We start from the raw sequence: 56,322 nt of genomic DNA, 5'->3' as shown, positions 1-56,322 counted from the left end.
CGGCCGCCTCGTGCACGCACTTGTTGTAGAGGAGCGGGTAGACGTTGTGCAGCCGCTCGCCGTGGTCGCCATTGTGGGCGAGGCACTCCGGCTCGACCTGCTCGCCGAAGTCGGACTTGACCATGTCGACGCCCATCTCGAACAACTCGCGATGCGCGTCGCACCACCAGCGGTAGGCGTCCGGGTGGGTGAAGTCGATGATGCCCGACACGGGTAGCTGGGTCAGCACCTGCCCGAACGGCTCCGGATCAAAGACGTACCGGAAGGCCTTGCCGGTCCGCCGGTCCTTGAGCAGCCAGCCCTTCGCCTCGAACTCGGCGAAATAGGGCCCGTCGACCGAGACGAGCGGGTACTCCCACACGCAGATGCGGAAGCCGAGCGCCTTCAGCTCGTTCAGCACGGGCCGCGCGTCCGGATAGCGCTTGGGGTCGAAGAAGAAGTGGAAGCGGGTGTCGGTGTCCTGCCACGCCCGCCCGTCGAAGGTGATGGTGTCGCACGGCATCCCGCGCCGGCGCACCTCCTTGGCGGCGGCGAGAATCTCGTCGGCCGTGCGGTAGTACGCCTTCGACAGGATCGCCCCCAGCGACCAGTAGGGCGGCACGGGGGCGCGACCGGTGAGGTCCGTATAGCTCTTCAGGATCGCTGCGCCATCGTCGCCCGCGAGGACGAACAGGTCGAGCGCCTCGTCCTCCACGACGATCCCGTAGGTCCGCTGCGACCACAGCGCGAAGCCCACCGCGTGGGTGACGGTGGCCGGCGTGTGGACAAAGCAGCCCCAGCCGGAGCGCCCGGGCGCGCCGGGCGACCAGGCGAACGGGGCGTTCTTGTAGGCACGCTCGCCGTTGACGCCGAGCGCGTCGAACACCAGCGAGCGCACCAGCTGGCCCCGCTTGTCGAGCCGGCCCCACTTCTCGCCGAGGCCGTAGACGGGCTCCGCGGCGGCGAGGTCGAGCGCGGCGAACCAGCCGCCCTCTGGCCGGCGGGCGAAGGGCGGCAGCCGGTGCTCGCGCACGAAATGGCCGTCCGTTCCGCTGCGCTGGACGACCCGGCCGCCCTTCTCCAGCACGAAGGCAAGCGGCTCGGGGGACAGCGTCAGGCGGAAGTCACCCCATGTGACGACCGTCCGACCGTCGTCGACCGAGATGTCGGCGGGCCGGGCCTCGGGTTCGCCCGCGAGGATCGGGTAGGCGGGCAGGTCCTGACGCCCCAACCTCAGCCTCACGCCATCGGACAGCGCATCGATGCGCAGCGGGCCCTCGCTCGTCGGCAATTCGGCCGCCGAGGGCGAGAGCCGCCGCGCGGCCCCGGTCGCCCGCAAGGGAGCAAGCTTCGACCAGAAGGGCTCTTCGGGAAGCGGGAGGATGTTCATGATCGATCCGTTTCTCGTGTCGTGCGGAGCCAGCCCCTCATCCGCCCCTTCGGGGCACCTTCTCCCCGCAGGCGGGGAGAAGGTGGCGCGAAGCGCCGGATGAGGGGCCTCGCCGGATGCGGGGGCGGCGCCGTCCTAGGCCAGTTCCACCACCGGCAACCCCAGCTTCGCCGCTGCGGCGCGGAGCGCCGGGCGGTGTTCGCCGTAGGCGATGGCGACGTGGTGCTCGAGACGCTCGTCCATCATGGCGCGCGCCACCTCGCCCGCGTTGCGATCGAAGCGGATCACGCCGGAGGTGCCCGTGAAGCTCATCGGAGCCGAAACGACCTCGGCGCCGGCGAGGATCATCTTGGGTTCGTTTTGCGCCTGGCTGATGCGCGCGACGGTGATCCGGCCCGGCTTCAGCGTGAACTCCGCCAGCAGCGGCATGCGCCGGTTGGAGTGAATCTGCGCCCGCGGCGGCGTTGCCGGGTCGGCCATGCCGAGCGGCGCAGAGCCGCAATGCCAGACGACGCCCGTGTCGGACGCGGCGTCCATGTCCACCACGTCGACGAGCCATGCGGGCTCGCCGGCGATCTCCTGCAGCAGCAGCGAGGTCACCGTGCCGTACATGTCGGCTTCGCAGGCGCACGGCACGCCCTGCCCCGTCATCAGGCCCATCGGCCCGCAGGCGGCGCAGCCGTATTCGGTGAACATCTCCGGCCAGCAGCGCACGGCCATGCCCTTCAGGCCGGCCGAGGCCGTCAGCCCCTCCAGCGCCTTGTAGACGCGCAGGGACCGGTCGAGTTGCTCCTGGTCGACGCCGTCGAGCCCGGAGACGCGCGCCGACACCGTCTCGCGCGCCTTGGCCACCGCACTGCCGTCGGCGGCCTTCGCCGTGTCGAAAACACGAGTCAACGGAATCGCTTCCACCGACATCCCGACAAGTTGATTCAACGCGGCCGAGTCGTAGCGGCAGGTGTCGAAGCCCGCCGGATGCTCGCCGACGAGGCCGATGCGGCCGCCGCGCAGCGCGGCCAGGGCCGCGTCGGCCTTGGCCTCGGCAGCTGCGTCCGAGGCCGCGGCGGGGCGGGCGCTGGTGCCGGCCGCGGCAGCCGGGCGGGCCATGGCGGCGACGGCCGCCGCCGCGTCCGGCGCATCGGGGGCGGCGTAGAGCCACGCGGCCGGCCGGCCGGCGCGGCCGAGCGCGTGCATCGCGAGATTGAGGCCGCAGAAGGCATTGAGGCGCAGCCGCCCCCCCGCCCGCGGCTCGGGGAACGCCCAGATGCCGAGCGGAGCCTTGGCCGCCTCGGCGATCCGGACCGTCATGGTGGCGTCGGTGAAGGTGACCTGCAGCACCAGCAGGAGATCGAGCTTCTCGCCCGAGAGCGCCGCCAGCGCCGCCTCGGTCGCAGCCGCGTCGAACAGGAGGTCCCTGGCGCCGACGACCGCATTGCCGGAGGCGTCGAGGGTGGCGTAGGCCTTGGCCGCCATCTCCTGCGCGAACGGCACGTCGAAGGTGGGGCGCGCAAGCGGGAGCACGCCAATGCGGAGATTCATCTTATCCTCCGAAGCCCCTGTAATGCCGACGGAAAGAGGCGTCAGGGTGCGGCACCGTCACAGCCCCGCCGAAACGCGCGTGGGCGAACCACGGCAGCGCCTTCGCGTCGGTGAGCGCATTGAGTTCCTTCATGTACGGCACGCTGTCGCGGCGCAGGCCGGCCTGGATCTCGTCCCAGTCGGGGAAGTGCTGGAACGGCTTGGCCCAGATCGCCCGCCCGGCCAGGTAGCCGGAGGCGCCGGCCTTGTAGGCATGGCCGAGGATCGCCTTGAACTCCTGCATGCCGGCGCCGGCCGACAGCATCACCCACGGACGGCCGGCGAGCCGGCCCATCTCGTCGAAGAGCGCCTGCACCTCCGCCGCGCCGGCGCCGCCGGGTCCGGGCACGTCGCGCGCCGGCACGGGGCTTTCCAGCTTGAACATGTCGATGCCGTACTTCGCATCCGCGAAGGCACGCACGCTCTCGAGCACGAGATCGGCCTTTTTGTCCGCCATCTCAATGTATTGCGTCGTCTGGTTCGCCTCACCTGGGAGCGGATAGACGAGCAACTCGAACACGTACGGGATGTCGTAGCGGGCGCAGGCATCGCCGATGCGGGCGACGAAGTCCTTCTGCCCCTGGTTCACCGCCGGGGACGCATCCGGCCGGTACCAGGCCAGCACCTTCACGGCGTCGCCGCCGCAGCGCTTGATCTTCTCGACAGACCAGTCGTCGATCTCGGCGGAGAGGCGACCGCCCTCCGTGTCGCGGAAGATCGAATCCTCCAGCGTCACGATCAGCCCCTTCGTCGGGGACAGCAGCGTCATGCCGCCCGGCAGCGCGAAATGCGGGTCGAGCAGCATGGCGGAGGATTCGGCCTGCAGTTCGTCGATCAGCATGCGCTTGAAGCCGGCGACGTCCTCGTAGGGCGCCTCCGCCGTTCCGCGCTTTTCCCGAATGGGGTTCTTGATCGGGGGACGCTGGTCCACGGCGGTCATCTTGAACCGGCCATGGGCATCCGCCATGCGGCGCATCCCCCAGAGCTTCCCGGGCGACAGTTCCATCAGGCGTTCTCCCTTTCTGCCGTTCTCATGAAATTCTCGACCTCGGCGCGCGTCGGCGTTCCCGCCCGACCGCCGAAGCGGGTGCACTTGAGCGCCGCCGTGGCGGACGCGAAGACGACGGCGCCGCGGTCGCCCATGCCCTCGGCGAGGCCGAGCGCCAGTGCGCCGTGGAAGACGTCCCCCGCGCCGAGCGTGTCGACGGGGGTGATCCGGAAGGCCGGCTCATGCGCGATCTGCCCGTTTTCGGTGAACCAAACGCCGCGCGCGCCGTCCGTCACCGCCATCCAGTTGCCGGAGTCCTGCGCGACCCGGGCAAGCCCCTCGCGAGGGTCATCGAGGCCGGTCGCCTCGCGCAGCGCCTGCGCCGCCCATGCGACATGGGTTGCCGCCGCCGTCAGGCCCGGCAGGCGCGGCGCCCGGTCGACGTCGAGGACGCCGATGCCGCCGGAGGCCCGCGCGGCTTGGAAGAGGTGCAGGCCACCCTCCTCCCAGCGCGTGTCGGCCATGACCGCTGCGATCCCGGCCGGCAGCCGGTCCGGCAGCCAGGTCGGGTCGTCCGGCATGACGTCGGCGTGGTTGATGACGATCCGCTCGCCGGCCGAATCGACCAGCACGGCGGAGAGCGAGGAGCGGAGACCGGCGTGGCGGCGCGCGAGCGTGCAGTCGACCCCTTCGGCCTCGAGGCCTGACACGATGTCGCGGCCCACCGGGTCGTCGCCGAGGCGCGTCGCGAGCATGACCCGGCCGCCGAGCCGGGCGATCGCGACCGCCGCATTGGCGGCGATGCCGCCGCCGACCACGGCAAGGTCGTTCGCCCGGTACTTCTCGGCCCGGGACGGCATCTCGTTCAATCCGAAGACGAAATCCTGCGTGGCAATGCCCACGCACAGCACGCCGGCCATGCTCCGCCCGGTCCGTTGCATCCCTGGGACAAGCGGCTCTCGTCACGAGCCGTGATTGGGACCGTAACAGGTCTTGTATCTTTTACAAGACTTGGCGATGATAGCGGCCAACGAAGCCGTACGGCAGAATGCGCAGGTCGCGCATCGGCCGGGACAGGCTGGGCGGACGAGGGAGGAAACGGTGGCGGCAGTCGAGATCCGGTCCGTACGCAAGTCGTTCGGCCGCGTCGACGTGATCCACGGAATCGACCTGACCATCCGGGACGGCGAATTCGCCGTGCTCGTGGGTCCTTCCGGTTGTGGAAAGTCCACGCTGCTCCGCATGATCGCGGGGCTCGAGGGCGTGACCGACGGCGAGATCCGCATCGGGGAGCGCGTCGTCAACGACCTGCCCCCGCGCGAGCGCGACATCGCGATGGTCTTCCAGGACTACGCGCTCTACCCGCACAAGACGGTCGCCGAGAACATCGCCTTCGGCCTGCGCATGCGCGGCACGCCGAAGCCGGAGATGGAGAAGCTCGTCAAGGAGGCGGGCGAGATCCTGCAGATCACCCACCTCATGGAGCGCAAGCCGGGCCAGCTCTCCGGCGGCCAGCGGCAGCGCGTCGCCATGGGCCGGGCCATCGTGCGGCGTCCGAAAGTGTTCCTCTTCGACGAGCCGCTCTCCAACCTCGACGCCCAGTTGCGCGGGGAAATGCGCGTCGAGATCAAGAAGCTGCACCAGCGCTTCGGCACCACGATCGTCTACGTCACCCACGACCAGATCGAGGCGATGACGCTGGCCGACCGCATCGCCATCCTCAAGGGCGGGCACCTGCAGCAGTTCGACACGCCGAACGCCTGCTACTCCCGGCCGGTGAACCGCTTCGTCGCGGGCTTCATCGGCGCCCCTCCGATGAGCTTCGCGTCCGTCTCGGTGGCCAACGACACCGGCAGCATCGACCTCGGAAGCGGCGCGGCACTCGCCGTGCCCGCCCCGGCGCGCCAGCGCCTCGCCGCAGCGGCGGGCCGCAGCGTCGTGCTCGGCCTGCGGCCGGAGCACGTTCGGCTGGCGAACGGCCAGGAGACCCCCGCCGCGCAGGGCACCGTGGAACTCGTCGAGCCGCTCGGCTCCGAGACCATGGCGCTGGTGCGCGTCGGCAATGCCCTGCTTACCGGCCGGTTCCCGGCCGAGGTCTCGCTCAAGGCCGGGTCGGCTGTGCCGCTCGGCCTCTCGCTGGACCACGCCCACCTCTTCGAAGCCGAGAGCGGCCGGACGCTGACCGTCGCCGCCTGAGGCCTTCGCGGATCCCTGAGACGCCTGAACGACACTTGCCTGCAAGACACTTGCCTGAAAGACCCCTGGGAGGACCCACCATGAAGAAACACCTGCTCACGGCGCTGATGGGCGCCGCCATCACCGTCGCCGGCACCGGCGACCTGCTCGCGCAGACCACCCTGCGCATCTTCACCGGCGGCCAGCAGCGCCCCGACGTGATGAAGCAGATCGTCGACGTCTACATGCAGCGCAATCCCGGCGTGAAGGTCGAGGTCGAGGTCGGCGGCGCCACCTCCGAGCAGCAGCAGCAGTACCTCAACACCGTCCTCGCCTCCCGCGACTCGACGCTGGACGTGGTGCTGATCGACGTCATCCGCCCGGCGCAGTGGGCCGCCGCCCAGTGGGCCGAGCCGCTCGACAGCTATCTCGGCGCCGAGAAGGACGCGGTGATGGCCCGCTACCTGCCGGCCTACCGCGAGGCGAACATCGTCGGCGGCAAGGTCATCGCCCTGCCCTACTTCGCCGACGCGCAGTTCCTGTACTACCGCAAGGACCTGTTCGAGAAGCACGGCGTCCAGCCGCCGAAGACCTGGGCCGAATTGCAGGCCGGTGCCAAGAAGGTCATGGCGGCCGAAGGCAACCCGAACCTCTCGGGCTTCCAGACCGCCGGCGCCCCCATCGAGGGCACGGTCTGCACGTTCATGGTCCCGTACTGGCAGCAGGGCGGCAACCTGACCGACGCGTCCGGCAAGCTGACGCTCAACCCCGCCATGTCGAAGAAGACCTTCGACCTGTGGAACGAGTACAAGACGAGCGGCGTGTTCCCGGCCAACATCGCCGAGATCGTCACCGACCGCATGCGCCAGAACTACCAGGCCGGCAACCTCATCATGACGATGAACTGGGGCTACGTCTGGAACCGGGTCGAGAACGACGCGGACTCGCAGGTGAAGGGCAAGACCGGCGTCGTCCCGATGCCCGGCTTCGAGCCCGGCAAGTCGGCCACCTGCGTCGGCGGCTGGCAGCTCGCCGTGACGGCCTTCTCCAAGAACAAGGCCGAGGCGGTGAAGCTGGTGCGCTACCTGTCGAGCCCCGAGGTGTCGAAGCAGCAGGCGATCCTCGCGTCGCACCTGCCGGTGTTCCCGGACGTCTACACGGATCCGGACGTGCTCAAGGCCAATCCGTGGTTCAAGGACGCCCTGCCGGTGGTGCAGACTGCCCGCTCGCGCCCGGTGACGCCGCGCTACAACGAGGTGTCGGAGATCATCCGCACCAACATGAACGCCTTCCTCGCCGGCACCAAGACCGCCGACGCCGCCCTTTCCGACATGCAGGGCCGGCTGGGCGCGATCTTCAAGTAAGCGGCCAAAGGGAAAGCGGGTGGCTCCTGATCCGCCCGCTTCGGGCGCGGGCTTCTGCCCGCTCCCGCATCCTTCGGAGCACGAGCCGGGCAAGCCCGGCACGTGCGCGCCACCTTCTCCCCGCCCGCGGGGAGAAGGGAGTGCCTGACCCTCGTCGCGTCGTGAGCCTTCACGCCGGGACGTGCTCGCCGCTCCCTCCCTTCTCCCCGCTCGCGGGGAGAAGGTGCCCCGAACGGGGCGGATGAGGGGCCACCCCGGGAGACCACCGCCATGAGCGCAACGGCCATCGACACGACCGCCGCCCCCCGGCGCAAGGCAAAGCTCTCCCCGCTGGAGCGGTCGGAGCGGCGGCTGGGCCTGCTGCTGCTGCTGCCCGCCTTCCTGCTGCTGGGCGTGGTGGTGCTCTACCCGATCTCCGAGCTCCTCTACACGAGCGTCCACTTCAGCCGGCTGGCGGAGCCCTGGATGGGAACGCCCTTCGTCGGGCTGGAGAACTTCCAGCGGGCGCTGGCCGACGACCGCTTCTGGGAAGCGACGCTCAACACCGTCATCTACATCCTGGTCACCGTGCCGGGCGCCGTCATCGTCGGGCTCGGGCTGGCGCTGCTCGCCAACCAGCCCTTCACCGTGAAGTGGCCGGTGCGGCTCGGCCTGCTGCTGCCGTGGGCGCTGCCGCTCGTCTTCGCCGGGCTCATCTTCCGCTGGTTCTTCGAGTACCAGCAGGGGCTCGTGAACAACGGTCTGATGTGGCTCGGCCTCTCGCCGATCCCGTGGCTGACCCAGCCGTTCTGGGCCTTCCTCGCCACCTGCATCGCCATCATCTGGAAGACGTCGAGCTTCGTCGCCCTCGTGCTGCTCGCCGGGCTGCAGACGATCCCGAAGTCGCTCTACGAGGCCGCCGAGATCGACGGCGCCGGCAAGTGGCAGCAGTTCGTCGAGATCACCCTGCCGATGCTGCGCCCCGCCATCGTGGTCGCGCTCATCTTCCGCACGATCACGGCGATCCAGACCTTCGACATCCCCTACGCGATGACCAATGGCGGCCCCGGGCACTCCACCGAGACGCTCGCCATGTACATCCACAAGACGACCATCGACTTCCTCGACCTTGGCTACGGGTCGGCGCTGGCGGTGCTGATGTTCGTCGTGTCCGTCATCGCGACCACCGGTTACCTGCGCTACACGCGCCGCGACCCCCGAAAGGCGTGAGGGCCCCATGGCGAACGGCATGAAACGCGTCTTCGACCGCCGCCGGATGGTGTGGCTCGCCGCGCTCGTCGTGGCGGCCAACGGGTTCATCCCGGTGATCTGGATCCTGCTCACCTCGCTCAAGACCGAGACCGAGCTGATGCGGCTGCCGATCACCATCCTCCCGGATGCGCTGACGATGGTGAACTACCAGCGCGTGTTCACCGACCAGCCGATCCACCTGTTCCTGTGGAACAGCTTCATGGTGGCGGTGCTCTCCACCGCCCTGTGCATCGTGGTGTCGGCGCTCGCGGCCTACGCGCTCGTGCGGCTGCGGCTGCCGGCGCCGGGGCTGATCCTGTCGGTGCTGCTCGCCATCGCGATGTTCCCGCTGATCTCGCTGGTCGTGCCGCTGTTCCAGACGATGCGGAACTTCGGCCTGCTCAACACATGGACGTCGCTGGTCCTGCCCTACGCCGTGCTCTCGATGCCGGTCTGCACGATGGTGCTGGTGTCGTTCTTCCAGGACATCCCGAACGACCTGGAGAACGCGGCGATGATCGACGGCTGCACGCGCGTCGGCGCGCTGTGGCACGTGGTGATCCCGCTCACCGCTCCGGGCGTGTTCACGGCGGCGATCCTCGCCTTCGTCAACGCCTGGGACGAGTTCCTGCTGGCACTGACGCTGTCGCCGCGCGTCGTGTCGCGCACGCTGCCGGTGGGCATCACGCTCTACCAGGGCGAGTTCTCGTTCCCCTGGCCGATCATCTCGGCCGCGCTGATCGTGGCGATCGTGCCGGTCTCGATCCTGATCGCGGTGTTCCAGGACCGCGTCGTCGGCGGCCTCACCAGCGGCGGCATGAAGGGCTGACGCGCCGCGCGCCGGATGCGGAAGCCGGGCGGGAGCCCGGCATCCTTCTTGAACGCCGAAGCCGGGCGGATGCCCGGCATGCGGGGGCGGCCGGTGCGCCGCCCCGCCTCAGGCGAGCCGGAACTCGCTCACCTGCCGGTATACGTGCCCCGGCCGCAGCACCGGGTCGGGGAAGTGCGGCTTGTTGGGGCTGTCGGGGAAGATCTGCGGCTCGATGGCGACGCCGCCGAAGGTGCCGTAGCGCGTCCCGCCCAGCCCCGGCACGGCCACGTTGAGCTTGCCGCCCGTGTAGACCTGGATGCCGGGCTCGGTCGTGTGGACCTCGAGCGCCAGCCCGTTCTTCGCCGAGCGCAGCGAGAGCGCATGCCGCAGCTGGCCGGGAGCGGGCCGGGCGCCGGCGAGGACCCAGTTGTGGTCGTAGGCGAAGGCGCCCTCCGGCGCGGGGAAGCGGATCGGCCGCGGCGTGCGAAAGTCGAAGGCCGTGCCGGCGACGGCCGCGATGTCGCCGGTCGTGATGAGGTCGTCGTCCACGGGCGTGTAGTGGCCCGCCGCGATCTGCAGCTGGTGGTCGAGGATGTCGGCCGACCCGTCGAGGTTCCAGTAGGTGTGGTGGGCGAGGTTGCACAGCGTCGGGGCGTCCGCCGTCGCGCTCATCTCCACCCGAAGCGTGGCGGGCTCGACGAGCGTGTAGACCGTCGTCACGGTCATCGTGCCCGGGAAACCCATGTCGCCGTCCGGCGACACCAGCGTCAGCGCCACGGAGCGGTGGTCGTGCGCCGCGACCTGCCAGACCTTCTTGCCGAAGCCCTTCGACCCGCCGTGCAGGGTGTGCTTGTCCGCCTGGTTCCGGACGAGGTCGTGCGCCCGTCCGTCGATGTGGAACCGGCCGTGGGCGATGCGGTTGGCGTAGCGACCGGCGGTGATGCCGAAGGACGGCGAGTGGCGCAGGTAGTCGTCGAGCGTCTCCAGTCCCAGCACCACTCGCTGCGGCTTGCCGCCGACCGGCACGGTGAAGTCGCGCAGCAGCGCGCCGAAGCTCAGCACCTTCGCCTCCGCCCCGGACGCGGAGCGGATGGTCACCTCGTGGACCGTCTGGCCGTCCACCTCGCCGAACACCGTCACGCCCATGTCCCGCTCCTCAGCTCCGCCGCCTCACCACGTGCCGGTGTTCGGCATCGACGTCCACGGCTCGGCCGGGGGCAGCGCGTCGCCGCGCTGGAGGATCTCGATGGAGATGTTGTCGGGCGAGCGCACGAAGGCCATGCGGCCGTCGCGCGGCGGGCGGTTGATGGTGACGCCCGCCTTCATCAGGCGCTCGCAGGTCTCGTAGATGTTGTCGACCCGGTAGGCGAGATGGCCGAAATTGCGGCCGCCGCCGTACTCGTGCTCGTCCCAGTTGTAGGTGAGTTCGAGGAGCGGGGCGCCGGTGCCCTTGCTCTTCTCGACGTCGCCGGGCGCGGCGAGGAAGATGAGGGTGAAGCGGCCCGCCTCGTTCTGGGTGCGCCGCACCTCCACGAGGCCGAACTTGGTGCACCAGAAGTCGAGCGCCTTGTCGAGGTCGCCCACGCGCACCATCGTATGCAGGTATTCCATCATGGCTTCCGTCCCTGTGACCGGCCGGGTGGCTGAGGCCGGGCGCCCCCGGCTTGAGGGGCCTCCGGCTCCCTTCTATGGTCTTACAGGAGATGGCGTGCCGGTGCACAGCCTCCCGAACGCGGGTCTGATGTGAGCGACGTCGACGACGAGGACGACATCCGCATCCTGGACGCGCCACCGCCGCCGGCGGGGGCCGTGCCGACGCGAATCCTTCGCCGCGACGGCGTCGCCGCGGGCGGAACGCGGCCGCTCGCCACAGAGACGCCCGTTTCCATCACGTACAACGGCATCGCCCATGCCGTGATGATGGCGACGCCCTGCGACATCGAGGACTTCGTCGTCGGCTTCTCGCTGACCGAGGAGATCATCGAGGACGCCGCCGAGATCGAGGCGATCGACGTGCGGGTGCTCGACATCGGCATCGTCGCGCAGGCCCGCATCCCCGTGCCCCGCCAGCAGGCGATGCTCGAGCGCCGCCGCAACATCGTCGGCCAGACCGGCTGCGGCATCTGCGGCATCGTCGAGCTGACGCAGGCGGTGCGCGGCTACCGCGACATCACCCGGCCGCCGCCGCTCGACGCTGCGACCGTGTTCGCGGCCTTCGACGCCCTGCCGGCCCTGCAGACGCTGAACCGGGAGACCGGCGCCACCCATGCCGCGGCCTTCGCCGTCGAGGGCGGGCGCATCCTCGCGCTGCGCGAGGACGTCGGCCGGCACAACGCGCTCGACAAGCTGATCGGCCACCTCGCCGTCGCCGGGATCGACCCGGCGTCGGGGTTCGTGGTGATGACGAGCCGCCTCTCGTTCGAGCTCACGCAGAAGTGCCTGGCCCGCGGCATCCCGGCCATCACCGGCATCTCGGCGCCCACAAGCCTCGCGGTGGAGATCGCGAAGCGGCACGGGCTGACGCTGTGCGCGCTCGTGCGCGGCGACGGCTTCCAGGTTTTCCACGACCCGTTCAACCGTTTCGGCTGAGCTGCCCCGCCCTCCGTCGCATTGACCGGCGCCCGGCCGGGGGCTAGGCCTCGCCGCGGCCAAGGCGGCCCGGAGGACGGACGATGGCGTCTGTACATGGCGAGGCCAAGGAGAAGGCGGCCCTCTGGTCCATCGCGGCCAGCACGGTCATCACCCTCGGCAAGGGCGTGGCGGGGCTGGCGACGGGCTCGCTGGCGCTGATTTCCGACGCCCTGCACAGCCTCCTCGACGTCGCCGCGACGATCTTCACCTATTTCGCCGTCCGTGCCGCCAACAAGCCGGCCGACGAGGAGCATCCCTACGGCCACGGCAAGGTCGAGTCCCTCGCGGCGCTCGGAGAGACGGCCTTCCTGTTCCTGCTCTCCGGCGCCGTCGCCTACGAGGGCGTCCGCCGCCTCGCCACGGGCGAGAGCCAGGTGCAATGGCACTGGTTCGCCATCGCGGTCCTCCTGATCTCAATCGTCATCGACGCGTGGCGCTGGTGGGGGCTTGCCAAGGTGTCGAAGGAGACGCACAGCGAGGCGCTGGCGGCCGACGCGCTGCACTTCTCCTCCGACCTCGTGAACTCGGTGCTCGTGCTGCTCGCCTTCGGCGCGGCGGCCATGGGCTATCCGCAGGCAGACAGCCTCGTGGCCGTCGGCGTCGCGATCTTCATCGCCGTGGCGGGTTTCCGGCTGGCGGCGCGCACCGTTCAGACGCTGATCGACGCGGCGCCGTCCGGCGCGCAGGAGACGATCCGCGTCTTCACCGAAGGCGTGCAGGGGGTCGTGGCCGTGGAAAGCGTGCGCGTGCGCTCGGGCGGCGCGCATCTCTTCGCCGACATCGAGATTGCCGTCGCCCGGACGATCCCGCTGGACCGCCTCACCGTCATCAAGGAGCGCATCGCGGCGGGCGTCGCCGAGCGCTTCCCCGGAGCCGAGGTCACCGTGACGGCCGTGCCGCGCGCCATGGACGAGGAGACCATCCTCGAGCGCGTGCTGCTGATCGCGGCGAAGCGGCGGGCCCCGGTCCACCACGTCACGGTGCAGAAGATCGGCGAACGCCTGTCGATCAGCCTCGACATCGAGGTCGACGCGCGCATGAGCCTCGGCGCGGCGCACGCCATCGCCTCCAAGTTCGAGGCGGCGCTGAAGGAGGAGTTCGGCGCCACCACCGAGGTCGACACACACATCGAGCCGCTCGTCGTGGCGAGCCTCGACGGCGCCGACGTCGACGGCGCCGAGCGCGAGGCCGTCGCCGGCCACCTGGCCCGCCACGCGGCCGAGCTCGGCACGGTCACGGACGTCCACAGCGTGCGGGTACGGCGCACGGGCCACGGGCTCGTCGTGAACTTCCACTGCCGCGTCGACCCGACGCTCACGGTCGCGGCGGTTCACGAGACCATCGACCAGCTCGAGCATCGCGTCCGCGAGGACGTCCCGGACATCACCCGCATCGTCAGCCACACGGAGCCCGTGCGGGGTTGACCTTCCGGGTCAGGGCAGGTTTGCGAAGCGTGTGAGAGAGCCTGCCGACGCCGCGACTCCACCGAGGAACTCCGGCACGCTGGGCAGGGTCGGCATGCTGGGCAAGGACGGGAGGCGGATGCCGAAGACGCGGCGCTCCGCATCATGGGGCTGAACCGCGACAGCTGCCGACGCCGGGATCAGTCCCGGCGGCCTCAGGACGTCGGAAATACCCCCATCGCCGGTCCTCAACGAACCGGCTGAAGCGGCGGCGGGCGCTGGCGCGCCGACGGGCGGCGCCACGACCGGCACCGCGATCTCGGCCACGACCGTGCGCGCCTTGCGGCGGGCCACACTCTCGGACGCATCGGAGGCCACCGGCGCCTCGCTCCACGCAGAGCCCGCAAGCGCCACGAAGGGTCGCATCAGCGAGGCCTGGAACACCGGCTCCCCGTCCAGCGGGAAGGCGTGCTCGAGCGGGAGCGGCAGGGCGACGACGCCCGACACGGCGAAGGCCGGCGATGGCGGGGCCGTCGGCGACCCGAGCCCGACCGGAACCCACGCCGGGCCGGACGACAGGGAGCCCGAAGCCGCCGGCGCCGGCGCAGGTACCGGGGCGGGCGCCGCAAGCGCCCCGGCTGTCGGCACCGTTCGCTCTCTCTGCATCATCGTCTGCGTGATGGAGGCAACGCAGAGCGCGGCGATCACGGACGTCGCCACCTGCCCCGCCGCGTGGCGTCCGTAGTCCACCACCGTCCAAGCGAACCGCACCAGCCTGCCCATCTCGCGTCTCCGTTTCGGCCGGCAGGTAGTCCACGCAGGCTTTGCGGCGGCCGAGCGGCCTGAATCAGGGCAGAAAAGGGGCGAAGTTCTGCGAATCGTGACGGCGAGACGCCGCCTGGCCGCCTGACGGCAGCCTCGGCACCGTCTGCTTCCCCCCTCCCCGGCGGAGGCGCTGCCTGCTACTGTACCGGTTACACGTGATACGGAATCGGATCCTCACCCGGTGGATTTCCACGGCAGGCTGACGCTCTGGCAGCGCATCGTCCGCGCCTTCGAGTCGTTCGACTCGTGGACGGCGTTCTCGCTGGGCGAGGGCGGCCGGGCGATGGCGTCCGCCTGGGACCGCTATTCCGCCTTCATGGACCGCTTCCACGTCACGGGTGGCAAGCGGGTGGCGAACGACCTCGCCTGCGAGGCGCTGACCCTGTCGGTGGGCGGGTTGCTGCTCATGCTCACGCTGGCCATCCCGGCCTTCCGCGAGGTGAGCGACGAGAACTGGCTCAAGAAGCAGGACCTCGCCGTGGTCTTCCAGGACCGCTACGGCAACGAGGTGGGGCGGCGCGGGATCCGGCATGACGATTCGATCGCGCTGGAGGAGTTCCCGGACCACCTGATCAAGGCCGTGCTCGCCACCGAGGACCGCCGCTTCTACGAGCACTTCGGCATCGACTTCATCGGCACGTCGCGCGCGCTCATGGCCAACGCGCGCGCCTCGGGCGTCGTGCAGGGCGGCTCGTCGATCACCCAGCAGCTCGCCAAGAACCTGTTCCTCACCAACGAGCGCTCGATCGAGCGCAAGATCAAGGAGGCGTTCCTCGCGCTGTGGCTTGAGTTCCACCTCAGCAAGCGGGACATCCTGAAGCTGTATCTCGACCGCGCCTACATGGGCGGCGGCTCGTTCGGCGCCTCCGCGGCCGCGGAGTTCTATTTCGGCAAGTCGGTCAAGGACGTGACCCTGGCCGAGGCGGCCATGCTCGCGGGCCTCTTCAAGGCACCGTCCAAGTACGCGCCGCACAACAACCTGCCCGCCGCGCGCGCCCGCGCCGCCGACGTGCTGTCGAACATGGTCGACGCCGGCTACCTCACCGAGGGGCAGGTTTTCGCGGCCCGCCGCAACCCGGCGACGCCGGTCGACCGCAAGCAGGAGATCAGCCCGGACTACTACCTCGACTGGGCCTTCCTGGAGGCCAAGCGCCTCGCCGACGAGGGCAAGCTCGGCTCCGACCGGGTGCTGACCATCCGCACCGCCCTCGACCCCGGCGTGCAGAAGGCGGCGGAGACGTCGCTGGAGACGATCCTGCGCCAGCACGGCGACACCTACGACGCCTCGCAAGCGGCCACGGTCGTGATGGATCCCGACGGCGCCGTGCGCGGCATGGTCGGCGGGCGCGACTACGGCGCGAGCCAGTTCAACCGGGCCACCGACGCGCTGCGCCAGCCCGGCTCCTCGTTCAAGCCGTTCGTCTACACAGCGGCGCTGATGACCGGGAAGTTCAACCCGGCGACCATCGTCACCGACCGGCCGGTGTGCGTGGGCAACTGGTGCCCCAACAACTACGGACGCTCCTACGCCGGCTCGATGCCCCTCTCGGTGGCGCTGGCGAAGTCCATCAACACCATCCCGGTGCAGCTGGCGACTGCCATCGGCGAGGGCAACAACAAGGCCGGCCGCTTCCGCGTCATCGAGGTCTGCCGGATGATGGGGCTCACCACGCCGCTCGTGGACACCGTCTCGCTGCCCATCGGCGCCGCCGAGGTGACGGTGCTCGACATGACGGCGGGCTACGCCGTGCTCGCCAACGGCGGGCGCAAGGCGGATCCCTATGCAGCCGTCGAGATCCGCAATTCGCGCGGCGAGGTCATCTACCGCCACGACCGCGACGCGCCGACGCCGAAGCAGATCGTGCCGGAGAAGATCGTCGCCGACATGAACAGCATGATGGTGAAGGTCGTCGAGGAAGGCACGGGGAAGCGGGCGATTCTCCCGGGCATCAAGGTGGCGGGCAAGACCGGCACCACGAACGCCTACCGCGACGCGTGGTTCATCGGCTACACGGGCAACCTCGTGGCGGGCGTGTGGTTCGGCAACGACGACTATTCGCCCACGGCGCGCATGACGGGCGGCTCGCTGCCGGCGCAGGCCTGGCACGACATGATGGCGCCGGCGCACCTCTCGGTGGAGCTGCGCCCGATGCCGGGCATCGCCCCGGCCGCACCGGCCGCGCCGGCCACTGCATCGGCGGCCAAGGGCACCGAGGTGCCGGCGGCGACGGCGCAGCGCCCCGCCGTGCTGAACCGCCGTTCGCTCGAGGCGCTCGGGGGCATCGAGACCCTCCTCAACCGCGTCGAGCCTCGGGCGCCCGCCGGGCCCTCCGCGGCACTGGAGCCCGTGGTGACCGGCACGCGCGCCAAGGTCGTGGTGCCGTGAGTGGCGGCCTGCTGAGGCTCCCCGTCCCGGTCCGCGCCGGGCTCGGGCCGCGGCTCGGCCAACTCGGGCGCACGCTTGCCGTCTTCGCCATCGCGGCCGGTCTCGGCCTCGGCGGGACGTGGCTGGCGGTCGATCGCGGCGTGGGCTTCGGCGCGGTCCAGGTCGGGCCTTGGACCGCCTTCCCGCGCAACGGCTCCACCGACGCCGATCCCTATTCCCGCGCCGTCGTCGCCCGGTCCGGCAGCATGCCGCTCGGGCTCGGCGAGGGCCTCGCCTTCACCGCGCGGCGCGACAGCGCCGGCCAGCCGCTCGTCGGCTCGTGCGAGTATCGCGTCGCCGGTCTCGTGCCGCCGACGCGATACTGGACGCTGACCGCGCAGACCCCGGACGGCGGCTTCCTCGCCAACGCAGCCGGCCGCCACGGCTTCACCTCGGGCGAGATCGTGCGCGATCCGTCGGGCGCCTTCGTGGTCACGGTGTCGCCCACGGCGCGGCCGGGGAACTGGCTGCCGAGCGGCGCGCCGGGTCGCTTCGATCTCGTCCTGCGCCTCTACGACACGCCCATCAGCGGCACGTCGGCCGTCATCGAGCCCGGCCGCATGCCCACGATCACGCGGGTGGGCTGCCGATGAGGCTGCACTGGCGCCTCCTGCACACGCTCGCGCTCGGCCTCGTCCTGGCCGGGCTCGTCCACCTGACGGCCGTCCTGGCCATCCCCGCGCTGACCCACCCCAACGCGGACGAGCGCCTCGCGGCCCTCGCGCCGCGGCACGCCATGACGGTGCTGCCGCAAGCAGGGCCCGCCCAGTCCGCCCTGCCCCACCGCGACCCGTCGGCGGTGCTCGCCGTGTGCCGCTACGACCTCGCCGAGGGGCCGCTGCGGGTGCGCGCGACACCGGGCGACGCCTTCATGTCGTTCGCCTTCTACACGCCGACCGGCGCGGTCTACTACGCCATGACGGACCGCAGCGCGCTGCGCGGCGTCATCGATCTCGTGGTGGTGACGCAGGCCCAGCTCGACGAGCTCGTCGCGGGCGATCCGGAGGACGAACCCGTGCGCGAGCTTCGGCTCGTGTCGCCCCAGCGCACCGGCTTCGTCACGGTGAGGACGCTCGCGCTCGAGCCGGGCCTGCAGCCCGAGGCGGAGGCCCGCGTCCGTTCGGCGACGTGCGGGCACGACATCCAGGCGACGGGAACCGTGGCACCGACGCAGGCCGCGCCGACGCAGCGCCCGCACGACTGAACCATCGAAAAACACCTGAGGCCTTGCACCCGAGGCCCGGCGACCCGTGGGCGGCACCTCGCCGCCACGAGGCGCCGCCTACTTCGGCGGCTTCTCGGGCTTGTCCGGGCGCGGATGGTAGCGCGCGCCGCCTGCCGGTTCGACCTTGACGGTGCCGCGGCGCCCGCAGCGCTCGAGGCCGACCCGATCGGCCGCGTAGGCTGTGAGCGTGCGCTCGACCTTCACCGCATCGCGGTCCGGGCTCTCGATGACGAGGTGCTGCAGCGCGTAGCGGTAGCCGGCGAGCCGGAAGACGCTCTCGTCCAGCACCCACGCCGTGAGCGCCTCGTTCTCGGCGACGCGGTTGCGGGCCTGCTCGGCCTGCCAGTCGGTCACCTCGTCGATCTTGTCGAGCGCCTTGATGCGGACCGCGTCCATCTCCTCGACGCGGCAGGCGACGGCGATGTAGGAGCCCAGCAACTGGCGGTCGTTGTCGATGTCCTCGCGCAGGCGCTGGTAGCGGGAGCGCGGGGAGCGGTCGCCCCATTCCTTCAGGGCGCCGAAATAGGCGGTGGAGTCCTTGGGCACGAGGTCGGCGGGGATGACGCGCTTGGCGGCGAGGTCGGCGAGCTGCTTCTCGAAGCCCCACTGCTCGCGGTTGGGCATCAGGAAGTGCCAGGCCCGCTTTCGAAGCTCCTGCTCGTCGTCCGTCAGCATGGACCACGACACCGGCTCTTCGCGCGCGGTGGCCGCGAACTTGCCGACGAGCGGACCCGTCGTCTCGTTCCAGAGGTTGGGCTTGGGGCGGCCGAAGTCGCCGGTCTCGGCGCAGCCGGCCAGCAGCAGGGCGAGCGCGACGGCGCCGAGGACGGGACGAGCCGGCGCCATGGGCGCCCGTCAGGCCCGTGCGCGCGGCTTGCGCGGCGGGCGGGCGCGGCGCGGCGTCGCCGACGTCGGCTCGGCGGCGCGCTCGTAGCGGACGCCGGTGAAGAACAGGATTTCCGCCCCGACCGCGTACGAGCCGGAGACTTCCCCGTCCGGACGCACGGCCGGAGGCCGGAATGCGATGACGTCACCCATGACACCCTCCCTCAGCACTGGCGAACCACGGGACCTTCAACCGGCACAACACGCCCATCATGGTTAATGGGCGGTTAACCGGCGTCGTTGACGCAGATCCAATGTCGAAGGTACGCCTCTCACCGGGGCATTAACGGGGCCGTAACCATGACGGTTCCACCGTGGCGATGTTCGGCACGCCTCCGGAGCCCGCCTCGCGCCATGCCCTTCGTCACGCCGCCAGAACTGCAGGGACTCCTGGCCATCGCACGCGAGGAAGGGCTCGACATGAAGCCCATCCTCCTGCGCGTGCTCACCGACCTCTATATCGCCACGGACGCGCACAGCCCGGACGAGGTGGCGCAGTACCAGGAGATCGGCGGCACGCTAGCGGGCCAGGTCGACGTGGAGACCGCCTGCGTCGTGGCCTGCAAGCTCGCGGCCTATCCCGGCACTCCGGTCGGCGTCGCCGAGGCCATCGTGGCGCGCGGCGACGACGCCGCCCGCATCCTGCTGGCCGACGCGCGCTGGCTGCCGCGCCCGATGATCCTCGCCGAGGCCGCCACCGGGGCCCGCCTGCTCGCCGCGGCCGTGGCCGCGCGCACGGATGTCGACGCGTCGCTGGCGCGCCTGCTGCTCACCCGGCAGGAGCCGGTGATCGACGTGACGCTCGCCGCCAACACCGCCGTCGCGCTCAGCGCCGACGTGCGCCACGAACTCCTCGCCCGCTCGCGCTCGGAGGAGGCGATTGCCGCGGCGCTGCTGTCGCGAACCGATCTCGCACCCGCAGACCGCGCCATCCTCTTCATCGAGGCTGATCGCACGACGCGCCGCCACATCATCGCCGACGCCGAGCGGCACGTGCAGAGCCTCGGGCGCCAGCGTGGCCTGCCGGCTGCCCCTCCCGAGCTCACGCTCGGCATCGAGAACGCCGCGATGTGCGGCGACGAGCAGGCACTCGGCGCCCTCATGGCGCTGGGCCTCGGCATCGCACCCGCCATGGCGCGGCGCATGCTGGACGACCGCAGCGGGGAGACCCTCGCCGTGGCGATGGTGGCGCTCGGCCTCTCCGACGAGGCGATCACGCGCGTCTTCATGTTCCGTGATCCGCTGATCGGGCACTCGACGCAGAAGCTCTTCGCCCTGGTGGATCTTTCCCGCCGCATCTCGCCCGCGGCGGCCCGCTTCATCGTCGCGGCCATCGCCGGGCACGAGCAGCGCGCTGCCGAGGCGGCTCACCGGCCGGTGGCCGATCCCGCCCAGCGGGCCCGCGATGCCGCTGCCGCGGCATCGGCGCCCCCCCAGTCCGCGGCTCACGCCCGCCGCCTGGCGCAGGGCTGACCCCGCGCGGCGCACGGCGTCGCGCGTTCCATCGACGGCACGCTTGGTCTAGGCTCGCGCCCTCGCGAAGGAGCCGCCATGCGTACCGACACCGCCGCCGCCGTGAAGCTCGAGGACTACCGGCCGACCGACTGGCTGATCGACACCGTCGACCTCCTCGTCCAGCTGCACCCGACCGACACCCGCGTCACGGCGAAGCTCTCGATCCGCCCGAATCCGGCTGGGCGCCCGGGCGCGCCGCTGGTGCTTGACGGCGACGAGCTGGCGCTCGCCGGCGTCGCCGTGGACGGGGTTTCCCTGCCGGCCGGGGCCTACCGCGCCGATCCCCAGGGCCTTCGCATCGACGTTCCGCCGCCGCGCCCCTTCGTGCTCGAGCTCGTCACCATCGTGAACCCGTCGGCAAACACCAAGCTGATGGGGCTCTACCGGTCGAGCGGCGTCTACTGCACCCAGTGCGAGGCGGAGGGCTTCCGCCGCATCACCTACTTCCTCGACCGTCCCGACGTGATGTCCGTCTACACGACGCGCATCGAGGCCGACCAGGTCGACTGCCCGGTGCTGCTGGGCAACGGCAACCCGGTGGAGCGCGGTTCGCTCGGCGGCGGGCGGCACTTCGCCACGTGGCACGATCCGCACCCCAAGCCAGCCTACCTCTTCGCCCTCGTGGCGGGAGACCTCGGCCATGTCGCCGGCCGGTTCACCACCCGGTCCGGACGGTCCGTCGAACTCGGCATCTATGTCGAACCGGGCAAGGAGAACCGCGCCGGCTACGCCATGGACGCGCTCGTGCGCTCGATGGAGTGGGACGAGCGCGCGTGGGGCTGCGAGTACGATCTCGACGTCTTCAACATCGTCGCCGTGTCCGACTTCAACATGGGCGCGATGGAGAACAAGGGCCTCAACATCTTCAACGACAAGTACGTGCTGGCAACGCCCGAAACCGCGACGGACGCCGACTACGCCCACATCGAGGCGATCATCGCGCACGAGTACTTCCACAACTGGACGGGCAACCGCATCACCTGCCGCGACTGGTTCCAGCTGTGCCTGAAGGAGGGGCTCACGGTCTACCGCGACCACGAGTTCTCCGCCGACATGCGCTCGCGCCCCGTCAAGCGCATCGCGGAAGTTCGGGCGTTGCGGGCGCAGCAGTTCGCGGAGGATTCCGGGCCTCTCGCCCACCCGGTGCGGCCGGACGCCTACCGCGAGATCAACAACTTCTACACGGCGACCGTCTACGAGAAGGGATCCGAACTCATCCGCATGCTGCGCAGCCTCATCGGCGAAGAGGCGTTCTGGGCGGGCATGGCGCTCTACTTCCGCCGCTGCGACGGTACGGCGGCGACGGTCGAGGACTTCCTCGCCTGCTTCGCCGAGACGAGCGGGCGCGACCTCGGCCCGTTCTCGCTGTGGTACCGGCAGGCCGGCACGCCGACGCTGAAGGTGTCCGGCCGCCACGACGCGTCCGCCGGCACCTACCGCCTCGACTTCGCGCAGGCGACGCCGCCCACGCCGGGGCAGCCGAAGAAGGACCCGGTCGTCATCCCGGTGCTCATGGGCCTCGTCGATGCCGAGGCCGGCGACCTGCCGCTCGAGGTCGAGGGCTGCGGCGCGCTCGCAGGCGGGCTCTTCGTCCTCACCGAGGCCAGGGCCTCCCTCACCTTCACCGGCGTCGCGCGCCGGCCCGTCCCGTCGCTGCTGCGCGGCTTCTCCGCGCCGGTGAAGCTCGACATGCCGCTGTCGCGGGAGGACCTGCTGACGCTCTTCCGGCGGGACAGCGACAGCTTCAACCGCTGGGAAGCGGCGCAGACCTTCGCGACGCAGCTCCTCGTCGACGCCGTCGCGGCGCACCGCGCGGGCCGCACTCCCGTGTTCGACGTCCGCTTCCCGCAGGCGCTCGCCGAGCTCCTGCACGACAGCGACGACCACGCCTTCGTGGCGCAGGTGATGACCCTGCCCTCCGAATCCGACCTCGCCCGCGAGATCGGCGCGGACATCGATCCCGATGCCATCGTGGCGGCCCGCAGGAGCCTGCGCGGCTTCGTCGGCGCGAGCATCGCCGACGACCTCGCCTTGGCATGGCAGCGCCTGGCGGGCACCGGTCCCTATGTCCCGGACGCCGCCGGCTCCGGCCGGCGCGCACTGCGCAATGCGCTCGTCGACCTGCTGACGGCCGGCGACGCGACGCGCGGCACGGCGCTGGCACGCGCCCAGTTCGACGCGGCCGACAACATGACGGAGCGTTTCGGCGCCCTGGTCGCCGCTACGCAGGCGCCCGGACGCGAGCGCGAGGCCATGCTCCTCGCCTTCGAGCGCCAGTTCGCCGACGACCCGCTCGTCATGGACAAGTGGTTCGCGCTGCAGGCGTCGATCCCCGAGGCCGGCACGCTCGATCGGGTGAAGGACCTGCTCGACCACCCGGCCTTCTCGCTGGCCAACCCCAACCGCACGCGGGCCCTGATCGGCAGCTTCGCGATGGCGAACCTGTCGCAGTTCAACCGTGCCGACGGGGCCGGCCACGCCTTCGTCGCCGACGTGGTGCTGCGGCTCGACGGCTCCAACCCCCAGGTCGCGGCGCGTCTGCTCGGCGCCTTCCGCACATGGCGCTCGCTGGAGCCCGTGCGCCGCGCCAGCGCCGAGCGCGAACTGCGCCGCATCGCCGCCGCGCCCGGACTCTCCCCGGACGTCGGCGACATCGTCACGCGCGCGCTGGCTTAGGCGGGGGCCTCCCCTCGTCCGCCCCGCTGGCGCGGGCTTTTTCCCGCGCCCGCATCCCTCCGGAGCACGAGCCGGCCAGGCCCGGCGCGTGCGGGGCACCTTCTCCCCGCAGGCAGGGAGAAGGGGTGCCGGCGTCCCATAGCGTTTCCCCTCGCATGTGCGGTCTTCACCTTGCGATGCGGGAACGGCCCCCTCCTTCCCTTCTCCCCGACACGGGGAGAAGGTGGCGCGCAGCGCCGGATGAGGGGGCTTCCCGCATGTGCCACGAGGGCCGCGTGCAGCGGGCCGTGCGCCTGCAGACGGCGCCTGATCAAGTCCGTCTTTAACGCCTGCGGGGTGTGGAACAGCGCTTCCGCAACCGCTTGATTCAGCAAACCGTTTGACGTTTCTGCCACGCTCGGTTGCAACACGCGGATTGAGCGCCGAAAGGCTTCATTAACATCTTGCCAAATCACCGCCGGCGGATTCAGATCGCACTGATTCGGGTAGATGCGGCACGTCGATCCGAACGGGGCGAGTGGAATCCGAAAGGGGCTTTGGCATGGCGCGAAGCATCGCGGCCATCATGCCTGCGCGCGCGGACACCAACACGGGTCTGGCGCGCTGGCTGGCGCATCCGAGCTACCAGCAGCTCAAGCGGTTCGAGCCGTGGATGCGGATCGTGGTCCCCGCGATGCTCGCGGCCTTCCTCATCACCCTCGCAGCCGTGTCGTGGGTACAGGTGTCCTCGAGCCGCACCGAGGTGGTGTCGGACGCCGCCGGCGACATCGACGTCCTCGCCGCCCTCGTCGCCTCCGACTTCCGCCGGGCCGAGGGCGCCGGCCCGGCCGAGCGCCTCGCCGCGCTGGTGCCCGGCCACGCGCTGCGCAACGGCCGCACCGTGCTCGTGACCGACGAGACGGGAACCGTCGTCGCCAGCCTGCCGAAGGGCGCGGCGGTCGGCGTGCCTCTCGTCGACGTGCTGGGCCCGACGCAGCCGCTCACCACCTTCGCCGAGCGCGCCGGCGTGATGCTGATCACGGTGCCGGGCAACGTTCCCTCGCTCGCCACGGTGCGCACGCTGGAGCACGGCTATGGGCAGCTCGCCGTCGTGCAGCCGATGGTCGGCGTGCTGACGACGTGGCGGACCAAGACCTCCTCCTTCCTGATGCTGGTGGGCGCCGCCGCGGTGGTGCTGGCGGGCATCGGCACCGCCTATTTCTGGCAGGCGTGGCGGGCCGGCCATGCGGATGCCCTGTGTGACCGCGTGCGCCATCGCCTCGACCTCGCGCTGTCGCGCGGCCGCTGCGGCCTGTGGGACTGGGACATCGGCCGCGGCACCATCTACTGGTCCGACTCGATGTACGAGATGCTCGGCTACGAGCGGCAGAGCGAGTTCCTCTCCTTCGGCGACGTGAACCGCCTCGTCCACCCGGAGGACGGCAACCTCTACCAGCTCGCCGACCAGCTTGCCGGCCAGGAGGCGACGTCCGTCGACCACGCCTTCCGCATCCGCGCTGCCGACGGCCAGTGGGTGTGGCTGCGGGCCCGCGCCGAGCTCGTGCGCGACGGCGAGAACCGCGACCCGCACCTCGTCGGCATCACCATCGACATCACCGAGCAGCGCCGCCTCGCGCAGGAGACCGCCCGCGCCGACGCCCGCCTGCGCGATGCCATCGAGGCGATCTCCGAGGCCTTCGTGCTGTGGGACGCCGACAACCGGCTCGTCATGTGCAACTCCAAGTTCATGGCGCTGCACGACCTCGCCGCCGACGACGTGCGGCCCGGCCAGGCCTACGAGGAACTCGCCGAGCGGCTGATCCCGCCGGTGATGCAGAACCGCATCGACGACGACCGCATCGCCGGCGGCGCGCGCAGCTACGAGGCCCTGCTGCCCGACGCGCGCTGGCTCCAGGTCAACGAGCGGCGCACCAAGGACGGCGGCTACGTCTCGGTCGGCACCGACATCACCCAGCTGAAGCGCCACGAGGAGAACCTCCTCGACAGCGAGCGCCGGCTGACCGCGATGATCGCCGACCTGAAGCGCTCGCGGCAGACGCTGGAATTGCAGGCCCAGCAGCTCGCCGACCTTGCCGAGCGCTACCTCGAGCAGAAGGCCGAGGCCGAGAGCGCCAACCGCGCCAAGTCCGAATTCCTCGCCAAGATGAGCCACGAGCTGCGCACGCCGCTCAACGCCATCCTCGGCTTCTCCGAGATCATGGAAGCCGGCATCTTCGGCCCGCTCGGCAGCGACAAGTACGCGACCTACTGCCGCGACATCCGGCGCAGCGGCGAGTACCTGCTCGGCCTCATCGCCGACATCCTCGACATGGCCGAGCTCGAGGCCGGGCGGGTGCGCATGGACCGCCAGACCCTCGTGCTCGACGACGTGGTCGGCGAGGCGATCGCCGAGGTGCGCAGCCTCGCCGCGAGCCGCAGCCTCTCCGTGGTGGCCGACACCCTGCCCGGCACGACCATCCACGCCGACGCGCGCGCCATGGCGAAGATCCTCCACCACCTGCTCGGCAACGCCATCAAGTACACGCCCGAGGGCGGCCGCGTCGCCGTGCGCGCCCGGCGCGTCGGCGAAGCGGTGAACCTCTACGTCGAGGACACGGGTGTCGGCATCCCCAAGGACGCGCTGCCCAAGCTGGCCCGCCCGTTCGAGATCGTGAACCTCGACGCGTCGAAGCCCTCGGAGGGCTCCGGCCTCGGCCTCGCCATCGCCCGCTCGCTCGCCGAGCTGCACGGCGGCGGCCTGCGCATCCGCTCCTGCGAGGGCACGGGCACCATCGTCCTCGTCCACCTCCCCACCCGCGCCCGCACCGGCTTCGAGATCGTCCGCAGCGCGCTGGGGTGACGGAGGCAAGCGCGTCCCCTTATCCGCCTGCTGCCCCTCATCCGCCTCCGCTGTCGCGAAGGCACCTTCTCCCCGCGAGCGGGGCGAAGGAAAGCCGGGCCGCCGCGCCTTGAGTGGCCCCTTCTGCGAGATCGGCGCGGCTCATGGGCAAGCGCCCCTCTGCCCTCGTTGCTTCCGTGATGGCGCCGTGTCCCTTCTCCCCGCACGCGGGGAGAAGGTGGCTCGAAGCGCCGGATGAGGGGCGGTCATGCAGGCCCGCGCCGGCTCAGGCCTTCATCAGCCGCTCGAACGTCGCGCGAACGGCGTGGCGCGTGTCGCGGAGGTCGCGTTCCAGCACCTTGAAGTCGGGCAGGCCGACGACGCTTGCCATGCGGCGGCGCAGGCCCGGGCCCAGCGCCGCGGGGTCGAAGCGGCCGGCGACCGCGAGGCGCTGCCACTGCATGAGGTCGCGCATCAGCGCATAGGCGCGGCGCAGCAAGGCGGCGTCGTTGGGCTCGAGCAACCCGGCCTCGGCCGCAGCCGCGAGGATGTCGCCCGTGTTGCGCGCAGCCACCTCGGGGTGGCGGCCGGCGTGGATCAGCACCAGCGCCTGCGCCACGAACTCGATGTCGACGAGGCCGCCCGCAGCGAGCTTCAGGTCCCAGGGATCAGCCTCGCCCTTCTCCTGCGCGATCAGCCGGCGCATCGCCAACGCGTCGCGGCGGATGGCGGCGGCATCGCGCGGCGCGGCGAGCACATGGGCGATGGCACCCTCCACCTGCGCCATGAAGGCGGGATCGCCCGCCACCGGCCTCGCCCGGACGAGCGCCATGTGCTCCCAGGTCTCGGCCTCGGCCGCCTGGTAGGCGACGAAGCCCTTGAACTGCGTCGCCGCCGGTCCCTTGTTGCCGGAGGGACGCAGGCGCATGTCGACGGCGTAGAGCGTGCCCCGCCGCGTCGGCACCGTGAGGGCGCTGATGAGCCGCTGCGTCAGGCGGCCGTAGTAGGTCACCGCGTGCAGCGGCCGCGGCCCGTCGCTCTCGGCGTTCTCCTCGTCGAAGTCGTAGAGCACGACGAGGTCGAGGTCGGAGGTGGCCGTCATCTCGCCGGAGCCCAGCCGGCCCATGCCGACCACGGCAAGCCGCCCGCCCGGCACCCGCCCGTGCTCGCGGGCGAAACGACCCTCCACCTCCGCCAGGGCGAGCCGGATCACCGCCTCGGCGACGGCGGCGTGCGCGGCGCCGACGCGCTCGAAAGACAGGGCTCCCGAAAGGGCCCGTGCACCGAGCAGGAAAAGCTCGTGCTGGCCCGCCTCGCGCAGGCGGTCGAGCACCTCCTCGAAGAGATCGCACTCGCCGACCGTGACCGCGATGCGCTCCTGTACCGCGGCGACGTCGAGGCCGGCGACGCCGAAGGCCGGGTCGATCAGCGCGTCGAGGAGGTGCGGGCGGTGGGCCACCGTGTCGGCGAGGCGCGGGGCGGAGCCGAGCAGCTCGGCGAAGAGCCCCAGCACCTGCCTGTGCGAGCGCAGGATGGCGAAGAGCTCCACCGCCGCCGGCATGCGCCCCAGGGCGGCGTCGAAGGCGACGAGCGCGCCGTCCGGGTCGGCGCTCTTCCCGAAGGCGGCGAGCAGCTTGGGCACCAGCTCGGTCAGCACCTCGCGGGCGCGCGGGCTCGTCACCGCCTGCCGCCGGCCGAAGTGCCAGCCGCGGACCGTCTCGGCCACGGCCGCCGGGTCGGTGAAGCCCATGCGCCGCAGCGTCTGCAGCGTCTCGGGATCGTCGGTCGTGCCGGTGAAGACGAGGCTCCCCTCGCCCGCCGAGAGGTCTGCCCCCTCCTCGAAGAGCCGGGCGTAGTGCTTCTCCACCCGCAGCGCCCGTTCGGTAAGCGCCTTCGTGAAGCGGCGCAGGTCCGGGAAGCCGCAGAAGCGGGCGAAGCGCTTCAGGCGCGCCTCGTCGTCGGGCAGGCGCTGCGTCTGCTCGTCGGCCACCATCTGCAGCCGGTGCTCGATGGTGCGCAGGAAGCGGTAGGCCTCGGCGAGGTCGGTCTCGGCGTCGCCGGAGATCCAGCCGTCGGCGCGCAGCGCGGCCAGCATGTCGAGCGTGCGTCGGCCGCGCAGCTGCGGGCGCCGGCCGCCGAAGACGAGCTGCTGGGTCTGCACGAAGAACTCGATCTCGCGGATGCCACCGCGCCCGAGCTTGATGTCGTGGCCGGCCACCGCGATCGTCTCGTGCCCCTTCACGGCGTGGATCTGCCGCTTCATGGCGTGGATGTCGGCGATCGCGGCGAAGTCGAAGTACTTGCGCCAGATGAAGGGCGCGAGCTCGGCGATGAAGGACGCGCCGAGCGGCAGGTCGCCCGCCACCGGGCGCGCCTTGATGAGCGCGGCGCGCTCCCAGTTCTGGCCCACCGTCTCGTAGTAGGCGAAGGCGGAGGGCAGCGGGATTGCGGTGGGCGTCGAGGCCGGGTCGGGGCGCAGCCGCAGGTCGGTCCGGAAGACGTAGCCGTCGGCCGTGCGCTCCTGCATCAGCTTCACGAGGCCCTTCACCAGCCGCACGAAGAAGGGCGTCGGCTCGACGCCGTCGGCAAGCGGCGCAGTGTCGGGATCGAAGACCACGACCACGTCGATGTCGGAGGAGTAGTTCAGTTCCACGGCGCCGTGCTTGCCGAGCGCCAGCACCACCATGCCGCAGCCCTGCGAGGGGTGCTCGGGGTCCTTCGGATGGAACCGCCCCTGCCCGGCCGCCTGAGCCAGCAGCCAGTCGACGGAGGCCGCGGCAGCGGCGTCGGCAAAGCCGGCCAGCGCCGCCGTCACGGCGTCGAGGCCCCACGCCCCGCCGATGTCGGCCAGGGCCACCAACAGCGCCATTTCCTGCTTGGCCCGGCGCAGCACGCGCATCAGGTCGTGCTCCCCGGAGGCCGTCCGCCAGGCGTCGCGCGTCGCCGCCAGCAGCGCGGCGATGCGGGAGTCGGGGTCAGCCTCGAGCAGGGCCAGCAGGCGGCCGGCGTCGGCGCGGGCGAGGCCCCACAGGAACGGGGAGTGGTCGGCGAGGCCTGCCAGCAGCGCCGCCACGGGCGCGCTGGCCTCGACCAGGGCCGCGAGCGGCGCCGTTGCCTCGTCCTGCCGGGCTTCGGCCAGGAGGTCTGCAAGCCGCCGCCGGGCGCCCTTGGCCTCGGCGAGGACGGGGGCGGCGGCGATTCGGTCGAGGAGGGCGCCGGTCGGCGGGGCGCCGGGCGCAGTGGCTCCGGGCGGGATGGCAGCAGGCATCGTGCGTCTCGCAGGGCGGGCGGCCGCGGCCCCCGCGTCGGGATTGCGTCCCACCTATCCCACGCGCGGGCGCGCCGGGCCAGCCTGCCGCAGGCGCAATGGACGCCGCCATCCACCTTTCCAAAGTTTCATGCGGGCGCGAGGCGCCGGTAAGCCGGCATCCCCCATCTCTTCATCGCAAGCCGGGGCGATGTCCCCGGCGGCGAATTCAGGGGTCCAGTGAACCCCATGAGGAGACGAGCATGACGAACAGCAGCATGTCCCGCCGCACCCTGCGCAACGGCCTGATGGCCGGCGCCGCCGCGGTGGCCATCGTCGGCGCGGGGCTCACCCACCAGGCGTGGCTTCCCTCCGACAGCGCCTTCGCCCAGGCGCAGACCCAGGCCATGGCCCGGGCCACGGTCAATCCGGGCTTCGCCGACGTCGTCGACCGGGTGAAGCCGGCCGTCGTCGCGGTGAAGGTGAAGGTCGAGAACGCCTCGATGCGCGGCGACGGCGTCGCCGACGACGGCGAGGGCCCGTCCTTCGACGACCTGCCGCCCGGCATCCAGAAGTTCTTCCGCGAGTTCGGCCAGCGCGGCGAGGGCCGCGGCATGGCCCCGCAGCAGCGTCCCCGCGGCAAGCAGTTCGCCCAGTCGCAGGGCTCGGGCTTCTTCATCTCGCAGGATGGCTACATCGTCACCAACAACCACGTCGTCCAGAACGGCGTCGAGGTGCAGGTGACCATGGACGACGGGCGCACGCTCGACGCCAAGGTGATCGGCACCGATCCCAAGACCGATCTCGCCGTGCTCAAGGTGAAGCAGGAGGGCAAGTACCCCTTCGTCCGCTTCGCCCCGGGCCAGCCCCGCGTCGGCGACTGGGTCATCGCGGTCGGCAACCCGTTCGGCCTCGGCGGCTCGGTGACGGCCGGCATCGTCTCGGCGCAGGGCCGCGACATCGGCTCGGGCCCGTATGACGACTACCTGCAGATCGACGCGGCGGTGAACCGCGGCAACTCCGGCGGCCCGACCTTCGACGTCAACGGCGACGTGGTCGGCGTCAACACGGCGATCTACTCGCCGTCGGGCGGCAACGTGGGCATCGCCTTCGCCATCCCGACCGAGGTGGCCCAGTCCGTGGTGGAGCAGCTGAAGAGCGGCGGCACCGTGTCGCGCGGCTTCATCGGCGTGCAGATCCAGCCGGTGTCGCAGGAGATCGCCGACAGCCTCGGGCTGAAGGACACGAAGGGCGCCCTCGTCGCCGAGGCGCAGCCCGACGGTCCGGCCGCCGCGGCGGGCATCAAGGCGGGTGACACCATCATCGCCGTCGACGGCAAGCCCGTCCCCGGCCCGCGCGACCTGTCGCGCGAGATCGGCGCCAAGAAGCCCGGCGCGAACGTCGCCCTCGGCGTCGTGCGCGACGGCAAGGAACAGACGATCCAGCTGAAGCTCGGCAACCTGCCGGGCGACAAGCAGGCGAAGGCCGACATCGGCCATGACGGCGCGGACGGCAAGGGCTTCGGCCTGCAGCTCGCCCCCGCCTCCACGGTCAAGGGCGCCGGCGACAAGGGCGTCGTCGTGACGAACGTCGACCCCGACGGCATCGCGGCCGCCCAGGGCCTGAAGAGCGGCGACGTCATCCTCGAGGTGGCCGGCAAGGCCGTCTCGCAGCCCGGCGAGGTCAAGAAGGCCGTCGACGAGGCGAAGAAGGAGGGCCGCAAGGCCGTCCTGATGCGGGTGAAGAGCGGCGAAGGCTCGCGCTTCGTCGCCCTCGCCTTCCAGGGCCGCGACAACCGCGGCTGAGAAGACCCACGAGCGGCGGCGGGCTGACCCCTGACCCTGCCACCGCCGCCCGTCCGGGTGCGTGACGGACAAGAGCCGCCCAGCAACGGGCCGTCACGCAGCGTCCCGGCGGGGCCTGCGGAACCGCACCGCAGACGCCCCAAGGCGCGGCAGGCCCGCCCCGGCCTGCCGCGCCTCATCACGTCGCCCTTCTGCTGAGTCCCGCGCCAACGGGGCTGCGAAGGGGTGGACGAGGCCAAGCCGACGCTTCACACGAGGCTCCGATCGGGTACGTTCCATGCCCATGAAGCTGCTCATCGTCGAAGACGACCGCGAGGCCGCGGCCTACCTCGTGAAGGCGTTCCGCGAGGCCGGACACGTCGCCGACCACGCCGCCAACGGGCTGGACGGCTACGCCATGGCCAGCGAAGGCGGCTACGACGTGCTGATCGTCGACCGCATGCTGCCCAAGCTCGACGGCCTGTCGCTGATCCACGGCCTGCGCGAGCAGAAGATCGACACGCCCGTGCTGATCCTTTCCGCCCTCGGCCAGGTCGACGACCGGGTGAAGGGCCTGCGCGCCGGCGGCGACGACTACCTCGCCAAGCCCTACGCCTTCTCCGAGCTGCTCGCCCGGGTCGAGGTGCTGGCACGCCGGCGTGGCTCCGGCCCGACCGAGGAGACCGTCTATCGCGTCGGCGACCTCGAGCTCGACCGGCTCGCCCGCCGCGTCACCCGCGCCGGCAAGGCCATCGACCTGCAGCCGCGCGAGTTCCGCCTGCTCGAGTACCTGATGAAGCACGCCGGCCAGGTGGTGACCCGGACCATGCTGCTGGAGAACGTGTGGGACTACCACTTCGACCCGCAGACCAACGTCATCGACGTGCACCTGTCCCGACTGCGCGGGAAGATCGACAAGGGCTTCGACCGTCCCCTGATCCACACGGTGCGCGGCGCAGGGTACATGGTCCGTGACGGTGCCCGGTGAAGCATCCGGTCGCGCCCGGTCGACCGGTCGCGCGCGCCTGACGGCGAGGACCGTGCGATGACCGCGCTGGGCAAGCTCTTCCGCACGACGGCGTTCAAGCTGTCGCTGGCCTATCTGCTCATCTTCACGCTCTTCGCGGCGTTCCTCATCGGCTACATCGCGTTCAATACCCGCCGGCTGATCGCCGAGCAGGTGGCGAGCACGGTGGAGGCGGAGGTGCGGGGCCTCGCCGACCTCGCCCGCAATGGCGGGCTGCCGCGCATGGTGAACGTCATCGACCGCCGCTCCCGCCAGCCGGGCTCCGCGATCTACCTGCTCGTCGGCCCCGCCGGCACGCGGATCACGGGCAACATCGAGCGCGTTCCGCCGGAGGTGATGGACCAGCCCGGCCAGCGGATCATCACCTACTTCCACCCCGACGACGACCGGAACCCGCACGAGGCCTTCGTCGCCGTGTTCGAGCTGCCGGGCGGCGGGCGCCTGCTCGTGGGGCGCGACCTCGCCGAGGCCGACCGGCTGCGCGCCGTCATGCGCCGCGCCTTCGGCTGGTCGCTGCTGCTCGTCGCCGTGCTCGCCGTGGTCGGCGGCTGGTTCGTCACGCGCCGGGTGCTGGGGCGCATCGACGACATGACAGGCACCACCCGCAACATCATGAAGGGCGACATGTCCGGTCGCCTCGCCATCGCGGGAACCAACGACGAGCTCGACCGTCTCGCCGTCAGCCTCAACCTGATGCTGGATCGCGTCGAGGAGCTGATGAAGGGCCTCAAGGAGGTCTCAGACAACATCGCGCACGACCTGAAGACGCCGCTCACCCGGCTGCGCAACCGCGCCGAGGAGGCGCTTCGCACCGGTACCGACCAAAGCGAGTACAGGCTGGCGCTGGAGACGATCATCGAGGAGGCCGACAACCTCATCCGCGTCTTCAACGCCCTGCTGATGATCGCCCGCGCCGAGGCGGGCAACGCTCGCGAGGGCATGGCCGCCTTCGACGTCGGCGAGGTCGCGCGCGACGTCGCCGAACTCTACGAGCCCGTCGCCGAGGAAGCCGGCGTGCCGCTGACCGTCACCGTGCCGGACGACCTTGCCGAGACGCTGCGGATCGACGGCCTGCGGGTGGTCGGCTCGCGCGAGCTCGTCGGGCAGGCCGTGGCCAACCTCGTCGACAACGCCATCAAGTACGCCCCCTCCGAGGCGCCCGTGCCGGCCGGCGGGTCCGACGCGGGCGAGGCGGCGGCGGGCAAGCTCGGACAGAGCGGACCGCACGCCAGCGTCGCGGTCTCGGTGGCGCGGGCCGGCGACGGCGTCGAGATCACCGTCGCCGACCGCGGTCCCGGCATCCCTGCCGAGGAGCGGGCCCGCGTGCTCGACCGCTTCGTGCGGCTGGAGGGATCCCGCTCGCGCCCCGGCTTCGGCCTCGGCCTGTCGCTCGCCGCCGCCGTCGCCCGGCTCCACAACGGCACCCTGCGCCTGGAGGACAACGCCCCCGGCCTGCGCGCCGTCCTGACGCTGCCGGCGGAGCGCGTGGCGGCGTGAGTGGCGGAGAAGGACCGCCCTCCCCTCTTCCTGAGCTTCGCGCCACATTCTCCCCGCCATGCAGAGGAGAGGGGATCATCGGCGGCCTCGCGCGATCGTGACTGTCGCGTTTATCTGGTGTTCGCCGTCCTCGCCGGCGATCCGCGCAGCCGACCGGGAAGGGGATTCAGCCCTTCCCCCGCCATCGCCTCGGCCCCCATCCCGACCGGCTCCGCCGGTCGCCGGGGATGACGCCCCCGGAGAGCCAGCCCTTCTCACCCCTTGCCGAGCATCCGCTCCACCTCGGCCCGCTCCTCCTCCGTGAGGGGAGCGGCCTCGGTGACGACGGCGGAGGGGCGGCGGGCGCGGGCGATGAGGGCGGCGGCGCCGGCGGCAAGCACGGCGAAGGGGGCCAGCCACAGCAGCGCCGTGTGCCAGCCGAAGGGCGGCTTCAGCAGCACGAACTCGCCGTAGCGGGCGACGAGGAAGTCGCGGATCTCCGCGTCGCTCGCCCCCTCCTTCAGCTTCTCGCGGACGATGAGCCGCAGGTCGCGCGCCAGAGGCGCGTCGCTGTCGTCGATGGACTGGTTCTGGCAGACGAGGCAGCGAAGCTCCGTCGACAGGGCGCGGGCGCGGCCCTCGAGCTTCGGATCGGCGAGGACCTCGCCCGGCTGCACCGCCCGCGCCGCCGGGGCAACCGCGGCCACGAGCAGCGCCGCGGCAAGCGCGGCGCGCAGGGCCCGGGCGAACCTCCCGTGCACCGCGGTCACTCCGCCGGCACCGGCGCGGGAGCGCCGCGGGCGCGCACCGGGGCGCCGACGCGGGCGCGGCGGTCGAGCAGCGACAGGCCGCCGCCGAGCGCCATCACGACCGAGCCCAGCCAGATCAGCAGCACCAGCGGCTTCCAGTAGAGGCGCACGCCGACCCGGCCGTCCGGCTCGATGTCGGCGACGCTCGCGTAGACCTGCCCGAGGCCGACGGTCATCAGCCCGGCCTCGCTCGTCGGCATGGTGCGCACCGCGAAGACGCGCTTGCCCGGCTCGATGGTGCCGATCTGCCGGTCGCCGGACAGGATGCGCAGGCGCGCCACCGTCTCGCGGTAGTCCGGTCCCTGGCGCGGAAAGACGCCGTCCAGCACCACGGTGTAGGCGGCGAGCTCGACCTTCTCGCCCGGCTTTATCGTGACGATTCGTTCCACGCCCCAGGCCGTGGCGGCGATGCCGATGCAGGTGAGGCCCAGCCCGGCGTGGGCGACGGCGGTGCCCCAGGCCGACTTGGGCAGGCCGGCGGCGCGGGCGAGCACCCCGCCGACGCCGAGGCCGGAGCGCCACGAGCGGGTGATGATCTCGTTCAGCGAGCCGAGGATCAGCCACGCCCCCAGTCCGACGCCGAGCGGCGCCGCCCACGGGCCTCCCCACGTCAGGGCGTACACGAGCACGGTGATGACGACGGCGGCGAGGCCGGCGAAGACGAGGCGCTGGGCCACGGCCAGCAGGTCGCCGCGCTTCCAAGCCAGCGTCTGGCCGAAGGGCACGGCCAGCAGCAGCGGCACGGCGAGCGGCAGGAAGGTGGCGTTGAAGAAGGGCGGGCCCACCGAGATCTTGCTCGGCTGGCCGGGGTTCCACCACCCGGTCACCGCCTCCAGCGCCAGCGGGTAGAGCGTACCCACGAACACGGTCGCGCAGATCGCCGAGAGGAACAGGTTGTTCAGCACGAGCCCGCCCTCGCGGGAGATCGGCGCGAACAGCCCGCCCTGGCGCAGCAGCGGCGCGCGCCACGCGAACAGCGACAGCGAGCCGCCGATGAACAGGATCAGGATGCCGAGGATGAAGATGCCGCGCGTCGGGTCGACGGCGAAGGCGTGCACCGAAGTCAGGACGCCCGAGCGCACCAGGAAGGTGCCCATCAGCGACAGCGAGAAGGTGAGAATGGACAGCAGGATCGTCCACACCTTCAGGGCGTCGCGCTTCTCCATCACGACGGTGGAGTGCAGGAGCGCCGTGCCGGCGAGCCAGGGCATCAGCGAGGCGTTCTCGACGGGGTCCCAGAACCACCAGCCGCCCCAGCCGAGCTCGTAGTAGGCCCAGTAGGAGCCCATGGAGATTCCGAGCGTCAGGAAGATCCACGCCGTCAGCGTCCACGGCCGCACGAAGCGGGCCCAGACCGCGTCGATCTTTCCCTCGACCAGCGCGCCGACGGCGAAGGAGAACGCCACCGAGAAGCCGACATAGCCGAGGTAGAGCAGCGGCGGGTGGATCGCGAGGCCGGGGTCCTGCAGCAGCGGGTTGAGCCCCTCGCCCTCGAACGGCGCCGGCGAGACGCGGGAGAAGGGGTTCGACGTGACGAGGATGAACAGGAAGAACGCCGCCGCGATCGAGCCCTGCACGGCGAGCACGCCGGAGAGCAGGCGCTGGGGCATGTGCCGGCCCCGCCATGCGATCAGCGCGGCGAACAGCGCGAGGATGAGCACCCACAGGAGCATCGAGCCCTCGTGGTTCGCCCACACGCCGGAGATCCGGTAGACGAAGGGCTTCGTCGAATGGGAGTTCTGCAGGACGTTCAGGACCGAGAAGTCCGACGTCACGTAGCTCCAGGTCAGCGCGCCGTAGGAGATCGCGGCGAAGCCGGCCATGGCGAAGGCGGCCGGGCGGGCCGTGCCCATCAGCACCGCATCGCGCGCCACCACGCCCCACAGCGGAATCACCGTGAGGATGAGCGAAAGCGCGAAGGCGAGGACGAGGGCGTAGTGGCCGGTTTCGACGATCATGGCGTGTCCCCGGTCACGGCTTGCTGCCCGCCGCCGCGGCGGGGGCCGCGGCATTCGGGTTGTGCTGCCAGACACCCTGTTTCTTCAGTGTGTCGGCCACTTCCTTCGGCATGTAGTTCTCGTCGTGCTTGGCAAGCACGCTGTCGGCCTTGAACTGCGTCGGCGAGACGAGGACGCCCTCGGCGACCACGCCCTGCCCTTCGCGGAACAGGTCCGGCAGGATGCCGCGGTAGCGCACTTCCACCGTCTTGTTGGTGTCGGTGACGGCGAAGACGACGTTCTGGTCCGCCCCGCGCTGCACACTGCCCTGCTGCACGAGCCCGCCGATACGAAGCCGCGTGCCGGGCTGCACGTTCTTCACGGCGATCTCGGAGGGGCCGTAGAAGAAGACGATCGAGTCCTGGAAGGCGAAGAGCACGAGGCCGGCGGCGACGCCGAGCACGGCGGCGGCGGATCCGATGAGGGCGAGGCGGCGCTGCTTGCGGGTCATGGTCAGGATCCGCCGAGGCCGAGGTCGCGGCCGAGTTGCTCCAGCCGGGTGCGCGCGGCCGGGTCGCCGGCCAGCGCCGCGAGGCCGCGCGCATAGGCGGCGCGGGCCTTGTCCGGCTCGTTCAGCACCATCCGCGAGCGCACCAGCCGGAGCCAGGCCTCGACGTCGGTGCCGTCAGTGCCCAGGCGGGCGTCGAGCGCCTCGACCATGCCGCGGATGGCGTCCTGGCGCTGCGCGTCGGGAAGCGCGGCGATCGCCTCGCCGCCCTGCGGGACACCCTTCGCGACCGCCGTGCCGCCGAGGCGCACGATCGTCTCGTTGACGCGCTCCAGAAGCGGGTTGCCGGCCGGCAGGTCCTGCGCGAGGTCGGTGTAGAAGGTCACGGCGGCGTCCTTGCGGCCGTCCTGCTCGGCGGCAAGCGCCCGGTAGAAGCGCGCCTTCACGAGCTTGCCGTCCTTGGCCAGCGCCCGCTCAATCACCGTGCGGGCCTCCGCCGTGACGATGCCGTCGGCGGCAGCGACCTGCGCCTCGCCGAGGTTCTCGAGGCGCTGCGGCGTCTCGCCGAGAGTGCGCACGGCCGTCGCATAGCCGCGCACGGCGTCGCCGTAGCGGCCCATCTGCATGTAGAACGGCGACACGACCTCCCAGCCGCGCCCGTCGTCGGGGTTGGCGGCGAGGTGGGCCTCGATCTTCGCCAGCGCCTGGGCAAAGTCCATCTCCTCGGGCGTCATCTGCTGGCGGGAGGCCAGCGGCTGCGCCGGCATCTCCGGGCTTCCGACCCTGAGATAGAGAGACAGGCTGACGAGCGGCAGGCCGACGAGCACGACGGCCGCCGCGACCCGGCGCCGCATGGTCCCGCCGGAGACGGCGGCCTCGGTCCCGGCCCGGCGCTGGGCGGCCAGCAGGCGGCGCGCCGCCTCGACGCGCGCATGGGCGGCCTCCGAGGGCTCCACGAGCCCGCGGGCGAGGTCGCGGTCGATGTCGGCGAGTTGCGACTTGTAGAAAACCGTGTCGGCGTCCTCGACCGCAGCGGCCCCCTCGCCCGGACGGCGGCTCAGCGGCAGCAGCACGGCCAGGGCAGCGGCTCCGGTCATGAGGGCCAGCGCGAGGGTCACGAGCATGAGGACGAAATACCGCCCGGCGCCGCGCAGGTCACGCGATATCTTGCCGCCCCGGTATCCTGCGGATGCGGGCGGGGCGCCAGCCGCCTCCCCTCATCCCCCTCCGCTGCGCTCCGGGACCTTCTCCCCGCCGGGCGGGGAGAAGGGCGTGGCGGCGGCTCGGTGCCGGGGCTCCGGGTCCTCAGCTGACGATCTGCCAGGATCCGTCGGGGTTGCGGCAGGCGGTGCCGGAGCCCTGCTGCGGGCGGCCGTCGACATAGATCGTGTGCGTGTAGCGGCGGCAGGTGCCGTTCGCATCCCGGTAGACCGGGCCCGGCTCGACGTAGCCACGGCTGCCGCTCGGCGCCGACCACTCGGCGCGCTGGCCGCTCGACACCGCCGCGTACTGGGCGTTGTAGGCCTGCGCCCGCGCGTTCTCGTCCATGTTGCGGCCGATCGTGTTGCCGAGGAACCCGCCGATCAGCGTGCCGCCGATGATGGCAGCGGTCTTGCCGGCGCCGCCGCCGATGGTGCTGCCGAGGAGGCCGCCGGCCACCGCGCCGATCATAGTGCCGCCCACCTCGTTGGGGCCGGTGGACTGCGAGCATCCCGCCGCCCCGAGGCCGATGGCCGCAGCCAGCACCACCGCAATCGTTGTCTTCGCCATGAGAATCACTCCTGCCAATCGTCGAATCCGTGTCGCGGGACCGGCCGGCGGTGTCAACGGCACCGCTCACGGCGCGCCCCCGGGGCCCTCGTCGCCGCACCTCTGGCGAGGCAATCCGGCGGGATCATGGCAGTTCGGGCAGCCAAGGGGTCGCGGCTCACGCCGCCGGCAGCACCAGCACGGCCCGCAGGCCGCCCAGCGGCGAATCCGCCAGCGCCAGCGAACCGCCGTAGAGGTCGGCGAGGTCGGCGACGATGGCGAGGCCGAGGCCCGACCCCGGCTTCGACTCGTCGAGACGCGTGCCGCGGCGCAGCACTGCCTTGCGCTGTGCACCCGACAGGCCGGGCCCGTCGTCGTCGACCGTCACCGTGAGGAAGATGCGGCCCTCGCGGGGCTCGGCCGCCTCGGCCGCCACCGCAACGCGGGAGGAGGTCCACTTGCCGGCGTTGTCGACGAGGTTGCCGACCATCTCCTCGAGGTCCTGCCGTTCGCCGCGGAAACGAAGGTCCGTCCCCACCGCGACGTCGAAGGCGAGGTCGCGGTCGCGGTGGATCTTCGACAGCGTGCGCACGATTCCCTCGACGACGGGCCCGACGTCGGTGACGACGCCGACCGAGCCGGCGCGCGCCGCGGCGCGGGCGCGCTCAAGGTACCAGTTCACCTGGTCGCGCATCACGGCAGCCTGCTCGCGCACCTTGTCCGCGAGCGGGCCCTCGCTCGCCCCCGCCTCGTTGACGATGACGCTGAGCGGCGTCTTGAGGGCGTGCGCGAGGTTGCCGACCTGCGTGCGCGCCCGTTCGAGGATCTCGCGGTTGCTGTCGAGAAGCAGGTTCACCTCGGCGGCGAGCGGGGCGAGGTCGTCCGGGTAGTCGCCGTCGACCCGCTCGGAGCGGCCGAGCCGCACCTCACCGACGGCCGACTGCAGGCGCGACAGGGGCTGCAGCCCGAAGCGGACCTGCAGCAGCGCGGTCGCCAGCAGCGCGACCGCCAGCAGCGCGAAAGTGGCCCCCAGCGCATAGCGGAAGGTGCGGATGGTGGCCTCGATCTCCGAGCTGTCGGCGGCCACCTGGATGCGGTATCGCCCGTCGTCGCCGAGGTCGATGACTCGCTCGACGATGCGAAGCAGGCGCTCGTCGGGGCCGACGGCGTAGCCCTCGCGCAACTCGCCGGGACCCGCCTTCACGCCCGTCTCGGCGAGGGAGGGGAGCTTGCCGCCGAACAGCGAGGTGGATCCGCGCGTGTCGCTGCCCCGCCCCTCCTCCGGGCGGTGGTCGAGGCGCGTCACCTGCCAGTACCAGCCCGAGAGCGGCAGGTCGAAGCGCGGCTCGCCCAGGCTCCACGGGTCGTTTCGCTCGGTGTCGTCCGGCGAGGCCACCGCCGCCACCAGCGACTTGAGGTAGACGTGCAGGCGCTCATCGAAGGCCTTCTCGGTCGAGCGGCGGTAGAAGGCCGACAGCACGATGCCGGCGACGAGGAGGATGACGAGGCTCCACGCCGCGGAGGAGACCAGCAGTCGCGTGGCGATCGACTGGCGGCCGAGCAGCGCCATCAGCCCCCGGGCCCGCCCGAGGGGGCCTGCAGGATGTAGCCGAGGCCGCGCACGGTCTGGATCACGTCGACGCCCAGCTTGCGCCGCAGGCGCCCGACGAAGACCTCGATCGTGTTCGAATCGCGGTCGAAGTCCTGATCGTAGAGGTGCTCGACGATCTCGGCGCGCGAGACGACGCGGCCGGCGTGGTGCATCAGGTAGGAGATCAGCCGGTACTCGTGGGAGGTCAGCTTCACCGGGTTGCCGTCGACGCTCACGCGGTTGGAGCGCGTGTCGAGCCGCACCGGGCCGCAGATGAGCTCGCTCGTGGCGTGGCCGGCGGCCCGGCGCAGCAGGGCGCGCACGCGAGCCAGGATCTCCTCCATGTGGAAGGGCTTGGGCACGTAGTCGTCCGCGCCGGCGTCGAAGCCCTGCACCTTGTCGCTCCAGCGGTCGCGGGCGGTGAGGATGAGCACCGGCATGGTGCGGCCCTCCCGGCGCCACGCCTGCAGCACCGCGATGCCGTCCATCTTCGGCAGGCCGAGATCGAGGATCACCGTGTCGTAGGGCTCGGTGTCGCCGAGGAAGTGGCCTTCCTCGCCGTCAAAGGCGCGGTCGACCGCGTAGCCCGCCTGTTCGAGGGCGGTCACGATCTGCCTGTTGAGGTCCTTGTCGTCCTCGACGACCAGAAGCCGCATCGTGCGAATCCGTCAGTTCTGTCCGATCACCTTACCCGACGGCGCGTCGACGAGCACGCGGATGACCTTGCCGTCGCGCTTGAGCGAGGTGATGACGTAGACGAGGCCGCTGTCCTGCCGGCACAGCCGCGCCCGAACGGCCTCCCCGCCCATCTGGCTGCGGGCGGCCCGCAGCGCCGAGACCTGGGTGACGACGCGCTTCTGCGCCACCTCCTCGCGGATCTCCTCGGCCGACAGGCAGCGGTCCGCCGCCTGCGCGGCGACGGCGACGGGCCAGACCGCCGAAGCAGCCGCCAGCCCGGCGAGACACGTGATGATCAGCCTCATGCCGCGAGTGATCCCGCCCGCGCATGAACCGCACCTGAACGGAGCGGCCCGCTCACCACGTCGTGAGGGAGGGCATCCTCTCCCGAACGCCGCAGGTTTTTTCGGACGCCCCTCATCCGGCGCGTCGCACGCCTCACCGACATCCCCTCATCCGCCCCTTCGGGGCACCTTCTCCCCGCCGGCGGGGAGAAGGGAAGCGGCCCCGACGCGGAGGCTGGACGGGCGGCGCGCCGCGTGCGTGGAGCAGGACAGCGGCCGACACGCCTTCCTTCGCCCCGCGAGCGGGGAGAAGGTGCCCGCGCAGCGGGCGGATGAGGGGCGGCGGCGCGGAGGCTGATGCCCGGCAAACCCTCATCTCACCGTCGGGACACCGTCTCCACCGGCGGGGGAGCAGGGTCGCGCCCCTCAGGCGGCCTTGGTGTAGTCGCCCATGCGGATCAGGCCCTGCATGTAGCCGATGGCGTGGGCGCGGCCACGGTGGTTCCAGTCGCTGTCGCCGTCCATGTGGGGCACGTGGTCGTCGAGCAGGAAGCCGGTGAAGCCGTTGCGCTTGAGCAGCAGCATCGCCTCCGCGGGGTCGAAGTTGCCGTCGCCGATGAAGCACTCGATGAAGTTGGGCACCGTGCCCTGCACGTCGCGGAAGTGCACGTAGATGATGCGGCCCTTCGGCCCGAAGAACTCGATCATGCGGCGCACGTTCACCGCGCCGCCGGGCATCTCCGAGCAGCAGCCGAGGCAAAGGTCGAGGCCCCAGTTGGCGCTCGTGGGGTTGATCTCCCAGGCGCGGATGAAGTTCTCGGGCTTGTAGAAGAGCCGGGCGACGCCGCCGAGCATCGGCACCGGCGGGTCGTCGGGGTGCAGCGCCATGGTCACGCCCGCCTCCTCGGCCACCGGCAGCACCGCCTTGATGAAGTAGGTGTAGTTCGCCCACATCTCCTCCTCGGTGACGACGGGCTCGCCGGGGCCGCGCAGCGGCATGGTCTCCTGCCAGCCGAGCGAGGTGGGCAGGTACTGGCGCCACTCGTCCTTCGTGGCCTTCGCCTCCACCTCCGCCATGTCGAACTTGGTGCAGCCGGCGCCGCCGCGCCCGGGCGCGAAGCGCTCGGTGCGCCACACGGAGTTCGGCATGAAGTGGAAGCCGAGCACCGGGATGCCGGCGCGGCCGACGGCGCGCAGCGTCGCGCGGTAGTTCTCGATCTGCTCGTCGCGACCCGGCAGGCCGAGCATCGCCTTGTGGTAGAAGTGCGTCGGCACGTTCTCGATGGCCTCGAGTTCGAGGCCGTACTCCTGCGTCTTGCGCACGAGCTCGCGCAGGTCCTTCTCCTCCCACTTCGCGTCGCCCGGCAGCTTCGGCGTGTTCATCTGGATGCCGCCGACGCCGATCTGCTGCGCGAACTTGAGCTTCTCCTCGGTCAGCTCGTTGAACTGGCCGATGGCTATCCTGATCCCCTTGCCCGACATCGTGGTTCTCCCTGCGGTCTGGATGGTTTTACGGCTCCGGGTCACCCCTTCACCGATCCGGCGGTCATGCCCTGCACCATGAAGCGCTGGGCGACGAAGTAGAGGATCATCAGCGGCAGCGACGACAGCACCGCGCCCGCCATCAGCGGGCCCCACGGCAGCACGTCGCTGGTGATGAGGTAGTTGAGCGCCAGCGGCGCGGTGCGCACGCTCTCCGAGGAGGTGAGCACCAGCGCCAGCAGCAGCTCGTTCCACGCGCCGGTGAAGGTGAAGATCGCCACCGCCGCGATGCCCGGCGCCGACAGCGGCATGACGATGCGGATGAGCGAGCCGAGGCGCGTCAGCCCGTCGATCATGCCCTGCTCCTCGAGCTCGCGCGGCACGCCGCGGAAGTAGCCCTGCAGCAGCCACGTCGACAGCGGCAGCGAGAAGGTGAGGTAGACGAGGATCAGCCCGTGCAGCGAGTTGCCCAGCCCGAGCTTCGCCATGAGGATCGACAGCGGGATGAAGAGCAGCGACGTCGGCGTCAGGTAGGCGAAGAGGATCAACCGCCCGACGAGGCCGCGGAAGCGGTAGCGGAAGCGCGCCAGCGAGTAGGCGGCGAGCGAGGAGATCACCACGGCGATCACCGTCACCGCCCCCGCCACGACGAGGCTGTTGCGGATGGCGAGGAGGAAGCCCTTGTCCTCGATCAGCTGGCGGTAGTTGTTGAAGGTGATCACGTTCGGCCACAGCGAGGGCTGCCGGTAGATCTCGCGCGGCAGCTTCAGCGACGTGATCGTCATCCAGTAGATCGGGAACAGCACCAGCACGATCGCCACGGCGAGCGCGGCGTAGGTGAGGACGCGACCGAGGCGCTCGCGCCCGGCGATGCCCATCCCGGAGCCGGCGCGCACGGGAGCCATGTCAGTCCTCCTCCGCGCGGCTCTGCATCATCGCCGTGGCGACGAAGACGAGGACGATGAGCACGGGGAGCATCGCCACCGACACGGCCGCCGCCTCGCCGAGGCGCTGCGTCTGCATGCCGAAGTAGGCGAGCACCGGGAACACCATGGTGGCGTCGGACGGCCCGCCCTGCGTCAGCAGCCAGACGTGCTCGAAGGAGTTGGCGGTCCAGATCGAGGACAGCAGCGTGGTGATGATGACGACGCGCCGGATGCCCGGCCACGTCACGTGGCGGAAGCGCTGCCAGGCGCTGGCGCCATCGATGCGCGCCGCCTCGTGCAGCTCCTGCGGGATGGTCTGCAGCGCGGCGAGGATGCTGACGAACCAGAACGGAAAGCCGCGCCACACCGCCGCGACGATCACCGACGGCATCGCGGTGGAGCGCTGGCCGAGCCAGTCGACGATCTCCGGGTAGATCCCCGTGTGCGTGAGCACGAGGTTGATGCCGCCGCCGACCGGCTGGTAGAGCACCCGCCAGGTCAGGAAGGCGACGAAGGCCGGCATCGCCCAGGGCAGCATCAGCACCGACCGGATGACGCCGCGCCCCGGGATGTGCTGGTTGACGAGCAGCGCCAGCCCGAGGCCGATGGCGAGCTTGAGGACGTCGCTCACCACCACCAGCACGACCGTGTTCCAGATCGCCGCCGAGAAGGCCGGCGAGCCGGCGAGATAGCGGAAGTTGGCGAGCCCGATGAACTTGCCGTCGTTGCCGACGACGCGGTCGGTGAACGCCACCCAGATGGCGTAGAAGAACGGGTACGCGACGAGCGCCAGCAGCAGCAGCACGACCGGCAGCACCAGCGCATAGGCGAACACCGCCTCCTGCGTGGACGCGCGCCAGCGCCGCCGCTCCCGCTGGGCGCCGCTTGCCGCCCGTGCCGCCGTGGGCGCGAGGCTCATGGCGCCACGCTCCCCGGCGTCCTCCACCGGCGTGCCGTCCCGGGAGACCCCCACCCCCAACCCCTCCCCACAAGGGGGAGGGGGGACGGCGACGTCCCGGCCGGCCACGGCCCCGCCGCCGGGGGAGGAGCCCGGTCACCGACAGTTCCAAAACGCGAACCCTCTCCGCCCCCCTCCCCCTCGTGGGGAGGGGTTGGGGGTGGGGGGCGCCGGGCGAGGGGCGCGGGGCCGGCCATCACTTGTACTTGTCGTAGATCGCCTGGATGACGGTCTGCGCCTCGTCCATGGCGCGGTCGAAGTCCCAGTTGTCGATGACGACGCGCTGGACCATCTTCGGCACCACGAAGTTGTTGAAGGCGTCGGCGAAGCCGGCGTTGTAGACGTCGGGGTAGGCCGGCGGCGTGCCCTTCTTCACGAGGTCGAGCAGGCCCGACAGGATCGGGTCGGTGCTGAAGGCCTTGAACTCCGCCTGCTTCTGCGTCACCGGGCCGTAGATGGCGTTGGCGTAGTAGGCCTCCATGAAGGCCGGCTGGGCGAGGTGCTCCAGCAGCGCGCGCGCCGCGTCCGGGTTCTTGCTCGCCTTGGGGATGGCGCGCAGGTTCGTGGTCGTCGCGGAGATGGTGCCCTTCGGGCCGGCGGGCAGCGACGAGTAGAGCGTCGCGGCGTAGAGCTCGGGGTCCTGCCCCTTGGCGGCGATGCCGACGGAGCCGGTGTTGGCGATGAAGGCCGCCTGCCCCGCGAGGTAGGCCTGGTTGTCGCCGGCGCCGTCCCACGTCGTGACGCCGGGCGGGAAGAGCTTCTTGTCCCACGCGCCCTTGACCCAGCGCAGGTACTCGCGCGTCGCGTCCGACTTGATCGCCGCCTTGGTGCCGGTGTCGTCGGCGATGCGGCCGCCGTAGGACTGCAGCACGCCGATCTGCACGTTGCCGTCGCCGACGTTGGAGAGCGCGAGGCCCAGCCCGAACAGCGGCGGCTTGTTGACCGCGGCGGCCTGCGCGACGAGTTCCTCCCAAGTCGCCGGCGGCTTGGCGAAGCCGGCCTTGGCGAGCAGGTCGTTGCGGCGCAGCAGCAGGTTGCCGGAGACACCGAACGGGATGCCGGTGCGCCCGCCGGCGATCTTGCTGGTGTCGGTCGACTGCGCCACGGCGCCGAACCAGCCGCCCTGCGCCTTGCCGATGGCGTCGAACTCCTGGTCGACGGTGAGGAACTGGCCCTGCCGCGACAGGAGCAGCAGCAGGTCGAGGTTGAGGTCGAGCGCGTCCGGCATGGTGTTGGACGCGACCGCGGCCGAGACCTTCTGCACCGTCTCGTTCTGGTTGATCATCACCACCTCGGTGACGATGCCGTTGTCGGCGCCCCACTTGTTGACGGTGTCGACGAGGAGCTTGTTGGCCTTCTCGGAGAAGATGAGGCCGCCCCAGTAGGTGAGCTTCGAGCCCTTGACCAGCGCCGGCGCGGCGAGCGCCGAGCGGCCGGCGGCCATCGCCGCGGCCCCGGCCACGGACGTCTTGAGGATGTGCCTGCGCGTGAAGTGAAGCCTGCTCGTCATGGTATCCTCCCCAGGATGGTCGTTCTTTGACGCGTCGGCCGGCGGGCGTTCAGCCCGTCGCGGCCGCAACCGGCGGCGGGCGCGCGGCGCTCATGGCCCCGCGTCCACCGTGAAGCCGCTGCCGGGCACGGCGAGGCGGCGCACCGCCTCCATGTCCCAGGCTATGCCGAGGCCCGGCTCGGCGGAGGGGAAGGCGCGCCCGTCGCGGATCGCCATGCCCCGCGTCGTCAGGCTGTCGAGCTGCGGGATGTACTCGACCCAGCGCGCGTTCGGCACGGCGCAGCACAGCGCCACGTGGAGTTCCATCAGGAAGTGCGGGCACACCGGCACGTTGAACGTCTCGGCGAGGTGCGCGACCTTGAGCCACGGCGTGATGCCACCGATGCGCGCCACGTCCACCTGCACGATCGAGCAGGCGCCGGCCGCGAGGTACTCCCGGAAGTGCAGCGGGCTGTAGAGGCTCTCGCCCACCGCCACCGGCACGCTCGTCATTCTCGCAAGGCGCGCGTGGCCGCCGAGGTCGTCGGCCGGCAGCGGCTCCTCGAACCAGGCGATGTCGAGCCGCTCGTAGTGGCGGGCCCGGCGGATCGCCTCGTCGACCGTGAAGGCCTGGTTGGCGTCCGTCATGATCTCGAAGCCGGGGCCGCAGGCCTCGCGCACCGCCGAGAGGCGGGCGACATCCTCGGCGACGTGCGGGCGGCCGACCTTGATCTTGGCGCCGCCGAAGCCGTCGGCGCGGGCCCGCAGCGCGTCGTCGACGAGCGCGGCGGGCTCGAGGTGCAGCCAGCCGCCCTCGGTGGTGTAGAGGGGCAGCGACGCCTGCGCGCCGCCGGCCATGACGTGCAGCGGCAGGCCGGCGCGGCGGCAGCGCAGGTCCCACAGCGCGGTGTCGATGGCGGCCTGCGCCAGCGCCGTGATGGCGCCCACGGTGGTGGCGTGGGTGAGGAACATCAGGTCGCGCCACAGGCGCTCGACCTCGGCGGCGTCGCGGCCGATCAGCGCCGGGGCGAGCGTCTTCTCGATGAGCTTCATCACCGAGGGGCCGCCGGTGCCGATGGTGTAGGAGTAGCCCATGCCCGTGGCGCCGTCCTCGTCGGTGACGATGACGATGGGCGTCTCCTGGCTGACGAAGCTCTGGATCGCGTCGGTGCGCTTCACCTTGGGTACGAGGTCGACCATGAGCGCCTCGATCCGCACGATCCTGGCCATGGTCCGCCTCCCCCGCCCCGCGGGCTCCTAGAAAAACCCGATCGCGCGCTGCATGGCGCGCGAGAAGTGAAGTTCGAGCGCCGCCTCGGCGGCCGCCGCGTCGCGCGCCCGGCAGGCCGCGAGGATGGCAAGGTGCTCGTGCATGGTGCGAACGACCAGCGGCGACGACAGGCGGAACTCGCGGTCGAGCCGCACGAAGCGGACGAAGCGCTGCGCCTGGCTGTAGGCCGCCTCGATCATCGGGTTGGACAGGATCTGGACGACCTCCAGGTGGAAGCCGAAGTCGTTGTCCTCGAGCTCGTGGGCGAGGTCGACGGTCAGCTCGCGCCCCTCGACGCGCTCCATCACCTCGCGGTGCCGCTCCTCCAGTGCTTCGATCTGACGCAGGGGTGCGATCTCGGCGAAGGTGCGCACGGCGGCACGCTCGAGGATCAGGCGCAGCTGGTAGGAGTTGCGCACCAACGCGAAGTCCGGCTTGCGCAGTTCGATGCCCGAGCGCGCGTGGATGGTGAGCCAGCCCTCGGTCTGCAGCACCCGCAGCGCGTCGCGCAGCGGCCCCACGGGCACGCCGAGGATCCGCACGAGGTCCTGCTGGGAGAGGAAGGCGCCCGGTTCCAGCCGGCGCTCGAACAGCGCCTCGAGGAAGCGCTCGCGCGCCACGTCGCTGAGGCTGCCGACGGGCGTTGCGACGCTTTCGGGGACATCCGCGTCCAGCAGGTCGCCGTGATCGGCGCTTGCGGCAGAAGCGGAATGTGATCTACCTTTCATGACAACTGATCTATCAGAGAGCGCCGGTGAATGTCTACGGCGCCGACCTCGGGGAGACGCCGATGCGGATCGAGGGCTTCCGGCTCACGCGGTTCCAGTACGCGCGCGACCGCGTCATCGGCGACAGCCAGGTGCACATCGCGCACGCCCACAACATCGTGCTGGAGCTTCTGGCCGGTGACGGCACCGTCGGGCTCGGCTTCGGGCTGAGCCTCTTCCACCCCCTGCCCAACCTCGCCGAGATCGAGCGCGTCTTCCGCGAGGAGGCGTGGCCGGGGCTGGAGGGGCAGGCGCCGGCCGGGCTCATCCACCGCGTGTCGCGGCCGCGCGGCGGCAACCAGCGGCGCATGGGCCTGCCCTTCGAGGAGGCGATCAACCAGGCGGCGTGGGACCTCGCCGCGCAGCAGGCCGGCCTGCCGCTGTGGCGCATGCTGGGCGGCACCGACCCGAAGGTCCGCACCTATGCGAGCGGGCTCGACTACCACCTCTCCGACGCGCACTACGTGGAGTTCTTCACCAAGGCCGCGGCGCAGGGGCACCGGGGCTTCAAGATCAAGGTCGGCCACCCGGACGTGGAGTGGGACCTGCACCGCCTGAAGCTGCTGCGCGACGCGGTGGGCGACGCCGGGCCGGTGATGGTCGACTCGAACGAGGCTTGGACGCCGAAGGAGACCATCCGCCGCCTGAAGATCTACCGGAAGGCCGGCTTCGACATCTTCTGGGTCGAAGACCCGTGCCTGCGCGACGACTTCGACGGCCTGCGCGAGATCCGCGAGGGCGCGCCGTGGACCCACGTCAACTCGGGCGAGTACCTCGACCTGCGCGGCAAGCGGAAGCTGATGGAGGCGCGCGGCGCCGACATCCTCAACGTTCACGGCCACGTGTCCGACACGATGAAGGCCGGCTGGCTGGCCGCCGAGCACGGCATCAGCGTCAGCCTCGGCAACACCATGCTGGAGATCGGCGTGCACATGGCCGCCGCGCTGCCGGAGGCGCACTGGCTGGAGTATTCGTTCCAGAACTACAACCACCTCGTCGAGGAGCCGATCGTGATGCGCGACGGCTACGCCATCGCGCCCGACCGGCCAGGCCACGGCCTCGTGCTCAGCGAGCGCGCGCGGCGCGAGCTCGCCGTTCCGGAGGTCGTCGCGGCGGCCGACCTGCCGCCGCCGCCCGCCTCCTCGCCCATTCGCCTGACCTGACACGCATGCGCCTGCCCGCCGCCCGCCGCCCGCGGGGGCGGGATGACACGAAACGTACGGGAGGGACAACCGATGCACTTCGACCGCCGCCAGCTCCTGGGAGGCCTCGCCGCGACACCGCTCGCCGGCCTCCTGCCGGGCGCCGCCTTCGCGCAGAAGGCCGGCATCAACTACTGGCACCACTTCACCTCGACGACCGAGTTCAAGGGGCTCGAGCGGGTGATGGCGCTGTTCAAGACCAAGTTCCCCGACATCGCGGTGACGCAGGAGAACATCCCGAACCCCGAGTACATGTCGAAGATGACCGCCGCGGTGGTCGCCAACGCCCGGCCCGACACCTGCATGGTGGTGGCCGAGCGCGCCGGCGACCTCGTCGCCATGGGCGGCCTGACCGACTCCACCGACCGCATCAAGAAGTGGTCGCGCTTCGGCGAATACCCGGCGCAGGCCTGGCAGGGCGCCACCGTCAACGGGAAGATCTACGGCATCCCGGCCTTCACCTTCGTCAACTGGATGTACTACCGGAAGGACTGGTTCGCGGAGAAGGGCATCGCCCCGCCCAAGACCTTCGCCGACCTGCTCGACGCCTCGCTCAAGGTCACCGATGCGTCGAAGAACCGCTTCGGCTTCGGCCTGCGCGGCGGCGCCGGCGGACAGGCCTGGGTGGTCGACCTGATCGAGGCCTGGGGATCGCCGATCGTCGCCGACGGCAAGATGGCGATCGACAAGAAGAAGGCGACCGAGGCGGTCGCCTTCTATGCGGAGCTCCTCACCAAGCACAAGGTCGTGCCGGCGAGCGCCCCCAACGACGGCTACCGGCAGATCATGGAGGCCTTCAAGACCGGGCAGACCGCCATGGTCATGCACCACACCGGATCGCTCACCGAGATCCAGGCGGCGCTGAAGCCCGAGCAGTTCGGCACGGTGGCGATCCCGGCCGGCCCGGCCGCGCGCATCGCCCGCGTGACGTACCTGTTCAACAGCATCTCGAACCCGGCCAAGGCGGACGCCGCGATGCGCTGGATCGAGTTCTGGGCGGAGCCCGAGCCGGCGATCGCCTTCCTCGAGGAGACGGGCTACTTCCCGTCCTCGCCGAAGGTGGCGCAGGACGAGCGCATCACCAAGAACCCGATCTACGGCGCCGCCGTGGAGACCACCACCTTCGGCCGCCTTCCGCCGATGTTCGTCGGCTACGCCGGCTGGTCGGAGACGGTCGTGCTGCCCGAGTTCCAGAAGGTGCTGGTCGGGCGGCAGACCGCCGAGCAGGCCGTCGACGCGATGATGAAGGGGCTGGAGAGCGCGCTGAAGTAGCGCTCCGCCCTCCACGGTACCGCCGCTCGGGGCCTCCCACGCCCGCGGCCACCTTGGGGGGCGGGCCTGCCCGCCCCCCGTTTCCCATCCACAGGAGGCGCTCCATGGCGACATCCCTCAGTGCGGCGCAGGTGCAGGCGTACAAGGACAACGGCGTCCTCTTCCCGTTCCGGGTGCTCGACGAGGCTGAGATCGCGGCGGGGCTCGCGGCGGTGGCGGGCATCGACGCCCGGCCGGCGGAGGAGCGCAAGGGGCTCATGCTCCACAAGTCCTACTACGTCTCGAAGACCCTCACCGACCTCTGCCGGAACCCGCGCATCCTCGACGCGGTCGAGGGCGTCATCGGCCCCAACATCCTCGTGTGGGGCGCCAATTTCTTCCTCAAGGAGCCGCGCTCGGACGCCTATGTCAGCTGGCACCAGGACGCGACCTACTGGGGGCTCGAGCCCTCCGACATCGTCACGGCCTGGGTGGCGCTGACGCCGTCCACCGTCGAGAGCGGCTGCATGCGTGTCGTGCCCGGCACCCACAAGGGCGGCATCATGGCCCACAAGGAGACGTGGGCGCAGGACAACCTCCTGTCGCGCGGTCAGGAGATCGCCGTCGACGTCGACCTCGACAAGGTCGTCGACGTGGTCCTGAAGCCCGGCGAGATGTCGCTGCACCACGTCGACATCGCCCACAACTCCGAGCCCAACCGCTCGGCGCAGCGGCGCATCGGCTTCGCCATCCGCTACGTCGGCGCGCACGTGAAGCAGGCCGGCGGCGTGCGCGACAAGGCGATGCTCGTGCGCGGCGAGGACCGCTGGCACCACTTCGACCACGAGGAGGGCGCGTCGGGCGAGTTCCTGCCCGCCGACCTCGCCCGTCACGCCGCCTCCTGGGGCGGCACCCGCCTCGCCCCGAAGGCACCGGGAGCGACGGCGGCGATGTAGGCGGCGAGACTCCCACCCCACCACCCCCACCCCTCGCTCCTCCCCACAAGGGGGAGGGGAGCGGCGACGGAGAGCCTTATCCTCAGCCTTTCCAGGGGACTGCTCTTGGACCACCCCCCGCTCTCCACTCCCCTCCCCCTTTGTGGGGAGGGGCCGGGGGTGGGGGGAACCCCACGGCCAGTTCATCCGCACGGAGACACCCATGCGCATCACCGACATCCGCTGCTTCGTGCTGGAGGCCGACCAGCCGGTCCACCGCTACCGGTGGCGCACGGGGCTCATGGGCTCGCACGACGGCATGGCGCCGGGCAAGAAGCAGCACACCGCGGTGCTGCGCATGGACACCGACGAGGGCATCGTCGGCTGCGTCGAGATCGAGAGTTCGGCGCGCTACGCCTCCTCGGTCATGCAGCTCACCGAGCGGCGGCTGAAGAGCCTGATCGGCGAGGACCCGCTGGCGACCGAGCGGCTCTGGCACCTCGTCTGGGAGATCGACCGCATCGACGAGATGCACATGACGCATCTCGGCCTCGTCGACCAGCTCGCCTGGGACGTCAAGTCGAAGAAGGCCGGCATGCCGCTCTGGCAGATGCTGGGCGGCAACACGACCAAGGTGCCGGCCTACGCCTCCACGGTCACGTGGGACACGATGGAAGAGTACGAAAGGTACATCAAGCAGTGCATCGACGAGGGCTTCTTCGCCTTCAAGCTGCATGCCTGGGGCGACGCGAAGGAGGACGCGAAGCTCTGCCGCAACCTGCGCAAGTGGTGCGGGCCGGACGCCGACCTCATGTTCGACGGCTCGGCCGGCTGGGACTACGTGACCTCGCTGTGGTTCGGGCGGGTGCTCGAGGAGTGCGGCTTCCTCTGGTACGAGGAGCCCATGCGCGAGTTCGAGCTCAACAGCTACCGCAAGCTGTGCGACGCGCTCGACATCCCGGTCCTCGCCGCCGAGACCTCCGACGGCTGCCACTGGAACATGGCGACGTGGATCCAGATGGGCGCCCTCGACATGACGCGCGTCAACACGAACTACAAGGGCGGCTTCACCGGCTCGATGAAGATCGCCCACCTGTCCGACAGCCACGGCATGCGCTGCCAGGTGCACGGCATGGGGCTCGCCAACGCGCAGCTGTGCGCCGCCATCCGCATCAACGACTACTACGAGCAGCTCGTCATCAACGCCGAGCAGATCGCGGCGCTGAAGACGCTCGGCAAGCTCGCCATCCGCGACGGCCACCTGCACGTCACCAGCGAGCCGGGCCTCGGCCACGCCGTCGACTGGGCGTGGGTGGAGCGGACCGCCGTGGCCTCGGTCTGAGCGCATGGCGATCGCCGAGGACAGCAGCGCGCTCGTGAAGCCGGCCCGGCGGCGGCGGTCGCTGCTGGGGGCGATCGGCGACCTGTCGGAGACGCGCTTCTGGGCCTACTGGCTGCTCGTCCCGGCGCTGGTCCTCATCCTCGCCGTGGTGCTCTACCCGACCGTCTGGGGCATCGGGCTCAGCTTCCGCGAGATGCGGCTCAACCGCCTCGACCTCGGAACCGGATTCGTCGGCCTGAAGCACTACCGGGCGATGCTCGACGACGCGGTGTTCTGGCTGTCGCTGCAGAACACCGTGGTGTGGACCGTCTCGGCCTGCGTCGGCGAACTGCTGCTCGGCCTCGCGGTCGCGCTGCTGCTCAACCGGGAGCAGACGGGCTTCCGCGTCGCCGCGGTGCTGATCCTGCTGCCGTGGTTCCTGCCCAACGTCGTCGCCGGCCACATGTGGGCGCTGCTGCTCGACCCCCGGCTCGGCGTCGTCAACGACATGCTGGTCAAGGTCGGAATCCTCACGACCTACAAGGCCTGGTTCGCCGATCCCGTTTGGGCCATGGCCGCCGCCCTGCTCGTCGAGATCTGGCACGGCTTCCCGTTCTTCGCGCTGCTCCTGCTCGCCGGCCTCAAGGCCATCCCGCAGGACCTCTACGAGGCCGCCGCCATCGACGGGGCGGGCCCGCTGACGCGCTTCCGCTTCGTGACGCTGCCGCAGCTCAAGACGATCATCGTCGCCTCGGTGGTGCTGCGCGTCATCAGCCTCGTGAACTCGCCGGACATCCTGCTGATCCTGACCGGCGGCGGGCCCGGGCGCTCGACCATGGTGCTGTCGCTCTACGCCTTCCTGAAGGTGAACAAGGAGTTCAACTTCGGCTACGGCAGCGCGCTCGCCGTCATCCTGTTCCTGATGCTGATGGTGTTCTCCTACCTCTATGTCCGCCTCGCCAACGTGATGAGGGATTGAGATGGCCCGTGTCGGCAGCATCTCCCGCCAGAAGCGCATCGGCGACCTCCTCGCGCAGGTCGCGGTGTGGACCATCGTCCTCTTCGCCATCTTCCCCATCGCCTGGGCGCTGCTCATTTCGCTGAAGCCGGAGGAGGACATCGTCACGGCGACGATGCAGTACATCCCCCGCCGCATCACCTTCGAGAACTACGTCGCCATCTGGACGCGCTCCAACTTCCCCACGCTGATCGGCAACTCCATCGTCACGACGCTGACCACGGTGGCCATCTGCACGGTGGTGGGGACGCTCGCGTCCTACGCGGTGACGCGATACCGCTTCGCCGGTCGGCGCGAGCTGATGATGCTGTTCCTCGTGGTGCGCATGTTCCCGGCGGTGATGATCATCATCCCGCTGTTCATCCTGATGCGCGGCCTCGGGCTGCTGGACAGCCGCTTCGGGCTCGCGCTGGCCTACACGACGTTCCTTCTGCCGGTGTTCATCTGGATGATGAAGGGCTTCTTCGAGGCCGTGCCGAACGACCTCGAGGACGCCGCCCGCATCGACGGGGCGAGCCGCATCGGCGCCATGGTGCGCGTGGTGCTGCCGCTCGTCGTCGGCGGGCTCGTCGCCACCGCCGTGTTCATCGCCATCGGCGCCTGGAACGAGTTCCTCTTCGCCCTGATGCTCACCACCAGCACGGGCTCGCGCACATGGCCGGTGGGCCTGCAGCTGATGGTCGGCGAGTTCCAGCTGCCCTGGGGCTCGCTCGCCGCCGGCGGCATCATCTCCATCATCCCGGTGATGGTGCTGTTCGCGCTGGTGCAGCGGGCCATGGTGCGCGGGCTCACCGCCGGGGCGGTGAAAAGCTGACGGAGCCCTTGACGGGACTCGCCAAAGGGAGGACCCCCGAAAGGCGCCATGCTCCAGACCCCCGCAGCCACCCCGTCGAGCCGCCGCGCGGCGATCGCCTTCCTGCTGGCCTCCGCCTTCTGCGGGACGCTGGAGACGGTGTTCATCCGCATGATCGGCGACGGGCTCGGCGTGGGGCAGATCCTGCTGGTGCGGGCGGGGGCGCAGATCCTGCTCACGGCGGTGCTCGGCGGCATGTTCACGGGCTCCGGCATCACCATGCTGCGGACCCACCGGCTCATGGGCCACCTGACGCGCGGCTCGCTCGCCGCCGTGGCGTGGTGGTGCTACTTCATGAGCTTCCGCTCGCTCGACCTGCCGCTCGCCACGACGATCAGCTTCTCCTCGCAGCTGTGGCTGCTGGTGCTGGCCTGGCCGGTGCTGGGCGAGCGCGTCACGCCGGAGCGCGCGGCGATGGCGCTGCTCGGCTTCGCCGGCGTCGTCGTCGCCGTCGAGGTCTGGCAGCCGACGACGCTCGACTGGCGCATCTCCTATGGCCTGTGCGGCTCGTTCCTCGGCGCCGTGATGACGCTCATCACGCGCTCGCTCTCGGCCACCGAGCGGACCATCACCATCATGTTCTACATGGCGCTGATGGTGTTCCTCAGCGCCATCCCGCAGGCGGCGATCACGTGGAAGCCGATCTCGGCGCCGCAGGCGGGGCTGCTCGTGCTGCTGTCGCTGTCTGGCACCTGCGCCACCTACTGCATGGTGGAAGCCTACCGCCGCGCCGAGGCATCGTCGCTGGCGCCCTACCCCTATTCGCGCTTCGTCTTCGCCGCGATCCTCGGCTTCGCCCTTTTCGGCGACCCGCTGAAGCCGGCGACGATGGTGGGCGCGGTGATGATCGCGCTCAGCAACGTCCTGCCCGTCCTCCTCGCCCGCCGGCGCCGCGAGGCGACGGCGCGGGCCGCGGCGGGCGACGCCAAGGGCCGCCAGCCCGCGGGCGAGTAGCCGTCGGCGAGGAACGCCCGCGCCGATGCGGGCGCCCGGCCCGCCGGCTCACTTCAGCGCGATCTCGAGGCAGCTGCCGGCGGCCTCCGCCGCGGAGCGGGCCTGCAGCATGCCGACCTTGCCGTCCTTCACCAGCCGTTCCGTGGTCGCCCTGACGATGTCGCGGGCGTTGGCCGGCGTCGGGTTGGCGGCCATGGTGCCGTCGTAGATCAGCCGGGAGGTTTCCGGCAGCTTGGCCGCGCAGGCGTCGCCCGCCGCCTTGTTGGCTGCCAGCGCCGGAACGGCCACGAGCATTGCCGGGGCCACGATCGCCGGGACGACGGCCAGGAGTGCGCGGGCGAGGGTGTGAAGACGCGGCGGCATGGCATTCCCCTTCGGTCGGGTTGGCGGGGCGGCCCGGACTTCGGTGGCGGCCCGGTTCATCATGGCCCCGCGCCGGGCGCCGGGACCCGGCGGGAGCGCGGTTGCCGTGCGCTACGGCTCAGCGGCTCGCGTCGAACCCGTCGACGAGGGCCTGGCGGAGCGGCTCGGACGGATCGCCGTAGAACGTGACGCGGTTGCGCTCGCGCAGCACCCCGTAGGCCGTCGCGCCGTCGGCGGTGAACAGCACCACGAACTGGTTCTCGTCGCAGGTGCGGGCGCGGCACAGCCACGCGAGCTCGTAGTCGCGGCCCTCCACCGTCACCGCCTTCGACGGTGCCGACGGCCCCTGCATGTTGCGCACCCACGCGGGCGCCCGCGTTCCCGTCATCGCCCGCCACGCCGCGCCCTGGGCCGGCAAGGCAAGGATGTCGAAGAGGTAGCGGCCCGTCGGCGCCGCGGCGGCGGGAGAAGGCGGCGGCGGGGGCGGCGGCGGCGGGGCCAGCGCGCCCCGCGGCACGGCGCCGG

General features: G+C 71.1%; 48 protein-coding genes (1 of these 48 only partly in view). 22 read left to right on the top strand and 26 right to left on the bottom strand.

From position 1 onward, the window contains the following. The 4 genes from ACX9GQ_RS12735 to ACX9GQ_RS12720 form a co-directional block, all read right to left on the bottom strand. A protein-coding gene (locus ACX9GQ_RS12735) for a TIM-barrel domain-containing protein (protein ID WP_459629926.1) crosses the window boundary here: on the bottom strand, window positions 1-1,369 show its 5' portion. 728 nt of this gene lie to the left of the window's left edge; only the first 1,369 of its 2,097 coding nucleotides appear in the window; the start codon lies at window positions 1,367-1,369; its stop codon lies off the left edge, out of view. A 135-nt stretch (window positions 1,370-1,504) separates the two neighbouring features. Then, entirely contained in the window at window positions 1,505-2,908 is a 1,404-nt protein-coding gene (locus ACX9GQ_RS12730) for an L-fucose/L-arabinose isomerase family protein (protein ID WP_459629925.1), read from the bottom strand. A gap of 1 nt (window position 2,909) precedes the next feature. Beyond that, window positions 2,910-3,953, bottom strand: a complete 1,044-nt coding sequence (locus tag ACX9GQ_RS12725; RefSeq protein WP_459629924.1) for a tagatose 1,6-diphosphate aldolase — start codon at window positions 3,951-3,953, stop codon at window positions 2,910-2,912. Then, window positions 3,953-4,855 carry a PfkB family carbohydrate kinase gene (locus ACX9GQ_RS12720; protein WP_459629923.1) on the bottom strand — a complete coding sequence of 301 codons (903 nt, stop codon included), beginning with the start codon at window positions 4,853-4,855 and terminating at the stop codon, window positions 3,953-3,955. The genes ACX9GQ_RS12725 and ACX9GQ_RS12720 overlap by 1 nt, the downstream gene beginning before the upstream one ends. A gap of 181 nt (window positions 4,856-5,036) precedes the next feature. Here ACX9GQ_RS12720 and ACX9GQ_RS12715 point away from each other — a divergent pair, with 181 nt between their 5' ends. The 4 genes from ACX9GQ_RS12715 (at window position 5,037) to ACX9GQ_RS12700 (ending at window position 9,533) form a co-directional block, all read left to right on the top strand. Then, complete coding sequence (locus ACX9GQ_RS12715) at window positions 5,037-6,131, top strand: ABC transporter ATP-binding protein (protein ID WP_459629922.1); 1,095 nt, start codon at window positions 5,037-5,039, stop codon at window positions 6,129-6,131. An 80-nt stretch (window positions 6,132-6,211) separates the two neighbouring features. After that, a complete protein-coding gene (locus ACX9GQ_RS12710; RefSeq protein ID WP_459629921.1) occupies window positions 6,212-7,474 on the top strand; it encodes an ABC transporter substrate-binding protein in 1,263 nt (420 codons plus the stop codon). 270 nt (window positions 7,475-7,744) lie between these two features. Beyond that, a complete protein-coding gene (locus ACX9GQ_RS12705; protein WP_459629920.1) occupies window positions 7,745-8,683 on the top strand; it encodes a carbohydrate ABC transporter permease in 939 nt (312 codons plus the stop codon). Window positions 8,684-8,702: 19 nt separating this feature from the next. Beyond that, on the top strand, window positions 8,703-9,533 hold the full coding sequence (locus tag ACX9GQ_RS12700; protein WP_459629919.1) for a carbohydrate ABC transporter permease: 831 nt from the start codon (window positions 8,703-8,705) through the stop codon (window positions 9,531-9,533). Window positions 9,534-9,641: 108 nt separating this feature from the next. On the opposite strand, the gene ACX9GQ_RS12695 is transcribed toward ACX9GQ_RS12700, so the two are convergent. Together ACX9GQ_RS12695 and ACX9GQ_RS12690 are read right to left on the bottom strand one after the other, a co-directional pair. Beyond that, window positions 9,642-10,661: an aldose epimerase family protein gene (locus ACX9GQ_RS12695; protein WP_459629918.1), complete on the bottom strand. Its 1,020-nt coding sequence runs from the start codon at window positions 10,659-10,661 to the stop codon at window positions 9,642-9,644. Between the two features lie 24 nt (window positions 10,662-10,685). Then, complete coding sequence (locus ACX9GQ_RS12690; protein WP_459630119.1) at window positions 10,686-11,126, bottom strand: VOC family protein; 441 nt, start codon at window positions 11,124-11,126, stop codon at window positions 10,686-10,688. 132 nt (window positions 11,127-11,258) lie between these two features. Between ACX9GQ_RS12690 and fdhD the strand changes: the two genes are divergently transcribed. Both fdhD and ACX9GQ_RS12680 read left to right on the top strand, forming a co-directional pair. Further along, window positions 11,259-12,104 carry a formate dehydrogenase accessory sulfurtransferase FdhD gene (fdhD, locus tag ACX9GQ_RS12685; protein WP_459629917.1) on the top strand — a complete coding sequence of 282 codons (846 nt, stop codon included), beginning with the start codon at window positions 11,259-11,261 and terminating at the stop codon, window positions 12,102-12,104. Between the two features lie 83 nt (window positions 12,105-12,187). Then, window positions 12,188-13,570 (top strand): cation diffusion facilitator family transporter, encoded by a 1,383-nt coding sequence (locus ACX9GQ_RS12680; protein ID WP_459629916.1) that lies wholly within the window; start codon window positions 12,188-12,190, stop codon window positions 13,568-13,570. Window positions 13,571-13,579: 9 nt separating this feature from the next. Here ACX9GQ_RS12680 and ACX9GQ_RS12675 read toward each other — a convergent pair whose 3' ends face one another. Continuing rightward, window positions 13,580-14,332, bottom strand: a complete 753-nt coding sequence (locus ACX9GQ_RS12675; RefSeq protein ID WP_459629915.1) for a hypothetical protein — start codon at window positions 14,330-14,332, stop codon at window positions 13,580-13,582. 223 nt (window positions 14,333-14,555) lie between these two features. Between ACX9GQ_RS12675 and ACX9GQ_RS12670 the strand changes: the two genes are divergently transcribed. The 3 genes from ACX9GQ_RS12670 to ACX9GQ_RS12660 are packed head-to-tail and all read left to right on the top strand — an operon-like array spanning window position 14,556 to window position 18,003. Next, window positions 14,556-16,760 (top strand): transglycosylase domain-containing protein, encoded by a 2,205-nt coding sequence (locus ACX9GQ_RS12670; RefSeq protein ID WP_459629914.1) that lies wholly within the window; start codon window positions 14,556-14,558, stop codon window positions 16,758-16,760. Further along, window positions 16,757-17,392, top strand: a complete 636-nt coding sequence (locus ACX9GQ_RS12665; RefSeq protein WP_459629913.1) for a DUF1214 domain-containing protein — start codon at window positions 16,757-16,759, stop codon at window positions 17,390-17,392. Before ACX9GQ_RS12670 ends, ACX9GQ_RS12665 begins: the two co-directional genes overlap by 4 nt. After that, window positions 17,389-18,003 carry a DUF1254 domain-containing protein gene (locus ACX9GQ_RS12660; protein WP_459629912.1) on the top strand — a complete coding sequence of 205 codons (615 nt, stop codon included), beginning with the start codon at window positions 17,389-17,391 and terminating at the stop codon, window positions 18,001-18,003. Before ACX9GQ_RS12665 ends, ACX9GQ_RS12660 begins: the two co-directional genes overlap by 4 nt. 78 nt (window positions 18,004-18,081) lie before the next feature. Here the strand turns inward: ACX9GQ_RS12660 and ACX9GQ_RS12655 are convergent, their stop codons facing one another. Both ACX9GQ_RS12655 and ACX9GQ_RS12650 read right to left on the bottom strand, forming a co-directional pair. Then, window positions 18,082-18,870: a hypothetical protein gene (locus tag ACX9GQ_RS12655; RefSeq protein WP_459629911.1), complete on the bottom strand. Its 789-nt coding sequence runs from the start codon at window positions 18,868-18,870 to the stop codon at window positions 18,082-18,084. Between the two features lie 9 nt (window positions 18,871-18,879). Beyond that, window positions 18,880-19,062, bottom strand: a complete 183-nt coding sequence (locus ACX9GQ_RS12650; protein ID WP_459629910.1) for a hypothetical protein — start codon at window positions 19,060-19,062, stop codon at window positions 18,880-18,882. 201 nt (window positions 19,063-19,263) lie between these two features. Here ACX9GQ_RS12650 and ACX9GQ_RS12645 point away from each other — a divergent pair, with 201 nt between their 5' ends. The 3 genes from ACX9GQ_RS12645 (at window position 19,264) to ACX9GQ_RS12635 (ending at window position 25,939) form a co-directional block, all read left to right on the top strand. Then, on the top strand, window positions 19,264-20,382 hold the full coding sequence (locus tag ACX9GQ_RS12645; protein WP_459629909.1) for a hypothetical protein: 1,119 nt from the start codon (window positions 19,264-19,266) through the stop codon (window positions 20,380-20,382). A gap of 78 nt (window positions 20,383-20,460) precedes the next feature. Then, the gene (gene pepN / locus ACX9GQ_RS12640) at window positions 20,461-23,100 is read left to right on the top strand and encodes an aminopeptidase N (RefSeq protein ID WP_459629908.1); all 2,640 of its coding nucleotides are present in this window, start codon (window positions 20,461-20,463) and stop codon (window positions 23,098-23,100) included. 541 nt (window positions 23,101-23,641) lie between these two features. Then, on the top strand, window positions 23,642-25,939 hold the full coding sequence (locus ACX9GQ_RS12635) for a sensor histidine kinase (protein ID WP_459629907.1): 2,298 nt from the start codon (window positions 23,642-23,644) through the stop codon (window positions 25,937-25,939). Window positions 25,940-26,204: 265 nt separating this feature from the next. Here ACX9GQ_RS12635 and ACX9GQ_RS12630 read toward each other — a convergent pair whose 3' ends face one another. Beyond that, the gene (locus ACX9GQ_RS12630) at window positions 26,205-29,186 is read right to left on the bottom strand and encodes a bifunctional [glutamine synthetase] adenylyltransferase/[glutamine synthetase]-adenylyl-L-tyrosine phosphorylase (protein ID WP_459629906.1); all 2,982 of its coding nucleotides are present in this window, start codon (window positions 29,184-29,186) and stop codon (window positions 26,205-26,207) included. A gap of 242 nt (window positions 29,187-29,428) precedes the next feature. Here ACX9GQ_RS12630 and ACX9GQ_RS12625 point away from each other — a divergent pair, with 242 nt between their 5' ends. From ACX9GQ_RS12625 to ACX9GQ_RS12615, 3 genes are all read left to right on the top strand, one after another. After that, window positions 29,429-30,970, top strand: a complete 1,542-nt coding sequence (locus tag ACX9GQ_RS12625; protein WP_459629905.1) for a Do family serine endopeptidase — start codon at window positions 29,429-29,431, stop codon at window positions 30,968-30,970. Between the two features lie 283 nt (window positions 30,971-31,253). Next, complete coding sequence (locus tag ACX9GQ_RS12620; protein WP_459630118.1) at window positions 31,254-31,937, top strand: winged helix-turn-helix domain-containing protein; 684 nt, start codon at window positions 31,254-31,256, stop codon at window positions 31,935-31,937. Window positions 31,938-31,994: 57 nt separating this feature from the next. Beyond that, window positions 31,995-33,473 carry a sensor histidine kinase gene (locus ACX9GQ_RS12615; RefSeq protein WP_459629904.1) on the top strand — a complete coding sequence of 493 codons (1,479 nt, stop codon included), beginning with the start codon at window positions 31,995-31,997 and terminating at the stop codon, window positions 33,471-33,473. Window positions 33,474-33,727: 254 nt separating this feature from the next. Here ACX9GQ_RS12615 and ACX9GQ_RS12610 read toward each other — a convergent pair whose 3' ends face one another. The 14 genes from ACX9GQ_RS12610 to ACX9GQ_RS12545 all read right to left on the bottom strand — a co-directional run bounded on the left by ACX9GQ_RS12610 (window position 33,728) and on the right by ACX9GQ_RS12545 (window position 47,861). Then, window positions 33,728-34,213 (bottom strand): cytochrome c-type biogenesis protein, encoded by a 486-nt coding sequence (locus ACX9GQ_RS12610; RefSeq protein ID WP_459629903.1) that lies wholly within the window; start codon window positions 34,211-34,213, stop codon window positions 33,728-33,730. Between the two features lie 5 nt (window positions 34,214-34,218). Continuing rightward, window positions 34,219-36,219, bottom strand: a complete 2,001-nt coding sequence (locus ACX9GQ_RS12605; RefSeq protein ID WP_459629902.1) for a heme lyase CcmF/NrfE family subunit — start codon at window positions 36,217-36,219, stop codon at window positions 34,219-34,221. A gap of 13 nt (window positions 36,220-36,232) precedes the next feature. Next, window positions 36,233-36,709 carry a cytochrome c maturation protein CcmE gene (gene ccmE, locus ACX9GQ_RS12600; protein ID WP_459629901.1) on the bottom strand — a complete coding sequence of 159 codons (477 nt, stop codon included), beginning with the start codon at window positions 36,707-36,709 and terminating at the stop codon, window positions 36,233-36,235. A 2-nt stretch (window positions 36,710-36,711) separates the two neighbouring features. After that, the gene (ccmI, locus tag ACX9GQ_RS12595) at window positions 36,712-37,830 is read right to left on the bottom strand and encodes a c-type cytochrome biogenesis protein CcmI (RefSeq protein ID WP_459629900.1); all 1,119 of its coding nucleotides are present in this window, start codon (window positions 37,828-37,830) and stop codon (window positions 36,712-36,714) included. 181 nt (window positions 37,831-38,011) lie between these two features. Continuing rightward, window positions 38,012-38,476 carry a glycine zipper domain-containing protein gene (locus ACX9GQ_RS12590; protein WP_459629899.1) on the bottom strand — a complete coding sequence of 155 codons (465 nt, stop codon included), beginning with the start codon at window positions 38,474-38,476 and terminating at the stop codon, window positions 38,012-38,014. Between the two features lie 157 nt (window positions 38,477-38,633). Further along, window positions 38,634-40,025: a sensor histidine kinase gene (locus tag ACX9GQ_RS12585; RefSeq protein WP_459629898.1), complete on the bottom strand. Its 1,392-nt coding sequence runs from the start codon at window positions 40,023-40,025 to the stop codon at window positions 38,634-38,636. Next, window positions 40,025-40,702, bottom strand: coding sequence for a response regulator transcription factor (locus tag ACX9GQ_RS12580; RefSeq protein WP_459629897.1), 678 nt, complete (start codon window positions 40,700-40,702; stop codon window positions 40,025-40,027). The genes ACX9GQ_RS12585 and ACX9GQ_RS12580 overlap by 1 nt, the downstream gene beginning before the upstream one ends. A gap of 12 nt (window positions 40,703-40,714) precedes the next feature. Further along, complete coding sequence (locus ACX9GQ_RS12575) at window positions 40,715-41,029, bottom strand: PepSY domain-containing protein (RefSeq protein WP_459629896.1); 315 nt, start codon at window positions 41,027-41,029, stop codon at window positions 40,715-40,717. Between the two features lie 405 nt (window positions 41,030-41,434). Continuing rightward, window positions 41,435-42,490, bottom strand: a complete 1,056-nt coding sequence (locus tag ACX9GQ_RS12570; protein ID WP_459629895.1) for a mannonate dehydratase — start codon at window positions 42,488-42,490, stop codon at window positions 41,435-41,437. Window positions 42,491-42,531: 41 nt separating this feature from the next. Further along, the gene (locus ACX9GQ_RS12565) at window positions 42,532-43,395 is read right to left on the bottom strand and encodes a carbohydrate ABC transporter permease (RefSeq protein ID WP_459629894.1); all 864 of its coding nucleotides are present in this window, start codon (window positions 43,393-43,395) and stop codon (window positions 42,532-42,534) included. Window position 43,396: 1 nt separating this feature from the next. Then, complete coding sequence (locus ACX9GQ_RS12560; RefSeq protein ID WP_459629893.1) at window positions 43,397-44,335, bottom strand: carbohydrate ABC transporter permease; 939 nt, start codon at window positions 44,333-44,335, stop codon at window positions 43,397-43,399. Window positions 44,336-44,570: 235 nt separating this feature from the next. Continuing rightward, the gene (locus ACX9GQ_RS12555; RefSeq protein ID WP_459629892.1) at window positions 44,571-45,884 is read right to left on the bottom strand and encodes an ABC transporter substrate-binding protein; all 1,314 of its coding nucleotides are present in this window, start codon (window positions 45,882-45,884) and stop codon (window positions 44,571-44,573) included. A 90-nt stretch (window positions 45,885-45,974) separates the two neighbouring features. Beyond that, complete coding sequence (locus ACX9GQ_RS12550) at window positions 45,975-47,093, bottom strand: mandelate racemase/muconate lactonizing enzyme family protein (protein WP_459629891.1); 1,119 nt, start codon at window positions 47,091-47,093, stop codon at window positions 45,975-45,977. A gap of 27 nt (window positions 47,094-47,120) precedes the next feature. Continuing rightward, window positions 47,121-47,861, bottom strand: a complete 741-nt coding sequence (locus ACX9GQ_RS12545; RefSeq protein WP_459629890.1) for a GntR family transcriptional regulator — start codon at window positions 47,859-47,861, stop codon at window positions 47,121-47,123. Between the two features lie 26 nt (window positions 47,862-47,887). Here ACX9GQ_RS12545 and ACX9GQ_RS12540 point away from each other — a divergent pair, with 26 nt between their 5' ends. From ACX9GQ_RS12540 to ACX9GQ_RS12510, 7 genes are all read left to right on the top strand, one after another. Next, a complete protein-coding gene (locus ACX9GQ_RS12540) occupies window positions 47,888-49,063 on the top strand; it encodes a mandelate racemase/muconate lactonizing enzyme family protein (protein WP_459629889.1) in 1,176 nt (391 codons plus the stop codon). Window positions 49,064-49,135: 72 nt separating this feature from the next. Continuing rightward, window positions 49,136-50,374: an extracellular solute-binding protein gene (locus tag ACX9GQ_RS12535; protein WP_459629888.1), complete on the top strand. Its 1,239-nt coding sequence runs from the start codon at window positions 49,136-49,138 to the stop codon at window positions 50,372-50,374. A 104-nt stretch (window positions 50,375-50,478) separates the two neighbouring features. Next, the gene (locus tag ACX9GQ_RS12530) at window positions 50,479-51,309 is read left to right on the top strand and encodes a phytanoyl-CoA dioxygenase family protein (protein ID WP_459629887.1); all 831 of its coding nucleotides are present in this window, start codon (window positions 50,479-50,481) and stop codon (window positions 51,307-51,309) included. 202 nt (window positions 51,310-51,511) lie between these two features. Continuing rightward, window positions 51,512-52,630, top strand: a complete 1,119-nt coding sequence (locus ACX9GQ_RS12525; protein ID WP_459629886.1) for an enolase C-terminal domain-like protein — start codon at window positions 51,512-51,514, stop codon at window positions 52,628-52,630. Window positions 52,631-52,634: 4 nt separating this feature from the next. Further along, entirely contained in the window at window positions 52,635-53,588 is a 954-nt protein-coding gene (locus tag ACX9GQ_RS12520; protein WP_459629885.1) for a carbohydrate ABC transporter permease, read from the top strand. A gap of 1 nt (window position 53,589) precedes the next feature. Continuing rightward, window positions 53,590-54,441, top strand: coding sequence for a carbohydrate ABC transporter permease (locus ACX9GQ_RS12515; RefSeq protein WP_459629884.1), 852 nt, complete (start codon window positions 53,590-53,592; stop codon window positions 54,439-54,441). 48 nt (window positions 54,442-54,489) lie between these two features. Then, the gene (locus ACX9GQ_RS12510) at window positions 54,490-55,434 is read left to right on the top strand and encodes a DMT family transporter (RefSeq protein WP_459629883.1); all 945 of its coding nucleotides are present in this window, start codon (window positions 54,490-54,492) and stop codon (window positions 55,432-55,434) included. A gap of 48 nt (window positions 55,435-55,482) precedes the next feature. Here ACX9GQ_RS12510 and ACX9GQ_RS12505 read toward each other — a convergent pair whose 3' ends face one another. Together ACX9GQ_RS12505 and ACX9GQ_RS12500 are read right to left on the bottom strand one after the other, a co-directional pair. Then, complete coding sequence (locus tag ACX9GQ_RS12505) at window positions 55,483-55,797, bottom strand: hypothetical protein (RefSeq protein ID WP_459629882.1); 315 nt, start codon at window positions 55,795-55,797, stop codon at window positions 55,483-55,485. A gap of 118 nt (window positions 55,798-55,915) precedes the next feature. Beyond that, window positions 55,916-56,322 (bottom strand): Ivy family c-type lysozyme inhibitor (locus tag ACX9GQ_RS12500; protein WP_459629881.1); only part of this gene is annotated, 407 nt, incomplete at its 5' end.

This window comes from Alsobacter sp. R-9, from assembly GCF_054612375.1.
Note: the sequence above shows the minus strand (reverse complement) of the source record. Positions and strands in the feature narration are given on the sequence as shown.

Excerpts from the sequence above, each read along its gene's own strand:
- ACX9GQ_RS12565 (WP_459629894.1), bottom strand. The coding sequence starts at position 43,395 with ATGGCTCCCGTGCGCGCCGGCTCCGGGATGGGCATCGCCGGGCGCGAG.
- ACX9GQ_RS12505 (WP_459629882.1), bottom strand. The coding sequence starts at position 55,797 with ATGCCGCCGCGTCTTCACACCCTCGCCCGCGCACTCCTGGCCGTCGTC.
- ACX9GQ_RS12680 (WP_459629916.1), top strand. The coding sequence starts at position 12,188 with ATGGCGTCTGTACATGGCGAGGCCAAGGAGAAGGCGGCCCTCTGGTCC.
- ACX9GQ_RS12710 (WP_459629921.1), top strand. The coding sequence starts at position 6,212 with ATGAAGAAACACCTGCTCACGGCGCTGATGGGCGCCGCCATCACCGTC.
- ACX9GQ_RS12635 (WP_459629907.1), top strand. The coding sequence starts at position 23,642 with ATGGCGCGAAGCATCGCGGCCATCATGCCTGCGCGCGCGGACACCAAC.
- ACX9GQ_RS12605 (WP_459629902.1), bottom strand. The coding sequence starts at position 36,219 with ATGATCGTCGAAACCGGCCACTACGCCCTCGTCCTCGCCTTCGCGCTT.
- ACX9GQ_RS12555 (WP_459629892.1), bottom strand. The coding sequence starts at position 45,884 with ATGACGAGCAGGCTTCACTTCACGCGCAGGCACATCCTCAAGACGTCC.
- ACX9GQ_RS12620 (WP_459630118.1), top strand. The coding sequence starts at position 31,254 with ATGAAGCTGCTCATCGTCGAAGACGACCGCGAGGCCGCGGCCTACCTC.
- ACX9GQ_RS12700 (WP_459629919.1), top strand. The coding sequence starts at position 8,703 with ATGAAACGCGTCTTCGACCGCCGCCGGATGGTGTGGCTCGCCGCGCTC.
- ACX9GQ_RS12560 (WP_459629893.1), bottom strand. The coding sequence starts at position 44,335 with ATGAGCCTCGCGCCCACGGCGGCACGGGCGGCAAGCGGCGCCCAGCGG.
- ACX9GQ_RS12655 (WP_459629911.1), bottom strand. The coding sequence starts at position 18,870 with ATGGCGCCGGCTCGTCCCGTCCTCGGCGCCGTCGCGCTCGCCCTGCTG.
- ACX9GQ_RS12645 (WP_459629909.1), top strand. The coding sequence starts at position 19,264 with ATGCCCTTCGTCACGCCGCCAGAACTGCAGGGACTCCTGGCCATCGCA.
- ACX9GQ_RS12570 (WP_459629895.1), bottom strand. The coding sequence starts at position 42,490 with ATGTCGGGCAAGGGGATCAGGATAGCCATCGGCCAGTTCAACGAGCTG.
- ACX9GQ_RS12550 (WP_459629891.1), bottom strand. The coding sequence starts at position 47,093 with ATGGCCAGGATCGTGCGGATCGAGGCGCTCATGGTCGACCTCGTACCC.
- ACX9GQ_RS12590 (WP_459629899.1), bottom strand. The coding sequence starts at position 38,476 with ATGGCGAAGACAACGATTGCGGTGGTGCTGGCTGCGGCCATCGGCCTC.
- ACX9GQ_RS12730 (WP_459629925.1), bottom strand. The coding sequence starts at position 2,908 with ATGAATCTCCGCATTGGCGTGCTCCCGCTTGCGCGCCCCACCTTCGAC.
- pepN (WP_459629908.1), top strand. The coding sequence starts at position 20,461 with ATGCGTACCGACACCGCCGCCGCCGTGAAGCTCGAGGACTACCGGCCG.
- ACX9GQ_RS12660 (WP_459629912.1), top strand. The coding sequence starts at position 17,389 with ATGAGGCTGCACTGGCGCCTCCTGCACACGCTCGCGCTCGGCCTCGTC.
- ACX9GQ_RS12585 (WP_459629898.1), bottom strand. The coding sequence starts at position 40,025 with ATGGCGCTGCTCGGCCGCCAGTCGATCGCCACGCGACTGCTGGTCTCC.
- ACX9GQ_RS12695 (WP_459629918.1), bottom strand. The coding sequence starts at position 10,661 with ATGGGCGTGACGGTGTTCGGCGAGGTGGACGGCCAGACGGTCCACGAG.
- ACX9GQ_RS12580 (WP_459629897.1), bottom strand. The coding sequence starts at position 40,702 with ATGCGGCTTCTGGTCGTCGAGGACGACAAGGACCTCAACAGGCAGATC.
- ACX9GQ_RS12690 (WP_459630119.1), bottom strand. The coding sequence starts at position 11,126 with ATGGAATACCTGCATACGATGGTGCGCGTGGGCGACCTCGACAAGGCG.
- ACX9GQ_RS12630 (WP_459629906.1), bottom strand. The coding sequence starts at position 29,186 with ATGCCTGCTGCCATCCCGCCCGGAGCCACTGCGCCCGGCGCCCCGCCG.
- ccmI (WP_459629900.1), bottom strand. The coding sequence starts at position 37,830 with ATGCTCGTGACCCTCGCGCTGGCCCTCATGACCGGAGCCGCTGCCCTG.
- ACX9GQ_RS12525 (WP_459629886.1), top strand. The coding sequence starts at position 51,512 with ATGCGCATCACCGACATCCGCTGCTTCGTGCTGGAGGCCGACCAGCCG.
- ACX9GQ_RS12510 (WP_459629883.1), top strand. The coding sequence starts at position 54,490 with ATGCTCCAGACCCCCGCAGCCACCCCGTCGAGCCGCCGCGCGGCGATC.
- ACX9GQ_RS12575 (WP_459629896.1), bottom strand. The coding sequence starts at position 41,029 with ATGAGGCTGATCATCACGTGTCTCGCCGGGCTGGCGGCTGCTTCGGCG.
- ACX9GQ_RS12535 (WP_459629888.1), top strand. The coding sequence starts at position 49,136 with ATGCACTTCGACCGCCGCCAGCTCCTGGGAGGCCTCGCCGCGACACCG.
- ACX9GQ_RS12625 (WP_459629905.1), top strand. The coding sequence starts at position 29,429 with ATGACGAACAGCAGCATGTCCCGCCGCACCCTGCGCAACGGCCTGATG.
- ACX9GQ_RS12705 (WP_459629920.1), top strand. The coding sequence starts at position 7,745 with ATGAGCGCAACGGCCATCGACACGACCGCCGCCCCCCGGCGCAAGGCA.
- ACX9GQ_RS12650 (WP_459629910.1), bottom strand. The coding sequence starts at position 19,062 with ATGGGTGACGTCATCGCATTCCGGCCTCCGGCCGTGCGTCCGGACGGG.
- ACX9GQ_RS12615 (WP_459629904.1), top strand. The coding sequence starts at position 31,995 with ATGACCGCGCTGGGCAAGCTCTTCCGCACGACGGCGTTCAAGCTGTCG.
- ACX9GQ_RS12725 (WP_459629924.1), bottom strand. The coding sequence starts at position 3,953 with ATGGAACTGTCGCCCGGGAAGCTCTGGGGGATGCGCCGCATGGCGGAT.
- ACX9GQ_RS12530 (WP_459629887.1), top strand. The coding sequence starts at position 50,479 with ATGGCGACATCCCTCAGTGCGGCGCAGGTGCAGGCGTACAAGGACAAC.
- ACX9GQ_RS12520 (WP_459629885.1), top strand. The coding sequence starts at position 52,635 with ATGGCGATCGCCGAGGACAGCAGCGCGCTCGTGAAGCCGGCCCGGCGG.
- ACX9GQ_RS12545 (WP_459629890.1), bottom strand. The coding sequence starts at position 47,861 with ATGAAAGGTAGATCACATTCCGCTTCTGCCGCAAGCGCCGATCACGGC.
- ccmE (WP_459629901.1), bottom strand. The coding sequence starts at position 36,709 with ATGACCCGCAAGCAGCGCCGCCTCGCCCTCATCGGATCCGCCGCCGCC.
- ACX9GQ_RS12515 (WP_459629884.1), top strand. The coding sequence starts at position 53,590 with ATGGCCCGTGTCGGCAGCATCTCCCGCCAGAAGCGCATCGGCGACCTC.
- ACX9GQ_RS12675 (WP_459629915.1), bottom strand. The coding sequence starts at position 14,332 with ATGGGCAGGCTGGTGCGGTTCGCTTGGACGGTGGTGGACTACGGACGC.
- ACX9GQ_RS12720 (WP_459629923.1), bottom strand. The coding sequence starts at position 4,855 with ATGGCCGGCGTGCTGTGCGTGGGCATTGCCACGCAGGATTTCGTCTTC.